Raw genomic sequence first — 56,935 nt, 5'->3', positions numbered from 1 at the left:
GATGCCCGGTGAGCCGCAAGGCCAGGGGCATGTTGTAGGCGGCGGCGTGCTCGGCGAACCGGTTGAGGATCCACAGCCGCTGCTGAGCCAGCGACAGCGGCACCCGTTCGGGCCTGCGCGCGGGAACCAGTTTCGGCGTGGAGGTTTCGGGCCGATGGGTGCTGATGTAGCCGGCCAGCGCGGCGATGGTCGGCGACTCGAACATTTCCCGGATGGTGAGGTTCGCCTCCAGGGTGGTGTTGATCCGGGCGACCGCGCGTGCGGCGACCAGGGAGTTGCCGCCCAGGTCGAAGAAGCTGTCCTCGACACCGATCGCGGTGCCGTCCAAGGCGAGAACCTCGGTGAAGATCTCCGCGAGTGCGCATTCGAGTTCGGTCTGCGGCGCGGCGGCGCCGGTGGTGACCCGCAAACCCCCCTCCGGCGCGGGCAGCGCTTTGCGATCGACCTTGCCGTTGGCGCTCAACGGTAGTTCGTCGAGTACGACCAGCGCCGAGGGCACCATGTAGGACGGCAGGCCGCGGCGCAGTGCCGAGAGCAGCAGGGCCGGTTCGGGTGCGTTGGCGCCTACCGCGCCGACCACATACGCGACCAGTTCGTCGTCGCCGGTGCGCGCGGTGCGGGCAACGCAGACCGCGCGGGCGAGGCCCTGCTGGGCGAGCAGCGCGGATTCGATCTCGCCGAGCTCGATGCGCAGTCCGCGGATCTTGACCTGGAAGTCGGTGCGGCCCAAGTATTCCAGGACACCGCCGTCGATCTGCCAGCGGGCCAGGTCACCGGTACGGTACATCCGCTGCCCCGGCGTGAAGGGATTGGCGACGAACCGGTCGGCGCTCAGGTCGGGGCGACCCAGGTAGCCGCGAGCCAGCTGCGTGCCCGCCAGGTACAACTCGCCGACGACACCGGGGGGCACCGGTTGTAGATGCGGGTCGAGCACATAGGTCTGGGTGTTCCACACCGGTGAACCGATCGGCACCGTGGTGGCGTCGGCCGGGCACGGCCAGTAGGTGACGTCGACCGCGGCTTCGGTGGGCCCGTAGAGGTTGTGCAGCTCCGGTCCACCGTCGGAACCGTGCAGCGCGGCGTGGAAATCGGCGACGGTGGCACCGGGCAGCGCCTCACCACTGCAGAACACCCGGCGCAGCCCCGCCCCGCCGCGCACCCGCGGGTCGGTGACGAACAGCGACAGCATCGACGGCACGAAATGTGCTGTGGTGATGGCCCTTTCGGTGATGATCCGGGCGAGGTAGGCCGGGTCACGATGCCCTTCGGGCGCGGCGACGACCAGGCGCGCACCGACCTGCAGCGGCCAGAAGAACTCCCACACCGACACATCGAAGGTGGCCGGAGTCTTCTGCAGGACCGCGTCGGTGTGGTCGATGGGGTATTCGGCCTGCATCCAGCGCAACCGGTTCACGATCGCGGCATGCGTCACGCCGACGCCCTTGGGTTTACCGGTGGAGCCGGAGGTGAAGATGACGTAGGCGAGGTGATCGGGCCGCAACGGCGCGGTGCGGTCGGCATCGGTGATCGGCTCGACGTCGTTCCCGCTGACGTCGAGAGTGTCCAGATCGACCCGCACCGTGCCCGCGGGCAGCCGTACCCCGTCGCGGTCCGCGGTGAGCACACACACCGGATGTGCCTGTGCCACTACCGCTTCGATGCGATCGACCGGGTGGTCGGGATCCAGCGGCAGGTAGGCAGCGCCGGTCGCGAGCACGGCGTAGATGCCGACGACCAGATCGATGCTGCGATGCAGGCACACGCCGACGGTGGTCTCCGGGCCCGCGCCTCGGGCGATGAGTTCGCGCGCCAGCTGGTTCACCCGGTCGCCGAGTTCGGTGTATCCGAGTGTGCGGTCACCGAATTCGAGGCCGATGGCATGCGGGCTGCGGCGCACCTGGTCGGAGAACAGCGAGACCAGCGTCGCGGCCTGCATCGGCATCTCGGTGGCGTTCCACTCCCGCAGCACCCTGTCGTTCTCGGCGGTGGTGATCGCGGTGAGCGTGTAGGTGGGGGTGGTCGGCTCGGCGGCCAGGAAACGCGCGAGGAAGTCGAGGTAGCGGGAGTGGTGGGCGGCGTTCTCGGACTGGCCGTAGAGCTTCGGGTTGGCCTCGAAGTCGAGCTGGATGCGACCGCCGTCGCCGTTGTAGATGTTGATCGAGAGGTCTTCGACGGGGCCGGTGGCGAGAACGTTCACCTGACCGGCGATATCGTCGAACTTCAGCTCGTCGTGGAACAGCATGATGTTGACCATCGGCCCGAAGAAGCCGCGCGCGTCGCGGGAGTAGCCGCAGTCGCGACGGATGTCGTCGGAGCGGTAGCGCTGGTGCCGCAGGGCGCCGGTGATCTGCAGTTCGGTCTGGCGCACGACGTCGGCGACGGTGGTGTGCTCGTCGAACCGGACCCGCAGCGGCACCACGTTCGACACCACGCCCGCCGAACGGCGCAGCGCGACGGTGGTGCGGGCCGAAACCGGCAGGCTCAGTACGACATCGGGGTCACCGGTGACCGAGCGGACGTAGGCCGCCAGTGCGGCGACGATGAGCGCCGAGTTGGCCGAACCGTGCGTGGCGATCGCGTCGGTGAGCAGGGTGTCGAGGTCGGCGTCGAAAACCGCCGTGGCACGGTGGCGGCCCGCGTCGTGGGTATCACCCGCGGCGGCGACCGACGACAGTGTCATCGGTTCGCCCACGCCGGCGAGCTGTTCGGTCCAGTACTCGCGGTCTGCCCGGAACCGGCTGGACTCGCGATAGCGGGATTCGTCGGCGTAGAGCTCGACGAGCGCGGCGGCCCGGGAGACCGACGGTTCGCGCTGCTCGCCGATCGCCGTGTAGATCTCGGCGGTGCGCGAGAGCGCGTTCATCGCACCGTAACCGTCGATAACGATATGGTGTCCGCGCTCGTACCAGAACCATTCCCGGTCACCGACCCGCAACACCACATTGATGGTGAGGGGTTCGTGCTCCATGTCGCTCGGGGTGCTGGCGTGGGTGTTCATCCAGGCCAGCGCGGCGGCTCGTGGGTCGGATTCGCCGCGCAGGTCGATCCGGCCCCAGCCCGGCCGCCACGTCGGATCGACGCGCTGGTGGGGCACGCCGTCGATCTCGAGTAGGCGGACATGCCCCACCTGGGTTTCCGCACCGAAGCGTTCCACCGCGTACAACAACCTGCCGACGTCGAGGTCGCCGTGCAGTTCGACGTACTGAGCGATGGTGAGCGGAATGTCGGGCCGGATCCGTTGCGCGTACCACAGTGCTGTCTGACCGGGTGAGAGGGCGAACGGCTGGCCCGGGTCCTCGTCGGTGACGCTCGAGCTGACGTGGTCGGTAGCCAAAGAACTCATCAAACACTCCGTTTCTGCCTTGTGTCACAACTCCCCGAGCAGCGCCCGGGCACACGAGGGCCCTGGGCGTGGCTTTTCCACGCCCATGATTCGGAGTACTACGGCGGCCGGATGGCTACCAATGTGGATTTATTTCGAGCTCAACGGATTACACCCCTGCAGCAGCAACTTCGTGCCGCTTCCCCCGGGTTGAAACAAACCGCTTATTCAGAATTGTCCGAACTGCGCACAGCCTGAGTCGGATTCGCCCTGTAGCGTCGAAGAAACACCAGTCCGACGCCGATCGCGGTCAGGATAACGGACGCCAGTTCGGGCCATACACCGATTCGGGTAGCGATTGTCATCGTGTCGCGCAACGGTAGCTGGGCCACCAGCGCGGCAGGGACGACCTGCTCGGTATGCTGTCTGAGCACGCCGTCAGCGGTGATGATTCCGCTGACCCCTGTGGTTGCTGCGACGACGAGGGCACGCCCGTGCTCGACCGCGCGCACCCGCGACATGGCGAGTTGCTGATAGGTCATCTCGCTCTCACCGAACGTGGCGTTGTTGGTCGGTACCGTCAGCAATTGGGCGCCCGCGGCGAGAGATTCCCGGAATGCCCGATCGAAAGCGACCTCGTAACAGGTCGCCACGCCGATCGGCACGCCGGCGGCCGTGGCCGTTCCGTCACCGTCACCGGGCACGAAATAGCCCGCGCGGTCGGCATAGGAAGAGAACAAACGGAAGAAACCACGCATCGGCAGGTATTCGCCGAACGGCTGGATGATCTTCTTGTCGTGGCGCTCCCCCGGGCCCGCCGCGCCGTTCCACACGATCACCGAGTTGGTGGTCGTGCGGTCACCGTTCACCAGGACTGCGCCGACCAGGATCGGGGCGCCGATGCGCACCGAGGCTTCGGTGATCTCGGCGGCGGCGTCGGCATTGCGCAGTGGATCGATATCGGAGGAGTTCTCGGGCCAGATCACGATGTCGGGCCGCGCGGCCTGGCCGCGGGTAACGGCGTCGGCCAGCTCCTCGGTGCGCCGGACGTGGTTGTCCAGCACCGCGCGGCGCTGGGCGTTGAAGTCGAGCCCCAGCCGCGGCACGCTGCCCTGGATGGCGGCGACCGTGATCGTCCGGGTGCCCGCGTCCGGGGCGGGCAGCGTCGGCCGCAGGATCACTCCGGCCAGGGGCATGATAGCCACGGCTACCACGGCGGTGGCAAATCCGGTGCGCACGGCGCGGGTGTTCGGGCGCGGCGCGGGGGTGCGCGCCCAGGCGAGCAGGCGCAGTGCCAACGCGGCGAGACCGGTGCCGGTGAGCGCGACGGCGAAGCCGACCAGCGGCGCACCACCGTAGGCGGCCAGCGGCAGATACCAGCCGTCGGCTTGCCCGAACGCGACACGCCCCCAAGGGAATCCACCGAACGGGAAACTCGACCTGACCCATTCGCTCGTGGTCCACGCCAGCGCGAGCCACACGGGCCAGCCCGGCAGCGCGCTCAGCCACCGGGCGAGCACACCCCACAGTCCGAAGTACACCGCGCACACCGTCGAGAGCGCCAGCCACGGCACCGGGCCCACATAGATCCCCGTCCACGGCAGCAACGGCACGAAGAACGCCAGCCCGCCGAGCATCCCGTACCCGAACCCACTGCGCAGCTTGCCCGGCCCGCGCACCGCAACGGTGAGCAGTGCGATGGCGACCGGCGCGAGGAACCAGAACGGGCGGGGCGGGAAGCTGCCGAACAGCAACAACCCACCGGCCGTCGCCGCCAGCATCCGCAGCATCATCGTGTAGTTCTGCCCCTGGTCGGTTTCGGCGGCGTCGGACGTCGTAGCGTCGGGATGGGCCGTGGCGGGGTCGATCATGGTGTGCTGCTCCGTGATTCGTTGCCGGCGCGGTGCCGACGGCTGGTCAGGCAGGGTAGATCGTGGTGCCGTTGTGCACGGTGCGCAGGCAGGTCGGCAGGTCGGCACCCGGGTCGAGGCGTGGGAGGCCGGGGACACGGGACCGGGGGTCGGTGGACCACCGTTGCACGGTGTCGGTGGCCGCGGCGACGACGAGCTCGCCCGCGTCCCACACGGCGTAGGAAGCGGGGGCGCCGGGGACCAGCGTGCCCGCCATGCCGTCGCGCACGCCGCCGGCGCGCCAGGCGCCGCGGGTGGCGGCGGCGAAGGCGGCGCGCGGGGACAGTCCGTGGCCGGAGGTGCGGTGGTGGACGGCCGCGCGCACTTGTTCCCACGGGTTCATGGCCGTCACGGGCGCGTCGGAGCCGATGGCGAGGGAGATGCCCGCCGCGGCCATCGCCGAGAACGGGTTGAGGCCGGCGGCGCGCTCGGCGCCGAGGCGGGTCGCGTACATCCCGTCGGGTCCGCCCCAGGCGGCGTCGAAGCCGGGCTGCACGGACGCGATCACGCCGAGCGCGGCGAGTTGCGCGATCGCGGCGGCGTCGGTCATCTCCGCGTGCTCCACCCGGTGCCCGCGTGACGCGATCGCAGGCCCACCGAGTTCGGCTGCGACACGGGCGAATCCGGCGACGACGGTGTCCATGGCGGCGTCGCCGATCGCGTGGAAACCCGCCTGGATCCCGGCCTCGGTGCACGCGCGAAGGTGGGCGGTGACCGCGTCTTCGTCGAGGAAGCTCTTGCCGCAGCCCGCGGCGTCGGCGTAGGGCTCGCGCAGCAGGGCCGTGTGGGAGCCGAGCGAGCCGTCGACGAACAGGTCGCCACCGAGCGCGTGCACACCGAGCTCGTCGATCAGCGCGCGCGCTTCTTCGGCGGTGCGCACGGCCTGACCCCAGTAGGCGCGCACGGCCACGCCGTGTTCGAAAGCGAGCAGTTCGCCGATGTCGTCGCGGCCGGAGATATCGGGCCCCGCGCATTCGTGGACAGCGACGATGCCGTGTGCGGCCGCCGCGTCGAGGGTGGCCTTGCGGGCCGAATCACGCTGGGCGCGAGTGAGTTCGGCGAGTGCGACCGTCCGCACCCGGTGGTGGGCGTCGGCGCGAAGCAGTTCCCCACGCCGATATCCGTCGCCGAGGTCACCCGCGACGTCGAGCAGCGCCGAGGACGCCACGGCCGAATGCGCGTCGACGCGCGCCAGGTAGACGAGCCTGCCCGAACCGGCGGCCTCGTCGAGTTCGGCGACCGTCGGCGGACGCCGCTCCGGCCAGCCGGTGTCGTCCCAGCCCTCGCCGATGATCACCCCGTCCGGCTGGTTCGCGGCGTGCGCCCGGACCGTCTCGAGCAGGGCGGACAGGGATCCGGCGCCACTGACGTCGAGCCCGGTCAGCTGGAGTCCCAGCGCGGTGACGTGCACGTGCGGATCGACGAACGCGGGCGCCACGAACGCACCGTCGAGGTCGACGATCTCCGCATCGGGATGCATCGCGCGCCCGGGCGCCTCGGCGCCCAGCCACACCACGGTGCCGTCGGTGACGGCCATCGCGGTCGCGTCCGGGGAACTGGAACTGTAGAAACGACCGCCGATCAGCAACTGGGTACTCACGGTGCCCCAGTCTGCCGTATCGACGGATCGTCACCTCGGCAGGGACAGTCTCAGCTCGGCGGCGAGCCGGGTCAGGTCGGCAGCGACAGTGCGGCGCGCACTTCGGCCTCGCCGAACCCGGCGGGACAATGCCCGCCCGCCTCCACGGCGATCATTTCCAACCGCCATGCGGCGTTGGTGAAGTCCGACATCGACTGTCCGGCAGCGGCGCTCGCTCTGCGCACCGCGTCGGCCAGTTCCTCGCTCACCGTGACGGTGATCTGCTCGGTGGCCATGCCGGTACTGTAGACCCTTCGCCGCCCGACACGGGCAAGTCCGTTGAGACAGTGTCGAATCAGGCGGATCCGAGCGCGCGCGGGCCCGCGGTGTGACCGTCGTCGTACCACTGCCCGACCACGGTGCCGTCGACCACATCACCGTCGGCGTCGACGACCATTCCGCGATACGGCGAGGGCGCGAACGAGGGCAGCGGACCGAAGCGCCGGGTACCGAGCTTCTCCAGTGCCGGTCGCAGCAACGCCCTGGTCGGCGGGAACAGCGCGAGCAGGCCGACGAGTCCGGTGACCAGGCCGGGCACGAACAGCAGCACCGACCCGGTGGCGACGATCACCCCGTCGGCCACCGCGCTCTCGGCGGTCACCTCACCGCGGGAGGCCCGCCGGAATCGGTCGAACACCCGCCTGCCCTGCCGTCCGAGCAGCACCAATCCCACGCCCGACACCGCGACGAGCACGACCAGCGCCCAGCCGATGCCGATGAGCTGGGCGAGACCGACGAGGGCGGCGATCTCGACGACGAGGTAGAGGACGAACAGCAGGGCGGTCATGGCGATCCTTTCGGACGATCTATCCCCTCAACGCACGAGCGCCCGATTTTTCTCCCGAGCGGGACGACGAGGTCACCCACCGGGCCGCACGAGCCCGGTTTCGTAGGCCAGCACCACCGCTTGCACGCGGTCGCGCAAACCGAGTTTGGTGAGCACCCGGCCGACATGTGTTTTCACCGTCGCCTCCGACAGGAACAGCGCCGCGGCGATCTCGGCGTTGGAACGGCCGACCGCGATCTGTTCGAGCACTTCGCGTTCGCGTGCGGTGAGGACGTCGAGGATCTTCGGGTCGCGCAGGCTCGTCGGGTCCTCGGCGACGAGCCGGTCCAGCAGTCGCTTGGTGACCTTGGGTGACACCACCGCGTCACCGGCGGCGACGCTGCGGATGGCCGAGATGAGGTCCTCGGGCGGGGTGTCCTTGAGCAGGAATCCGCTCGCACCGGCGCGCAGGGCTCCGAGAGCGTGTTCGTCCAGGTCGAAGGTGGTCATCACGAGTACACGCACGCCCTCCCCCGCGGCGACGATCCGCGCGGTGGCGGTCACTCCGTCGACGACCGGCATCCGCACATCCATCAGCACCACATCGGGGCGCAGTTCGCTCGCCTGCCGCACGGCCTCGTCACCGTTGCCCGCTTCGCCGATCACCTCGATGTCGGGGTGTGCGCCGAGCACCATTTTCAGGCCCATCCGCATGAGTTCCTGATCGTCCACCACGAGCACGCTGATCGGCATTGCCCCACCCTAACGGGCACAGCCGCGCCGCGTTCCCCGATCATTTCGCCGCCGGAGCGAGGGGATCAATCCGTTTCGGTGCGCAGCGGGAGGTCGGCTCGCACCTGCCAGCGGCCGTCGTCGAGCCTGCCCGCGGTCAGGGTGCCGCCGAGCACCGCGACCCGTTCGCGCATCCCGACCAGTCCCATCCCCGCGCCGGGAATCTCGGTGCCAGGGCTCACCTGCGCGGGGACGCCGCCACTGTCGGTGATCTCGACGAGGATGTCCTCGTCGCGCCGGTGCACCCGGACCACGGCCTTCGGCTCCGCCCCCGCGTGGCGCAGGGTGTTGGTGAGCGATTCCTGCACGATGCGGTGCACGCCGAGGCTCACCTCGGGGGCGATGTCGTCGAGTTCACCGGTCAGCTCGAGGTCGACGGCCAGGCCCGCCTCGCGCATCATCTGGGCCAGCCTCGCGATACCCGCACTGCCGTGTTGGGGCAGCAGTTCCGGTGCGTGCTCGGTTCGCAGCAGGGCGACGGTGCGGCGCAGTTCGCGCAGGGCGTCGCGACCGGTACCCGCGATGGTGGCGAGGGCGCGTTCGGCGGTGTCGGGGTCCTGGCGCAGGGCGTATTTGGCACCGTCGGCCTGCACGATGATGACGCTCACCGCGTGCGCGACCACATCGTGGAGTTCGCGGGCGATGCGGGTGCGTTCGGCGGCGACCGCGTCGTGCGCGCGACGTTCCTTGTCGTAGTCGGCGACCGCGAGGCGGGCCGCGACCTCGGAGTCGTAAGCGTGCCGGGCGCCGTTGAACTCGGCCAGTGTCCAGCACAGCGCGTAGATGAGCCCGGCCATCGCCAGATCGCCACCCCGCGGCAGGTCGAGCAGCACGACCGACAGCGCCATGTCGAGCGCGAGGAAGGCGAGGTAGATGAGCCCGTCACGCCGGCCGACGTAGGCGACGAGCGTGTAGAGCATCACCCCGAGCCCGATCAGTGCGACGTGGTCGGCGGTCTGATCATCGATCAGGTAGCCGATCAGGGTGTTCAGCAACGACAGCACCAGCATCGCCGCCGCCACCGCCCGGGGGTACACCCGGCGCAGGACCAGCGGCAACGGCAGGATCACCGAGAAGATCAGATAGACGACCTTGTTGTTTTCGTCGCCCACCCCGAGGGCGTCGAGCAGCAGGAGCAATCCCGCGAGAATCGAGTCGGCGACGATGGGTCGTCCGCGTAGCCACAGGCTGAACCGGCGCACGGGCCAAGCGTAGCCCCGGCTGGCTTTCCGGCCGTGATCTTGATTGCCTGGACATGTGCAACTCGGAGACTGGACGGTCCTGCTGGTGGCCGCCGCGGCGGCGGGCTGGGTCGACGCCGTGGTCGGCGGCGGTGGGCTGATCATTCTGCCGACGCTGTTCCTCGTCGTCCCAGGCATCGCACCGCAGACCGCGCTCGGCACCAACAAGCTCGCGGCGCTGGCCGGTACCGCGACCGCGGTGGCGACCTTCGCGCGCAAGGTGCCGATGCAGTGGAAGGTGCTGCTGCCCGGCGCGGTGATCGCCGCGATCACCGCCGCGTGCGGCGCGGCGGCGGTGTCGCTGATCGACCGTGACCTGTTCATCCCACTGGTGATGGTGGTGCTCGTCGGGGTGGCGGTGTTCGTGACCGTGCGGCCCTCGGTCGGCCTGACGATGGCCACCCATCCACCGACGCGGCGCAAGGTGATCCTGGTGGTCGGCCTGGCCGCCGGTCTGATCGGCCTCTACGACGGGCTGCTCGGACCAGGGACGGGCACTTTTCTGATCATCACCTTCGCGACGCTGCTCGGCACCGAGTTCGTGCGGGCGGCGGCGATGGCGAAGGTGATCAACTGCGGGTCGAACGTGGGTGCGCTGCTGTTCCTCGGCTCCACCGGCCACATCCTGTGGGGTCTCGGTGCGGGCATGGCGGTGGCGAATGTCGCCGGTGCGCTGATCGGTTCGCGGATGGCACTGGCCAAGGGCGCCGGGTTCGTTCGGATCGTCTTGCTGGTCGTGGTGGTGGTGATGGTGATCCGCTTGGGGTGGCAGCAGTTCGGTTAGCGCACCGGTTCCGGTGGCGAGGAGGCGGCGAGCCAGGGCTGCAGGACGCGCGAGGTGGTCTCGTGGATCTTGCGGTGCAGGCGTTCGCCGTCGTCGATGCCGTGCTGTGGCTGCTGGAACAGCACTGTCAGCGCGCCCGACACCGCGCCGACCACGGCACCGACCAGAGCCGCGGCGCCGACCTCGTCGAGTTCGTGTGGGAACGCGATGTGCAGCTGGTGGGCGATCTCGCGCTGCGCGACCAGTTGCGCGTGCGCGGCGCGGCCGCTCACCGAGGGGACAGTGCGCGAGACCCGGGCCCGCAGCGCGGCCACCCGTGAGCTGACGTCGTCGACGAGGTGTTCGCTCGGGTTGTCGCCCGCGGCGCGCAGGGCCCGCAGCAACACCTCCACCGGTCGCTCACCGGGCCGTCGGGTGGCGATGGCGGCGACCGCCGCGCGCACCCGTTCGTCGCTCTCGGGGAAGAGCAGTTCTTCTTTGCTCGCGAAGTAGTTGAAGAAGGTCCGGGTGCCGACCTCGGCCTCGGCCGCGATGTCGGCGACGGTCGTTTCCTCATACCCTCTGGCCTCGAACAATTCGACGGCGGCCACGAGGATCGCACGTCGGGTTCGTTCCCTTTTTCGATCGCGCAGGGCAGATGGCGGCACGGCGGGCACCCTACGGCATTTCCGGCACCGCTCGCGGGAGGACCGGAAGTCCGCGCGTCACGGCAAGGGCTGCCGGAAGCGGCTTTTCGCGCACGATTGCACGCAGCGCCGTAGCACGGCCCGCAGGCGAGCAGCGGATGTATCGACCGACATGACGAGAGTCGGATGTGGTTGCGGCGCACATGTGTCGGTGGCACCGGTTAGCGTAGGTCCGGTGAGTACCACGACTTCCAGAGATGTGGACGAGGAATTCCGCGCGCTCGGGCTCGGCACCCTGGCCGAGGCCGCGCTGTCGGCGGCCCGCGCGGCCGGCGCCGAGCATGCCGATCTGCGCGTGCATCGGTTGGTGACGCAGTCGATCCGCTTACGCGACGGTCGCGTCGAAGCGGTCACCGACGCCACCGAGCTGGGGCTGGCGGTGCGCGTGATCGTGGACGGCACCTGGGGTTTCGCCTCGCATGCCGCGCTCACGCCCGAGATCGCCGCCGAGGTCGCGCGCCGCGCGGTGACCGTGGCGAGGGCGTTGCGTTCACTGAATCGGGAGCGAGTCGAGCTGGCCGAAGAGCCACGCTACGACGATGTCTCGTGGGTCTCGGCCTACGACCTCGACCCGTTCACGGTGCCGACGGCCGACAAAGTGGCGCTGCTGCAGGACTATTCGGAGCGCTTGTCCGCGGCCGACGGCGTCGACCATGTCACCGCCTCGGTCCTGCAGGTCAAGGAGCAGACGTTCTACGCCGACACCGCGGGTTCGTCGATCACCCAGCAGCGGGTGCGCCTGCACCCTCAACTGGAGGCTGTCACCGTCGATTCCGCCTCGGGGGTGTTCGAGACGATGCGCACCCTGGCCGCGCCCGCGGGCCGCGGCTGGGAGTACGTCACCGGCGCCGACGCAACGTGGGACTGGACGGGCGAACTCGCGCAGATACCCGGCTGGCTGGCCGAGAAGGTGAAGGCGCCCAGCGTCGTCGCGGGCCCCACCGATCTGGTGATCGACCCGACGAACCTGTGGCTGACGATCCACGAATCCATCGGCCATGCCACCGAATACGACCGCGCGATCGGCTACGAATCCGCGTACGCGGGAACCTCGTTCGCGACTCCCGATCAGCTCGGCACGCTGCGCTATGGCACGCCGATCATGCACGTCACCGGTGACCGCACCCAGGTCAACGGCTTGAGCACGGTCGGCTACGACGACGAGGGCGTGGCGGGCCAGCAATGGGATCTGGTGCGCGACGGCATCCTGGTCGGCTACCAGCTCGACCGCGTGTTCGCCCCGCGTCTTGGCCTCGACCGCTCCAACGGTTGCTCGTATGCCGATTCGCCGCACCACGTTCCGATCCAGCGGATGGCGAACGTGTCGCTGCAGCCCGATCCCGACAATGACACCAGCACCGCCGAGCTGATCTCCCGGGTGCAGGACGGCATCTACATCATGGGCGACAAGTCGTGGTCGATCGACATGCAGCGCTACAACTTCCAGTTCACCGGCCAGCGATTCTTTCGCATTCGCGACGGCGAGCTGGACGGGCAACTGCGCGATGTCGCCTACCAGGCGACGACCACCGATTTCTGGGGGTCGATGGAAGCGGTCGGCGGGCCGAGCACCTGGCAGCTCGGTGGCGCGTTCAACTGCGGTAAGGCACAGCCCGGTCAGGTGGCGGCGGTGAGCCACGGCTGCCCGTCGGTGCTGGTGCGCGGAGTCAACATTCTCAATACCCGGACGGAGGGCGGTCAGTGAACGAGGGTCTGTTCCCGGCGGGCGCGGTGGTCGAGCGTGCGCTGGCGGCGTCGAATGCCGACGAGGCGATAGTGATCGTCACCGACGCGCACGAGGCGTCGCTGCGGTGGGCAGGCAACTCGATGACCACCAACGGTTCGTCGATTTCGCGGGCGTGGGCGGTGATCTCGGTGTTCCGTGACGGCCCGAACACCGCGCGGGTCGGCTCCATCAGCTCCACCAGCGTCGATCCCACCGAGATCGATGCCGTGGTGCGTGCCAGCGAGGAGGCCGCTCGCACGGCCGCCCCGGCCCGCGACGCGATGCCGTTGCTCGAACCCACCGACGACGACACCGCCACCTGGGATGAGGCGCCCGGCGCCACCGAGATCGCGGTGTTCGCCGGATTGGCGCGGGACCTGTCGACCGGATTCGACGGCACCGACCGCCTCTACGGTTTCGCCCACCACCAGGTGCACACCACCTGGCTTGGCACCTCGACCGGTATCCGCCGCCGCTTCAGCCAGCCCACCGGTTCGGTGGAGGTCAACGGCAAACGCGGCGCGGGCAAGGATCTGGCGAGCGCGTGGGTGGGTGTCGGCACCGCCGATTTCACCGACGTCGACACCCCGGGCCTGCTCGCCGAGCTGTCGCGGCGCCTCGACTGGTCCAAGCGCCGCATCGAGCTGCCCGCGGGCCGCTACGAGACCCTGCTGCCGCCGTCGTCGGTCGCCGATCTGATGATCTATCTGGCGTGGAGCATGGAGGGCCGTGGCGCGCACGAAGGCCACACCGCGTTCTCCCGCGCCGGTGGCACACGACGAGGTGAGCGGCTCAGCGACATTCCGCTGACCCTGTACTCCGACCCGAATGCGAGCGGTCTCGAATACCGGCCGTTCGTGGCGACTCCGTCGTCGTCGGAGTCGCTGTCGGTGTTCGACAACGGGCTGTCCGCCCGACGTGTCGACTGGATCGGCGACGGCATCATCGAATCGCTGGTCTACCCGCGCGCGACGGCTGCCGAATTCTCCGCCCCCGCAACGATTCCCGGCGAGAACCTGCTGCTCACCGGTGGCGGCGACGCGTCACTGGACGACATGATCGCCCGCACCGAACGCGGCCTGCTCCTCACGTGCCTGTGGTACATCCGCGAGGTCGACCCCGCCACCCTGCTCCTCACCGGTCTCACCCGCGACGGGGTCTACCTCGTCGAGGACGGCCAGGTGACCGGCGCGGTCAACAATTTCCGTTTCAACGAGAGTCCGCTCGACCTGCTGCGCCGGGTATCGGAAGCGGGCGCCACCGAGATCACCCTCCCCCGGGAATGGAAGGACTGGTTCACCCGAACCGCGATGCCCCCGCTGCGCATCCCCGACTTCCACATGTCCTCGGTGAGCCAAGCGACCTAGCTGACGGTCATCCGGCCCTGGTCGTCGGCGCGGCGCGTGAAAGCATGAACGGGTGACTCGAATCCGGATGTTCGCCACCGACCTCGACGGCACACTGCTGCGTTCGGATCGCACCGTCTCGCCGCGCACCGCCGCGGCCATGGCCGCGGCGCAAGCGGCGGGCATCGAGGTGGTGTGGGCGACGGCGCGGGCCCGCCATTCGGTGCACGAGCTGGCGCAGTCGTGCGGTTTCCGCGGTAAAGCGGTGTGCGCCAACGGTGCGGTGCTGCTCGATCTGGCCGACGGCACACCGGAGATCATCGACACCGTCTCGATCGATACCGGCGCGGCGGGCGCGGTGATGGCGCAGATCCGGGACCGGATTCCCGGTGTCGTCTTCGCCAATGTCGGCGCCACCAGGTTCGTCGCCGAGCCCGCCTATGCCGCCCTGTGCAAGTTCGCCGATCATCACCGGCACCCGCACGAAATGGAGTTGTCGGAGACCTTGCCGACGGGTCTCGAGGCGATGGTGAAGATCGTGGCCCGTCATCCCGAGCTGCCCGGCGCACAGCTGTACCGGACGGCGGTGGCGGCCGGGATCACCGGCGTGGAGCTGACCCACTCCGGTGCCGCGTATATGGAGATGGCCGCCGAAGGGGTGTCGAAGGCCAGCGCCCTTGCCCGATTGTGCGCGCTCGACGGCATCGACCTGTCGGAGGTGGCGGCCGCGGGCGACGCGCTCAACGATGTCGCCATGCTGACGTGGGCGGGGACCGCGCTGGTTCCGGCCAACGCGGTCCCCGAGGTCATCGCACTCGCCGACCGGGTGCTCCCGACCAACGACGAGGACGGCGTCGCCTCCTATCTGGAGGAATTGGCGAGTTCGTCACCGTGCGATCGGACTACCTGACAGCCGCCGGTGCCCGACCCACGCCGAGATGCAGGATCGTGTCCGCCGCGCCGACGGTCTCCGCGTCCAAGGGGAAGTATCCCTGTTCCTGGGTGATGTCGGTGCGAGTGTGGCCGTGGCCGAGTTCCGCGGCCGGGATCAAACCCCAGGTGCTGATGCGGTTCTGGAGGGTGTTCTCGTAGGTACCCGGCTCGGGTTCGCCGAGTGCGAGGCCGTCACTGCGCCCCAGACTGCCCAGGATCACGCGGTACCGCTCCCCCAGGAGCGACCCGACGATCGCCCCCGCACCGGACCAGGTGAGGTTCATCGGTCCCATCCGCATGATGCTCGAGTTCCGCCGCAGGTGCAGGTTGTGCGAGTACACCAGGGTCGGCCCACGGCGCGCTTCGACGGCGCGGATATCGAGAATGTTCTGGGCCATGAGCGCGTCGCGGGTGGCGGCCAGGCTGTTCCATCGCACCGTGTCCTCGCCGGGCTGCGCGGCCTGCCGGTGATAGCGGAGCAGACCCAGTCCAGCGGTGAGATATATTGCCGCCCTGCGCCATTCGGCCCGTGATGTGGACGCGATCCGTTCCGGGGCGCGCGTGTAGAGCAGGGTGAGCAGATCGTCGGCGATGACACGCAACCGCTCGGCTTCGACGGTGGCACCGACCGAGGCGGCCGCGTCCATCACCGCTTCGGTGCGGCTCCACTGCTCGTCGTCGCCGACCAGGTCGGTGATGTCGAGGTCGAGTTCCAGGTAGTCGCGGGCGAATTCGAGGTAGGGCCGGGGGCTGGGTGCGCTCATGGTCTCCATCGCGGCGTCGAAGCCGTAGAACCCGACCTGCTCCGCGGATGGCTTGCCGGTGTTGTAGCTGCGCAGCCAGGCGACAAGGTCCCTGTTGCCCGCGAGCTCACCGAATTCGTGCGAGAAGCCGGTCCGCATCACCTCGTCGAGAGTGCCCTGCCCGTGGCGAACGAACTCGTCCACCGCGAGCGCCGCGACCCGGTCCGTTTCGAGAGCGATCGACCCGAACCCACTCTCCACCAACTGAGCGACAAGTTCATTGCGGATCGCGGCGAAGCCGGGTTCTTTGTGCGTCGGCTCGCCGAGCGCGAGCAGTTCACAGGACCGCGGTACGAAGTCGTTAATTTTCTGACTCATGTGTATCAATCGTATCGTTGAAAGAACGGTTGAGACTTGAGCAGCGTCTGGCGGCTGATCATCCGGTAAAGTCTCAAATCGGTGAGAACCCTACGACCATCCGACCTGGCCCGCGAGCACGGCCTCTCGACCCAGGCCGTCCGCAATTACGAGCAGGACGGTTGCCTTCCACCGGCCGAGCGCACGCCCACCGGCTACCGGATCTACACCGACCTGCACGCGAGCGCGCTGCGCACCTACCTCACCTTGATCCCCGCCTACGGTCACGCGAACGCGGGCCACATCATGCGCGCGCTGCACGATGACGACCTCGACAAGGCCCTCACGATCATCGACAAAAGTCACGGTCAGCTACTTCGGGACCGCGAAACGCTCACCTCGGTCCGTCGCGCCGTCGACCATCTCGCTGCCGAATCCGATTCTCGCGCAACTATTTCCGACGAAACGAGAACGATCGGCGAACTCGCCCACCAGCTCCGGGTCACCCCCGCCACCCTCCGAGCATGGGAAACGGCCGGGATCCTCACCCCCGCCCGCGACCCGGCCACCGGCTACCGCCGGTACGGCCGCACCGACCTCCGCGACGCCGAACTGGCCCACCTGCTACGCCGCGGCCACTACCGCCTCGACCACATCGCCGGCGTCATCGACCAGATTCGTGCCGCGGGCAGCACCGAAGCCTTGGCGTCCGCCCTCGACAGCTGGCAAGCCACACTCACCACCCAGGGCATCTCCATGCTCGACGCCGCTGCCGCGCTGAGCCGATATTCCGCCGCTCTGCGCCGCTAGTCTGGAGTGACCATGCCTGATCTCCTCGGAATCAATCACCTGACGCTCGCGACCACCGACCTCGATCGGCTCATCCGGTACTACACCGAATTATTGGGCGCGACACTGGCTTTCGAGCGAGCGGCTACCCCGACCGATCCGCGGATCGCCGTGGTCGACGTCGGCGGCGCCGACCACCTGATGCTCGTCGAGACCGTGACCGCGCCGACGACCGATCGCGATCCGCTCGGCCGCGCGGGATGGGGTTTGCGCCTGGGCACGCTGGAGCAGCTGCACGAGGTACGCGCTCGCCTCTCGGCCGTGGACTTGCCGGTCGGTCCCATCGAAACCCTGCCGACGCAGTGGACGATGACCGCCCACGACCCTGATGGCCGCCCGGTGGACATCCGGGCGCATCGTCCCCGCCGCGATGCGCCCGCCTGACCTCCTCAGACCCGTTCGAGCACGGCCGACGCGCCGATCCCGCCTGCCGCGCAAATCCCCAGCAGCGCAGTCTCTTTCCCGGTGCGAGCCAGCTCTTCGGCCATGGTGGTGACCATCCGGGCACCGGTGGCGCCGAAGGGATGGCCCAGCGAGATCGAGCCACCGTGCACGTTGAGCTTGTCGATGTCCACGGTGCCGACCGGCTCGTCACGGTCGAGGCGGGCTTTGGCCCATTCGGTGCTCTCCAGCATGCGCAGCACCGAAAGGGTCTGTGCGGCAAAGGCTTCGTGGATGTCGACGAGGTCGATGTCGGCCAGGGTCATGCCCGCCTTGTCGAGGGCGCGCGGCATGGAGATCGCGGGGCCGATGAGTACCTGATCGGCGGGATCGACGCTGACGAAACTCCACGAGCGGAAGGCGGCCTGCGGGGTGAACCCGAGGGCGCGTGCCTTTTCCTCGCTCATCAGCAGGACCGCCGACGCGCCGTCGGTAAGCGGGCTGGCATTGCCCGCGGTGACCGTACCGTTCTTCTCGAACACCGGTTTCAGGGTGGCGAGTTTCTCGATGCTCGTGTTCGCGCGGACCAGTCCGTCGGTCGCGATCAGCGTGCCCGACGGCGTGGTGACCGGCACGACCTCGTCATCGAATCGCCCCGAGGCGATCGCAGCCGCGGCCCGCTGGTGCGAGCGGGCGGCGAAAGCGTCCTGATCGGCGCGGGAGATCCCGTTGATGCGGGCCATCTTCTCCGCGGACTCGCCCATCACCTGGCCGGTGGTGCGCTCGGAGATCTTGGGCTGGCGCGGCAGGATGTCGGTGAACGGGGCGAGCTGCCGGACCACATCGAGGTAGTCCATCGGCTTGGGCTTGCCCAGCGCCACCGGTGCGACCGCGTGCACGACCTTCTGCGGCAGCTTGATCTCGGCATTACTGGTGGAATCGCTACCACCGGCGATCATGATGTCGTACTCGCCGCGTTCGATCGCCGCGGCTGCCGAGGTCACCGCCTGCAAACCGGACGCGCACGCGCGGGTGACCGTGTACCCCTCGCAACCGAAGTCCAGGTTCAGGTCGAGGGCGATCTCCCGCGCGATATTCGGCGCATGACTCGGCAGGACCACCCCGCCCCAGACAATGGACTCGATCTGGCCGGGCGCGATCTGCGTCCGCTCGATCAGCCCGCGCACGGCCGCACCGGCCAGGGCGATGCTGTCGAGGCGGGTGAAGTCGGTGAACGCGCGCACGAACGGGGTCCGTGCTCCCGCGACGACGACGGCTCGGTTGCGTTTGTCGGCCATGTGAGTCCCTCCGGAAGTACTGCCGAAGCCCCACAGTATCCGATACCGGCGGTTCTATATACCGGATCGGCGCAACTCAGGCGGGCGTGATCTCGATGCCGATCGTGCCCGCCTTGCCCCGGCGCAGGTTGCTGCCGAGGATCACGAGCGGGCCGGTCAGCCAGTATTTCCGGCGTAGCGCCGACCGGAGCTCGTCGGTCTCGGCCGCGTCGAGCAGCCGTGCGGTGCCGGTCACAACGGCACCGTGCGTATCCCCTCGCACACTGCACGGTTGCACCGTCACCTCGGGGTTGCGCCGGACACGCTTGACCTTCCAGCTGTCGGTCACCGTCCAGACAAGCAGTTTGTCCTCACGGGCCACCGCCCAGACGGGCGTTCCCACGGGAGTGCCGTCCTTGCGGAAAGTGGTGAGTAGTACGTAGTTCGCGGTCGCGAGTTCGCCGAGACGGTTAGTCATGCCCATAGCTTATGGGTCGCGGACGCGAGGCGGTCCTCAGCCGCACATGGCCTTCAGCGAAGGCGCGGGTGGTCGAAATGGCATGGGCGCTTTCGCGAAACTCTTCGTAGCCTCGGAAGCGAATCGACTCTCTGGCGAAAGGCCGACGATGACCGATACCGCGGTACCCCTGCTGTGGAGCGGTGACCTGCCGAGCACCCTCGAGTTCTACCGGGCGCTCGGCTACACCGTGACCCATGAGCAAACCCGCCCCTACGTGTACGGCGCGATCGAACAACACGGCTGCGCCCTGCATTTCGCACCCGCTCCGCCGGGCATCGAGCTGCCGGTGGAGCATGCCGGCGCGCTGGTGATGGTCGATGACGTGGCCGCACGCCATGCCGAGTACACCGCCGCACTGCGCGCCCACTACGGCAAGATCCCGAGCAAGGGCCGTCCGCGCATCACCAGGTTCCGACCAGGCCAATCCCGGTTCTCCCTGGTCGATCCGGTCGGCAACACCATCCTGGTGATCCAGCGCGACGAGCCCATGGAACTCGAGTACGGCGGCTCCCGCGAGCTGGAAGGCCTGACCCGAGTGCTCGACAATGCCCGCATCCTGCGTGATTTCAAGAACGACGACCGCGCGGCGACCCGCGCCCTGGAAGCCGGCTTGCACCGCTTCGGGGCCACCGCGACCGCGCTCGACCGGGCCCGCGCCTACACCGCCCTCGCCGAACTCGCCGTCGTCGCCGAGGACTCCGACCGGCTCGCGCACTGGAAATCCGAACTCGACACCGTCGAACTGACCGCCGAGGAGCGCGCGGCGATCGCTGCGGATGCCTCCGATCTGGTCACTGCCTTGTTCACCGCGACCGACTGAACCCGGCCATGGGCCCGGTGGGCCAGTAGGCTTCGACCATGCGCGGTCGATCGAATGAACTCACCACCCGTCGGCGGCGGACCCGTTGTCTCGCAACAGCAATCACGGTTGCCGCCGCCCTCGGGATCGGCCCGGTGGGTACGGCACAGGCCGGCGCGCCGTCGTGCGCTGACGGCTGGCACGCCGACGTGCTGGCAGCCGATCTGGGCGGTTTGGAGAATCTCGAAGACGACGGCCGCGGCGGCTTCTACGTCAGCGGCATCATTCGCGGCGAGATCCTGCACGTCGCCGGCGACGGCGAGGTGACCACCGTTCGCACCGGCCTCGACAACCCCGCCGGGCTGCGGCTGATCGGCGCGGACCTCTACTTCATCACCGGCGACGGCACCACACCGAACGGCGGCGGCACCCTGAGCCGACTCGACACCGGCACCGGCGACGTCACCGTCTTGCTCCCGAACCTGGTGCAGCCCAACGGATTGCTCCTGCTCCCCGACGGCGATTTGCTCATCTCCCAGCTCTCCGTCCCTTGGCCCCCGGTCGGCATCAGCCGCTACCGCCCCGCCACCGGCGAATTCACCCTCGCCTGGTCTCCCGTCCCGCGCCCCAACGGACTCGCGCTCGCCCCCGACCACCGGTCGGTCATCACCGAGGACGTCCTCACCTCCCAACTCCTGCGAGTCCCGCTCGACGCCCCCGACCGCCCCACCCCCATCGCGACCGTGAACGACGGCCTGCTCCCCGCGCTAGACGACCTCGACGTCACCGCCGCCGGTCTCGTCTTCGTCACCGGCGACTACTCCGGCAGCGTGTACCAGGTCGACCCGGCAACGGGCGCCTGGTGCACCCTCGCCACCGGCTGGACCACCCCCCGAGGACCGCTTCCCACCCCGCCTCCCATCGGCCCCACCTCGGCGCGCCTGGCCCCCGACCCCACCACCGGAGCCTGGTCCCTCTACGTCACCAGCATCGACGGCACCCTCCGCCGCCTGCGCCCACCGCCCGCCCTGGTCCTCACCCCGTCCTTCCTCCGCTGAACACTCGAACGGACCCACACCGCCGGTGATCGGGGGTCAGCGGGGCCGCTCGGCCCGAAACCGGACCATTCCACGGCCGGTTTCGACGTCGATGCCCGTGAAACCCGCGACGGTCAGTCGGTCAGCGAGGGTGTCCGCCGGGATCGGCACACACGTGTCACCCACGTGCTGGAGCCGAAACAGCGGATTGTCGAGGCCGTCCGAGCCGGCGAAGACACCGCCGGGTCGCAATACCCGCAGCGCTTCGGCGAACAGGTCATCCTGCCGCGCGGGTGACGGCACGTGGTGCAGCATCGTGAAGCAGACGACCGAGTCGAACTCCTTGTCCGGCAACGGCATCGCGGTCGCGTCACCGTCGACTACCCGCAGGCTTCCGGCGAATCGGGTGCGCAGACGCGCGGCCAGCACCGGATCGATTTCCAGACCGGTGAGGGAGCCCGTCCGATCCCGCAGGGGCGCCACATTCGCGCCGAAACCAGGGCCGATCTCCAATGCGGACGCGCCGAGGTCGATGTCGCGCATCACCCACGGCACGATCTTCGTCGCGGTCACCCATTCCCACGCAGCGGACCGGCACAGCAGCCGGTGCCAACAATTCATCGCCATACCCACGACGTTAGGAGCCGGTGGCTGTGGCCGACAGTCACTACGCTGACAGACCATGTCGCAGAACAGACAGGACTTTGTTCTGGCCGCGGACACAGGCCCGACGGCAATGGTGTTCGGCGCGGGAATCCTCCCGGCCGGGTATTGGTTCGATGAGCACCGCCATCCACAGCATCAGATCGCCTGGGCGGGACGGGGAGTCATCGGGATCGACATCGGGGCCAACCACTGGGTGCTCCCGCCGACCAGGGCCTTGTGGATCCCCGGCGGTATCTCCCATCGCACCGGAACGACGGCGGGCGCCGATATGCGCGGGATCTTCGTCGAACCCGACCGGTGCCCGGCACTGTTCGCCACGCCCACCCTGTTGAGCGTCTCCGCGCTCCTGCGAGAACTCTTCGACCACATGACATCCCGACAGTTGTCCGACGAGGGACGAACACGTGCCGAAGCGATGGTGTTCGATCTACTCGAGCCGGTCGAAGTCATCCCGATCGGCGCACCGCTGCCGACCGACCAACGGGCTCGCGTGGTCGCGCAGGCCCTGCTCGACGATCCGGCCGACGACCGCACCCTCGCTGAATGGGGTACGTACGCCGCGGCCAGCTCCCGCACCCTGGCCCGCGCATTCCGGGCCGAGACCGGGATGACCTTCGCGCAGTGGCGGACCCAGATCCGCCTGGCGGCCTCGCTGACACCGCTGGCCGACGGCGTCCCGGTGACCCGCATCGCCGCCAGGGTCGGCTACCGCAGTGCCAGTGCCTACGTGGCGGCGTTCCGACGGGCGGTGGGCACCTCGCCGGGACAGTACTTCGCCCGCCGGCCACCGGACCTGTAAGAAGCGCGAGCAGCGATCGGTCGGATTCTGTGCACGGTGAGGCGAGAGGTGGCGCATCGTCGATCTCCGTGGTGGACTGGCGGATTCGGCTATCGGGAGGTCAGCGTGCGATCGGCACCACAGTGGGCACGGCAGGACGGGTTCGGGATTCGGGTGGAGTGGGGGCGGGCGGGGGCCGCGGTGCTCGGGCCGGGCGCCGGGTGTCTCGTGGTGATCGACGTGTTGTCGTTCACGACGTCGGTGTCGGTGGCCACCGCCGCGGGTACCGCGGTGTTCCCGTATCGGTGGCGTGATGATTCGGCGCGGGCGTTTGCCGAGGAGAACGGCGCCGAACTCGCCGTCGGACGGCGGGAGTCCGGTCCGTGGTCGTTGTCGCCTGCGGCGATCCGGCGGGCGCCGTTCACCCCGCGCCTGGTGCTGCCCTCGCCCAACGGTTCCACCATCGCCGCCGCTGTCGAGGGGACGCCGGTCGTCGCCGCTTGTCTGCGCAATATCAGCGCGGTCGCCGACTGGCTCGTTGCCCGGCACTGGGGTACTCCCGATCAGCCGATCGTGATCATCCCGGCGGGCGAGCACTGGCCGGGCACCGATACCGTGCGACCGGCGCTCGAGGACTGGCTCGGTGCCGGTGCGCTCGCCGCCGCGCTGATCGATCGCGGCCTCACTGCCCCGTCCCCCGAAGCACGCACGGCGGCAACCGTATTCGATGGAACATCCGATGTGGGCGGCCTGATCACCGACTGTGCGTCAGGCCGCGAACTCACCGCGATGGGCTTCGCCGATGATGTGGCCATCGCGATCGAGCAAGATGCGGACGCTACCGTTCCGGTACTCACCGACAACGCCTTCGTCGATTACCCGACCGAAGGCGACACCGTGGTGGTGGACGCTTTTTCAGCGCCCACCACCACGGATCGGTCTACTGGTTCGAGCCGATGATGCCGCCGATCACCGCCCCGATGATGCAACCGGGGATGGCGCTGACGAACAGGAAGATCAGGCCGATGAGCGCGCCGATCACACAGCCGATGGCGATGCCGGCGACGATGTTGCCGGTCTGATCGATGTTCTGCAACGCCGCGGGGTTCGCGAGCGGAGCGCCGACGGGGGTGAGGGTGAGGGTGGTGGCCGCGGCGTCGAGCCGTGGGATCACGTTGATGGCAGGACCGGCCACCGTCTGCACGGTCGTCGGGATGAAGCCGACGCGCTGGCCGTTGGGTGCCAGGACGGCGACGCCCGCTTCTGGCGTGAGCTCGAACGTGCCCGCCGTGAGTTCGACGGACGCCTGCGAACCGTCGTGCGCGACCGCGGCCGTATAGGCAACGGCACCGTCGACACCCGCTATCGACGGTCCGGTGAGCGGTGCGCCGTTGGCGGTGGCGGCGGCGATGCCTGTCGCCGCGACAGTGAGCACGCAGGCAGCCAGCAACTGCTTGAACATCATGGGTTTTCCCTCCGACTTGCTGACCCGACCTACCCCGAGATCAGCCCGTACCTCTAATGATGCGCTATAGCTATGTCGCATCACAGCGGATCGGCGGAATCCGAATCGGCTTGCGGCAACACAGAATTCGCACGTGCGGAGCCGACCAGTCAGTCTTGTGAGGTGAGGATCCGCGGACCGTCGGCGGTGACGGCGATCGTGTGCTCGCTGTGCGCGCAGCGGGAGCCGTCGGCGGAGCGGATGGTCCAGCCGTCGGCGTCGGTGTAGACCTTCGCGGTGCTCGCCGCGAACCACGGCTCGATCGCCACGGTGAGCCCGGGCCGCAGCCGGAACCCGCGGCCCGCCCTGCCGTCGTTGGCGATGTGCGGATCCTCGTGCATCGTCCGCCCGAGTCCGTGCCCACCGAACTCGGTGTTGACCGGATATCCGTACCCGCGGGCGACATTCGCGATCGCGGCGGAGATGTCACCGATGCGGTTGTCCGGTTGCGCGGCCGCGATTCCGGCGGCCAGGGCCTCCTCGGTGGCCCGCACCAATCGCTCGTCCGCGGGCGCCGGGGTGCCGACGATGAACGAGATCGCCGAGTCGGCGACCCAGCCGTCGATCGACACGGCCAGATCCGCCGTCAGCAGATCCCCGTCACACAGCACATAGTCGTGCGGAAGCCCGTGCAGCACAGCATCGTTCACCGCCAGACACACCGTATTGCGGAACGGCCCGCGCCCGAACGACGGCGAGTAGTCCCAATAGCACGACACCGCCCCGCGCTCGCGAATCCGTTCCCGCACATACGCTTCCAGCTCGAGCAGGTTCACCCCGACCGCCGCACGGTCGCGCACCCCGGCCAGCACGTCGGCGACGAACCGGCCGGTCACCCGCATGCGCTCGATCTCCGCGGGTGATTTCAACTCCACCATCACGCCTCCACTTGGTATTTTCATACCGACACTAGCCGCGCCGGTATAAAAATACCAATTTCAGCGGTTCAGGTTGCCCATATCTATGGGGATCTGCGCGCCGGTGATCTTGCCCGCCTCGTCCGAGCACAGCCACGCCACCGTCGCAGCGATCTCCTCCGGCTGGCAGATGTGGCTGGGCAGCGCGTTCATGAAGATGGGCGCGAGGGTGCTCCCGTACTTCTCGAACAGCGGTCCCATCTCGCTGATCTGCATACCGCTTTCCACGCCCGCCGGGTGCACCGTGTTCACCCGGATCGCATACCCGCCGAGCTCGTTCGCCATCGTCTTGGCCAGCCCCGTGATCGCGTGTTTGGTCGCGACGTAGTGACCGGTGAACGGAATGCCCTTGAGTCCTCCCACCGAACTGGTGAACACCATCGCGCCGCCTTCGTTCTGCGCGATCAGGTGTGGCACAGCCGCTTTCGCCGTGTGAAAGACGCCGGTGAGGTTGACGTCGATCGTCTCCTGCCACTGCTCGGCGGTGATCTCCCACGACATCGCGGCAGAGCAGATTCCCGCGTTGGCCACGACCACATCGAGCCTACCCAGCTGCTCGATCCCGGCCGTCAGTGCCGCCGAGAGCGCGTCGAAATCGCGGACGTCGACCTTGCTCGCGACGATCTTGCCGCCCGCCGCTTCGACCAGCTTCACGGTCTCGGCCAGATCCGCCTCCGTCGCGCCCGCGTACGACGTGCTGGCGAACTCGGCGCACGCGTCGATCGCGATCACGTCGGCGCCTTCCTCTGCGAAACGCACCGCCTCCGCCCTGCCCTGCCCGCGCGCCGCTCCCGTGATGAAAACGACCTTGCCGTCGAACCGTCGTGTCATGCCCAAACCTTTCGAACCTCGATGTCCTTCCCTGACACCTACCACCGACAACGACCGCGCGAGGCGGAAACGGAGATACCTACTCAACTTGGCCAACGCGTTCGCGAGGACCTACCATCGGTCGCATGGTCCGTCTCCCGCTCAGCCCCGCGCAGGTCGAAGCAGGCCGCCGCCTCGGCCGCCGCCTTCGCACGGCCCGCGGCGATCGCGACCTCACCGAGGTGGCCCTGCGAGCAGGCATTTCCCCGGAGACGCTGCGCAAGATCGAGTCGGGACGGCTGCCCTCACCGGCGTTCGGCACCGTCGTCGGCCTCGCCGAGGCCCTCTCGATCCCCCTGGCCGAACTGGCCGAGTCCTACCGAGACGAGCAGGTCGCCGAGTCCGCCTGATCGTCCGCGCCGACCTCGACCCGGCTACCGGCGGTTCATCGACTCCTCGTTCTCGTAGCCGAGCGTCACGTCGTGAGTGATCTCGCCACGGGTCACCGATACCTGACTCGCGACCGGTGGGTATCCACGCGCGACCACCGTGTATTCCCCTTCCGGCAGGTCCGGGACCAGGTACTTCCCCTTCTCGTCGGTCCGGGCCGTCGCCGCCGGATCGCCACCCGAATCGAGCACAGTGATCTGCACGTCGGGGACGGGACGGTCACCGTCCACCCAGGCCGAGCCGAGGAGAATGGCCATCGGTTCGAGGGCGATATCGCGATGCAGCGAGCCCGTCTCCGGCACGGTCAGCGCGACCGCCGACGGACGCATGTGGTCGGCCACCGCGACCAGCGTGTACGTGCCGCTGACAACGTCACGGCACACGTAGGTGCCGTCCTCGCCGGTGATCGCCGCGCCGACCACCTCACCCTGGGGGTCGGTCAGCGTGACCGTGGCACCCCAGAGCGGTTCGCCGCGGCGCGCCGACCGCACGATCCCGGTGAGTTCGCCCGCGCCCGTCAGCATCAGGTCGACGTGCTGGGCACGCTCCCCGATCGACACGCTCACCGCCTCGGGCTGATGACCGGCCGCGGCGGCGATGAGCACATAGCTGCCGGGTCGCGGCGCCTCGATCACGTACGAGCCGTCGGCATCGCCGTTGCCACGGGCCACCTGATGCCCGTGCTGGTCGATCAGGGTGAGCGTGGCGGCGGGCACCGGGCGCGCGTCGTCGCGTCGCAGCAGTCCCGCGATCACCCGACCAGTCGCGGCGGGCCGCAGTTTCCCCGCCATCTCGTGCGCGTCGTGCAGGCTCACATCGCGCAGCAGGGTGGCATCGGCTTGCTCCTCCGGCGCCGGATCCTCCTGTAGCGGAATCTCTTTCATGAACACCAGCACCAGGCAGGCCACCACGGCGAGGTCGGCGGCGAGCAGGAACACACTGTGCATCGAGTCGGTGAATCCCTCGAGGATCGGGATCCGCAACTCGTCGGGCAGGGTGGCGATGCCACTGGTATTGCTCAGCAAGCCCTCGAGCCGCGCGCCATCGAAACCGGGCGGCAGGCTGCCACCGAAGGCTTCCAGGATCGAACCGGGCAGCTGGTCGAACAGCACCGTCAGGAACACCGCGACCCCGAGCGTCCCGCCGAGCTGACGGAAGAACGTCGCCGCCGCGGTCGACACGCCCATCTCGGTACGCCCGACGGCGTTCTGCGCGGCGATGATCAGCGTCTGCATGCAGCCGCCGAGCCCGAGGCCCATGATCGCGCTGTAGGCGAGCGGCTGCCACAGCGGACCGTTGTAGGTGATCCGGGCGAACAGGGCGCACCCGATCGCCAGGATCAGCGCACCGAGCACCGGCAGCACCTTGTAGCGTCCGGTGGCTTTCGTGATCAGCCCGGATATCTGCGCGCCCACCATGATCCCGAGTACCAGCGGCAGCATCAGCAGCCCCGCCTCGGTCGGCGAGAAGCCACGCACGACCTGCAGATACTGCGGCACCATCGTGATCGCGCCGAACATCGCGACACCCACGAGGAACCCACCGAGAATCGCGATGCTGAAGGTGGAACTGCGGAACAGCCGCAGCGGGATCAGCGCCGAGTCCTTCATCAGGAATTCGACGAGCACGAACAGCACGAGACCGCCCGCGCAGATGCCGTAGCAGAGTAGCGATTTCGGCTCGGTCCAACCCCAGACGCGCCCCTGCTCGGCCACGATCAGCAGCGGCACCACACCCACGATGAGCGTGATCGCGCCGAGCCAGTCGATCCGGCTGCGCTGGCGCGTGTGCGCTACGTTCAGCATCTTCGCGACCACGAGGAACGCCAGAATTCCGACCGGCACGTTCACCAGGAACACCCAGCGCCAGCCCTCGATGCCGCCGAGGCTCTCGTAATCGGACAGGAAACCGCCGACCACCGGGCCGAGCACCGTCGCGATACCGAACACCATGAGGAAATAACCCTGGTAGCGGACCCGTTCGCGCGGGGGAACGATGTCACCGACGATGGTGAACGCCAGCGACATCAACCCGCCCGCGCCCAACCCCTGGAAGGCGCGACAGCCTGCCAGCTGGTACATGGTGGTCGCGAAGCAGCAGGCCGCCGAGCCGATGACGAACAGGGCTATCGCCAGTAGATAGAACGGTTTACGCCCGTAGATGTCGGCGAGCTTGCCGTAGAGCGGCGTGGTGACCGTGGCGGTGATCAGGTATGCCGTTGTCGCCCATGCCTGTTCGTCGAACCCGTCGAGACTGTTCGCGATCCTGACGATCGCGACGCTGACGATGTTCTGGTCGAGCGCGGCGAGGAACACCCCTAGTAGCAGGCCCGACAGAATCGTGAGTGTCTGGCGGTGCGTGAGGCGTGATTCGGCAACGACGGTATCGGTCATGGAGAAGCCCTGGTTCTGATCGGCTGGCAAGTGGGGGTCGATCATTCGGCCCACACGAGGGCCGACAACCCCGCTGCGAGGAAAACTTTGCGCCGCGGGTGGAACTCTTCATGCACTGGTCCGCAGAGCTTACCCACGCCGGATTCGTCGCCGTCATCGAGGGATCAAGTTATCGATCATTTCACTGGGAAACGATAGGTCTCCGCACTCGGGACTGTCAGTTCGGCGGAGGCGAATTCAGCTGCCGAGTTCGGCAAGCGCGCACAGAGTTTCCGAGCACCCGGCGTCGATTCGGAGGGTGGCGAGTTCGTCGCCGCGGGTGCGCCCGCGATTCACGATCACCACTGGCACACCGTTTTTCGCTGCTCTGCGCACGAATCGCAGGCCCGACATCACCGTCAGCGAGGAACCGGCAACCAGTATCGCCTGCGCTTGTTCGACCATGTCGAAAGCGGCTGCCACCCGGTCGGGCGGCACATTCTCACCGAAATACACGATGTCGGGTTTGAGCATTCCGCCGCACGCCGTGCAGTCGACCATCCGGAATCGGTCGGTATCGGCCACCACGGCGTCCGCGTCGGGTGCCACTTCGATACCCGTTGCCCGCGCCGAAACATTTTCCGCGAAACCGGGATTGGCGGCTTCGAGGTGTTGCGCCAGCGTCATTCGGGAGATCAGATTCGCACAGTCGAGGCAACGCACTCGTGCGTAAGTTCCGTGCAGATCGATCACCCGGCGCGCCCCCGCCTTCATGTGTAGCAGGTCCACGTTCTGGGTGATCACTCCCGACACCACGCCTGCCCGCTCCAGCCGCGCGAGGGCGCGATGACCGGGGTTGGGACGGGCGGCGTCCATCCGCCGCCAGCCGATGTGGTTGCGGGCCCAGTACCGTTGCCGAAACACCGGGTCGCCGACGAACTGCTGGTAGGTCATCGGGGTGCGCGGTGGCGATTGTGGGCCGCGGTAGTCGGGAATACCGCTGTCCGTGCTCAGCCCCGCACCGGAGATCACCACGGTGCGGCGCCCGCTCAGCAGCTCGGCCGCGCGTTCCACCGCGTCGGTGGTGTCGACATCCACCATGGATCCACTCTACGAGTGGAGCGGCGCCGCGTTGTGCGCGGGACGAACACGCCGGGGCCGAGTTGCGTGCGGTGGCCGCGCGGCGACATGATGTTTCATCCGCCCGGCATCGACCGCTGCAGAGGAAAACCTATGTCCGACACCGACGAGCACGGCCGCACCGCGCTCAATGCCGCGGTCGACGGGACCATCATCGCCGTCCGGCGGATGTTCTATGTCCTCGGCGACGAGATCGACCGCACCGAGGGTCCGATCGAATTCACCTTCCACAACGGTTCGACCCTGCTCTTCGACGCCGGTGTCGACGGTGCGGAACTGCGCATCGGCGGGGCGCCGTGGCGGGACCCGTTCGAGCCACTGGTCGACCCGGTGAATATCGAGTACGTCGCCAACTCCGGCAAGTACACCGCTTTCGACGTCACCGACGAGGCACCCTACGACGAGCTCGCGGGCCGCCGTGTCGACGCGGTCTCGGTGGTGCCACTGGCCGACGGACGCCCCCGCGCGGCCACCCTCTACCTGGGCACGGGCATGGTGAAGGCGGAGTCGATCGCCGACGAACTCATCGTGACACTGATTTCCGCGTAGTTCGCCGGTGCCGGCATTCACCGGACTTACGGGCTACCTGAGCGCGTCCGCCGCGAACGACTCCGACAGCTCGTCGATGACGTCGCCGCGGATCTGCCTGCGTTCGTTGGCCAAGGCGGTGGTCGTGCAGATGCCGAACGCACCCTGCTCGTCGTAGAGCACCGCGGCACCCGCCGCGATCCCGTCGTCGCTGAGGTGACTCTCCGCCTCGATACCCATGTCGTCGCCGACGGGCATGCGCGAGAACGTGATCGACACATCGGTATTGATGAAACCGATTCCCTCGGTGCCCCAGTTGGTGACCAGACTGGTCTGCTCGCCGGTCATCGCGGCGTAGCAGAACGGGGACGACCGCTCCCCCGCGACGACCGGGATATTGCGCATCCACTTACGTTTGCGCGTGTCGTTCTGGTGTTCGGTCATATTCGCCGACCAGCCCTGCCCGTCACTGCCGAACAGGTGCATCGCCTCGTCGATGGTGGCCAGCACATTAGGCGGCGGCAGCGGACGATCCCGATCGGGGCGCCAGACATCGCCCGGCGGTTGGGTCGAACGCTTGAGCAGCAGCGCGCTGCCACGGGCGACGATCTCGCTGTCGGCGCGCACGACTATCGCCACCGAACGGACCCGTTTGCCGTCACGCACCAGCTCGCTGGCGACCGTCAGCGGCACGGCGGGAACCGGACGGTGCAGGTCGACGGTCAAACGCGCCGGGCTGAACCCGTCTGCGCAATAGCCCGCTTCCACTTCGCGCGCCATCAACCCGCACACCGGCGGACCGGACAGCGTGCTGGGCGACCACAGGCTCAGCGAGTACCGCATCGGCGTGAAGACGCCGTCCGCATGCGTGAAGTAACCCAGGGAGATACTCATCGTGACCCTTTCGCTGCGTGTGCCGGGCGGGATCGCGACGGCACACCATTCCTCACACTAGAACGTGTTGCAGTTTTGCGGCAAGTCGAGTCACTCCAGCTCACCCTCGGTTTCCAGGTAGACCTGGCGCAGCTTGTCCAGCGTCTCCTGCTCAGGGTGCTCCCACAGCTTGCGCTCGGCCGCTTCCAGGAGCCGTTCGGCGATGCCGTGCAGCGCCCATGGGTTGGACTGCTCCATGAACTTGCGGTTCACATCGTCGAAAACGTAACTCTCCGAAAGCTTCTCGTACATCCAGTCGGCGACGACATTGGTGGTCGCGTCATAACCGAACAGGTAGTCGACGGTGGCCGCCATCTCGAACGCGCCCTTGTACCCGTGGCGGCGCATCGCCTCGAGCCAGCGCGGGTTCACCACGCGGGCACGGAAGACCCGCGCGGTCTCCTCCGACAGCGTGCGGGTGCGCACAGCATCGGGGCGGGTGGAATCGCCGATGTAGGCCTCGGGGTTCTTGCCGGTCAGCGCGCGGACGGTCGCGACCATGCCGCCGTGGTACTGGAAGTAGTCGTCGGAGTCGGCGATGTCGTGTTCGCGGGTGTCGGTGTTCTTGGCGGCGACTGCGATGCGCTTGTAGGCGGTGCGCATATCGTCGGCGGCGGGGGCGCCGTCGAGGTCGCGACCGTAGGCGTAGCCACCCCAGGTGGTGTAGACCTGCGCGAGGTCGTCGTCGGTGCGCCAGCTCTTGGAGTCGATGAGCTGCAGGAGGCCGGCGCCATAGGTGCCGGGCTTGGAGCCGAAGATGCGGGTGGTGGCGCGGCGGGCATCGCCGTGTTCGGCCAGGTCCGACTGACTGTGCGCGCGAACGTAATTCGATTCCGCGGGCTCGTCCAGATCGGCGACCAGGCGGACCGCGTCGTCCAGGAGAGCCAGGACGTGCGGGAAGGCGTCACGGAAGAAGCCGGAGATGCGGACGGTCACGTCGATGCGGGGACGGGCCAGTTCGTCCAGGGAGATGACCTCGAGCGAGGTGACGCGGCGGCTGGCCTCGTCCCACACCGGCCGAACACCCAGCAGCGCGAAGACTTCCGCGATGTCGTCGCCGGAGGTGCGCATCGCCGACGTACCCCACACCGACAGCCCGACCGACTTCGGGTACTCGCCGTGATCGGCCAGGTACCGGGCGAGCAGCGATTCCGCCATCGCCTGACCGGTCTCCCAGGCCAGCCGCGAGGGGACGGCCTTGGGGTCGACGGAGTAGAAATTGCGGCCGGTGGGCAGCACGTTGATCAGACCGCGCAGGGGGGATCCGCTGGGGCCCGCGGGAATGAAACCGCCGTTGAGGGCGTGCAGGACGCGGGCGATCTCGATGCGGGTTTCGCGCAGGCGGGGCACGACCTCGGTCGCGGCGAACCGCAGGACGGTCCGCACCGCGTCGAGGCGGGTGGTCTCGTCCGCCGAGACCGTGCGGTCGGCCTCTCCCCCGGCGAGAATCGCGGTGGCGAAGTCGTTCACGAGCGTGTCGACCGCGTCCGCCGACCAGTCCGTCGCCTGCAATGCGCCGAGGAGTTCACGGGCGCGGGCTTCCACCACGTCGACGCGTTCGCGGGATTCGTCACCGGCTTCGCTCAGGCCCAACGCTTCTCGCAGGCCGGGCACGTTCTGTTCGCCGCCCCACAGCTGACGGGCACGCAGCATGGCCAGCACCAGGTCGAGTTCCATGTCGCCCTCAGGCGCCTGCCCGAGAATGTGCAGGCCGTCGCGGATCTGGACGTCCTTGATCTCGCACAGCCAGCCGTCGACGTGCAGGAGCATGTCGTCGAAGACATCTTCTTCGGGGCGTTCGGCGAGGCCGAGGTCGTGGTCCATCTTGGCCGCGCGCATCAGGGTCCAGATCTGCTGGCGGATGGCGGGCAGTTTGGCCGGGTCGAGGGCGGAGATATTGGCGTGCTCGTCGAGCAGCTGCTCCAAACGAGAGATGTCGCCGTAGGTTTCGGCGCGCGCCATCGGCGGGATCAGGTGGTCGACGAGGGTGGCGTGGGCGCGACGCTTGGCCTGGGTGCCCTCGCCCGGATCGTTGACCAGGAACGGGTAGATCAGCGGCAGGTCGCCCAGCGCCGCGTCGGTGCCGCAGGAAGCCGACATACCGAGGGTCTTGCCCGGCAGCCACTCCAGGTTGCCGTGCTTGCCCAGGTGCACCATCGCGTCGGCGCCGAAACCGTCGGGCGCGGACAACCAGCGGTAGGCGGCGAGATAGTGGTGGCTGGGCGGCAGATCGGGGTCGTGGTAGATGGCGACGGGGTTCTCGCCGAACCCGCGAGGCGGCTGCACCATCAGCACCACATTGCCGAAACGCAGTGCGGCGATGACGATCTCACCCTTGGGATCGGCCGACCGGTCGACGTAGAGTTCGCCTGGCGGCGGCCCCCATGCCTCGACGACGGCCTCGCGCAGGTCCGCGGGCAGGGACTCGAACCAGCGGGTGTAGGTGGCGGCGCCGATGCGGATCGGGTTGCCCTCCAGCTGTTCGGCGCTCAACCACTCCGGATCCTGGCCGCCTGCGGCGATCAGCGCGTGGATCAGCGCGTCACCGTCGCGTTCCACCAGGCCGGGGATCTCATCGATATCGCCGAGATCGTAACCGGCGGTGCGCAATTCGGTGAGCAGGCGGATCGCACTCGCCGGCGTATCGAGGCCGACGGCATTGCCGATGCGGGCGTGCTTGGTCGGATAGGCCGACAGCATGATCGCGATCCGCTTGTCGGCGGCCGGGATGTGGCGCAGGCGGGCGTGGCGCACGGCGATGCCCGCCACGCGGGCGCAGCGTTCGGGATCGGGGACATACGCCGACAGCCCGTCGGCGTCGAATTCCTTGAAGGAGAACGGCACCGTGATGATGCGGCCGTCGAATTCAGGCACCGCGACCTGCGTCGCCACATCGAGCGGCGAGAGGCCGTCGTCGTTGGCTTCCCACTGCGCGCGACCACTGGTCAGGCACAGGCCCTGCAGGATCGGCACATCGAGGGCGGCGAGCGCGGCCACATCCCACGCTTCGTCGTCCCCACCGGCCGACGCGGTCGCGGGCTTGCTGCCACCCGCCGCGAGGACGGTCACCACGAGGGCGTCGGCACGGCCGAGCAGGGTGAGGAGTTCGGCTTCGGCGGTGCGCAGCGAGGCGGCGTAGACCGGGAGCGGACGTGCACCCTTGGCCTCGATCGCCTTGCACAGTGCCTCGACGTAGGCGGTGTTGCCCGCGAGGTGCTGGGCGCGGTAGTAGACGACGGCGACGGTCGGGGCGTGCGGTTCGAGGATTCGCGGGGACCGATCGAGCTCGCCCCAGGTGGGCAGTTGCGCGGGTGGTTCGAATCCGTGGCCCGTCAGCAACACCGTGTCGGACAGGAAATTGTGCAGCTGGAGCAGGTTCTCGGCCCCGCCCGCGGCGAGGTAGTTGTGCGCGTCGGCCGCGACGCCGACCGGCACCGTCGAGTATTCCATCAGCTCGGCGTCGGGCGCGATCTCGCCGCCGAGCGCCACCATCGGCACCCCGCTCGCCCGAATCGCGTCGAGGCCCTCTTCCCACGCGCGCTTGCCGCCGAGGATCCGCACGATCACCAGGTCGGCGCCGTCGAGCAGACCCGGCAGATCCTCCACCAGCAGCCGGGCGGGATTGCCCCAGCGGTACTCGGCGCCGCTCGCGCGAGCGCTCAGCAGATCGGTGTCGGAGGTGGACAGCAGCAGGATCACAGGGTGAGACCTTCCTCGGGTTACGCGCCCATCGGGGTTTGCGGTGCTCGCCGGAGAGGGTCTGGCTGTTCACAGTGGCGCGACCGCACCGGATTTCCACCGGTTTCCTCGTCGCCCGCCGAGCAAGACGATGCTACTGGGCCCGTCCCGCCCGCAACTTTCCAGCCCGCTCCCCGCGGCTGGACAATCGATCATCAGGCAATGGCGCGAGCATCATTCGAGAGCCTCTCTACGCCGCGGCCTGATGATCTTGATCCTTGGGTTGCGCTGCGCAGAGGTGGCGGCGGTCGGTGTCAGTGGGTGGGTCGGCGGGTGGTGTCACCGGCGGCGATCGCAGCGGCGACCTCGGTGACGGCGCCGCGGATGAGCGCGCCGTAGTCGTCGTCCGGGAGTATGTCGAGGCGTTCGCGGGCTGCTTCGACGTGGTGGGTCGCGGCGGGGAAAGCACCGAGGCGGCGGAAGTTGTCGGCGAGGTTCAGGTGCAGGGAGGGGTAGAAGCCGACCACCTGGATCCCCGCGTGGTAGCTGTTCAGGCGGGTGTCGGTGAGGGCGTCGGCGGCGTCGAGGGCTCGGACATCCCAGACGAGGGCTTCGGCCGGGTCGTCGTAGGTGTCGGCCAAGTAGTGGGCCAGGGTGCAGCGGTGCAGCGGGTCACCGGCGGGACCGATGTCGGCCCAGACTTCGAGCAGGGCGGTGCGGGCGTGATCGGGGTCGCCGATTCGGAAGTCGTTGACGCCCTGGGTGATTCGGGTCATGATCGGGTCGACGGCGGTCATCGTGAGGTCTCCTCGGTGGGTTCGGGTTTGCACGGCATGGCGAGGGTCGACGAGTCGCCGTCATCGGCGGAACGGACCAGGACGGGCATGTCCGCAGCGATGAGGTCGAGCATCACGTCGGCACCGACCGCGCCTGCGATGGCCGGGTAGAGGGTGGTGACGGCGAAGTGGATGGCCATCGAGGGGCCGGTGATCTCGGCGGCAAGGGATCGTCGAGTGACGCAGAGGTGATCGGCCTCGTGCGTGGCAGGCTCGGCGTTCGCAGGTCTGTCCGCAGCGGCGGGCCGTGCGGTGGTGCCGTCGGCTGTGATGGACACCGTGTTCGGTGGGTACACGTGCAGTGCCACCGTGGATGAACCGGCGTTTTCCAGCGCGTGGAGCAGATCCGCACGGGCGAGCACGACTCTTGTACTGACCGGGGGCAGCGCCGCCAGCATTTCTCGATAGTTCGGAAAATCCTCGGCCGAACGGCGGCAGTGGCGGCGGGCAGGATCGCCGTTCGCGCCGAGCCCGACGCCCGACGCTCCGTGGCTGACATCGCCGTCGACGCGGCCCGAGAACGCTTCGAGATCCCTTTCGCCGGGCTGTTCGCCGCGGCCTCGCGCGGCGGAACGCACGGCACCGCCGGAAACCACAGCTGCCGTGGCGAATTCGATACCTGATGCGGTCGCGACGACAGCCACGGAATACTGTCGGCGCAGCCAGGACACGGTCGATCGAAGGTCGTCGGCCGCGATGGTGGCTGTCCATGGCAGTGTGGCCCTGCATGTCGTGCGCAGCGTGCGGGTCGCCAGTCGGTAGCGGTCCGTTGCGGTGAGGGTCAACTCCTGCGCGCCCGCTTCGAAGAGAATCGTGTCCAGTACCCGCCTGGCCGGATCGGTGAGCGTGGCGGTCGCGACCTGGTCGACCGCGGCCGCGAGCGCGGGTCCGCTCACCCACACGGCGTCGGACGCCGGGTCGTCGCCTCGGCGCGGAGCGTGCCCAGTGTCCGCCCGGCCTGCCGGGTCGGGGTTGCTCGGCGACGCCCGGCCGACTCGCAGGGCCGCACGGGCGGCGGTCGCGGCGGTGCGGATCTCGGCCGAGCGACGGTCCATAGCGGCCAGGTGCTCGTCTACGAGGCCCGCCGTATCGGCTGGGTCGGCGAGGACCGCGGCGACGGCCGGTAGTGGCATGTCGACGGCGCGGAGGTGGCGGATCAGGCGGGCGGTGTCGGTCTGTTCGGGGGCGTAGTAGCGGTAGCCGGTGACCTCGTCGACGACGGCGGGGACGAGGATGCCCGCGTCGGCGTAGAAGCGCAGGGCACTGGCGCTCAGGCCGCAGGCGCGGGCAAAAGCTCCGATGGTGATCAGCTCGGTGTCGGGCACCCGTTCATGATCGGGGTTCGAGTGAGTCGAAGGTCAAGTCGTGGATCGGTCGGTGCCCGCGGCGACCATCTCCGGGGAGCCGGTGCCGAGATTGCGGTACACGTTCGCGATCACCAATTGGCCGAGTGCGTTGTTGCCGACACCTCCGATGACCGCACCAATGCCCGCGGGGATGAGGGTGCCGAACAGCAGCAGGGTGCGTTTCACCAGGTAGTTGACGATGAAGCGTTTGGCAGGCGAGTCCGGCATTGATGCCAGTCCGGGGATGTGATCGGTGACGACCGAGAGCCACTGGCCGGTCTTGTGGCCCGCCGTCTCCTCGAGCACCTTCGTGCCGCCTTCGCCGAGCACCACCTTCGACACCAGCTGTGCCTGCCTCGGGTCGTCGGGATCGAGACCGTACGCCGCGGCCGCACCGACCGACAGCACCGACGACGCCTCGAGGAACACGAGGGTGTCCACACCGGTCGCGGCCAGACCGATCAGGGTGCCCACCCCGGGGACCGCGGCACTGAGCCCGACGGTGACGCCGCTGGCGGTGACGACGACCAGGTACTGGCGCGACAGCCGCTGCACGATCTCCACCGGCGCATCCTCGGGGTGCCTGCGGCCCAACCAGTCGACGTAGCGGTTCACCACCGGCGCCTGCGCCTGCGCGACCCTGTCGAGTGCGGGAACGACACGCTTGTCCACGAATTCACGCAGCATGTGGCGGCTCTCCTGTCAGTGCTCGGCTGGCGAAGGATCCGCCACTCACCCTAGGCGAATACCCCCGAACCGCCCCCTCACGCGAGTGGGCCCCGTCACGCCGGCAAGGCGGGCCACGGCTGGTCGATCGCTCGCCGGAGAGAGCAGTGCCGCCTTCAGCCGATCACGGCGAGGCTCGGGGCAGAGCCGGCGCGTCGTAGGCTGGAGCATCATGTCCAGGAGTGCTCCCGATTCTTGCCCAGGGGTGCTGCGGTTGCATCAGGCTGCTGATGGGCCGTTGGCGCGGATTCGCGTGCCCGGCGGGCGGTTGGAGCCGACGCAGTTGCAAGCGTTGGCCGACGCGGCTCGTGATCTGGGCAACGGAAATCTCGAGCTGACCTCGCGGGGCAACATCCAGCTGCGCCAGGTCCGTGACGCCTCCGAACTCGCGCAACGCTTGGGCGCGGCGGGACTGTTGCCGAGCCGGACCCATGAGCGGGTGCGCAATATCGTGGCCTCACCACTGTCCGGGCGAGTCGGCGGGTTCGCGGACGTCCACGGGCTCGCGGTCGACCTCGACGCCGGATTGCGCGGCGATCCGCTGCTGGCGGAGCTGCCGGGGCGAGTGCTGTTCACCCTCGACGACGGACGCGGCGATGTGAGCACGCTACACGGCGACATCGGCATTCACGCCGTGGGCGACGACGAATTCGCCCTGCTGCTGGCGGGCGCCGACACCGGACTTCGGGTCACCGCGGGCGAAGCGGTCGAGGTGATGCTCGACGCGGCGCGCGGCTTTCTCGATCTGCGGGGCACCAGCGATTCCGGACAGTGGCGACTGCACGAGATTCCGGGCGGGGTCGAATCGGTGGTCGAGACCTTGGACCGCTCCCCCGTCGGCGAACCTCTCGAACTCGGTGCGCCACACGCTGTTCCGATCGGATGGCTCGATCAGGAGAACGGCCTCGTCACCCTCGGCGCGGGGGTACCGCTCGGCACCTTGTCGGCCAGGACGACCGAATTCCTGGCCGCTGTCGAACGGCCCGTCTTCGTCACCCCGTGGCGCAGCCTGGTGATCACCGACCTCGATGAGGGACCCGCCGAAACGGTGGTGCGGGTGCTCGCGCCGATGGGCCTGATCTTCGACGCGAATTCCCCGTGGCTGCTGGTCAGCGCCTGCGCCGGACGCCCCGGTTGCGCGAAATCACGCACCGACGTCCGTGCCGACCTGGCCGCCGCCATCGAATCCGACCGTGTCCTGCCCGAAACGTCCGGCGACTCGGCCGACGGGCTCTTTCCCGCCGACGCTGTCACCGTGACAGGTCGCCAGCACTGGTCGGGGTGCGACCGCCGCTGCGGCCGTCCACGCGGACCCGTCACCGATGTGGTAGCCACTGACCACGGCTATCGCCTCGACATCGACGAGGCGACGACCACACCCTGACCTGTCCGCACGGCCTGACGAAACTCGATCGACGGTGCCGGAAACGTCTCGTACCCTTACCTTCTCACTACGAGGGGGTTCCCATGTCCACACTGCAGGTGACGGCCGAGCGGCTCGTCGTTGTTCCACATCCGAATGCCGATCGGCTCGAGTTGGCCCAGGTCGGCTTGTACCGGGCCGTGGTCGCGAAGGGTCAGTTCGCCACGGGCGATCACGCGGTCTACATTCCGGAACAGTCGGTGCTGCCCGAGGAGCTGATCGCCGAGCTCGGCTTGACCGGGAAACTCGCCGGCTCGCTGCGTAATCGGGTGAAGGCGGTGCGGTTGCGCGGCGAGGTATCGCAGGGCATCGTGTGCACGCCGACCGCGCTGGGCGGCGTGGATCTGGCCGGGGCCGCGGTAGCGGGGACCGATTTCGCCGAATCGCTCGGAATCGTGAAATGGATTCCGCCGGTGCCGGTCTCGATGTCGGGACAGGTCGAGTCGGCGCCGGATCTGCTGCGGTGGGTCGATGTCGAGAACATCAAACGGTTTCCCGATATCTTCACCGCCGGGGAGCCGGTGGTGGCGACGGAGAAGATCCACGGCACCGCCTGCCTGCTCACCCACGTGCGTGCCGGTGACCGAATCCTGGTGTCGTCCAAGGGTGTCGGTGGCCGGTCGCTGTCGCTGACAGAGGCCGATGGCAACCTGTACTGGCGCGCCGTTCGCGCCCACGGGCTCGACGACGCCGCTCGTAAGCTCGCCGCCGCGCTCGACGCGGACCGCATCGGTTTGTTCGGTGAGGTATACGGCGCTGGCGTACAGGACCTGCACTACGGAGCGTCCGCTGCGCACGATACTTCGCTCGGCTTCGGCCTGTTCGATATCGCGGTCGACGCGGGCGCGGCGGTCCGCTGGCTCGGCCATCACGAGATCAGCACCCTACTCGACGACCTCGGGCTCGCCCTGCCGCGCGTGCCGATCCTCTACGAGGGCGCCTACGACGCGGAGTTGCTGCTGGAATTGGCCGAAGGCGCCGAAACCGTCAGCGGCACGGGCACCAATATCCGCGAGGGTCTCGTGGTGCGGCCTGCCACCGAACGGCCGTCGCCGATTCTCGGTGGCCGGGCGATCGGCAAGATCGTCTCCGCCGCGTACCTGCTACGCGACGGCGGCACCGAATACGAGTGAGTCCCACCGCGCTACGCGTGCACAATTACCTCCCTCGATCGGATTTCTCACCGATTCTGTGGAAAGTGCTCGCGTAGCGCGGCGTTCAGCGGTCCTCTGCCGTGCGCGGTGCGCGCAAGGTCTCGGAGACCACCGCCGCCGCGAGGGTGAGCATCACCCCGAGCACCAGCCATACACCACCGATGTGCGGCGCCGACCAGCCGAGCGCGAGCGCGACCACCAGACACGGCACCGGCTAGCGCCACAACCACCGCATCCCGGCGCTGCGCATCCCGCCGAGCCCACACACGAGGAAGAACGCGGCCGCGCCACCGCCGAGCACCCAGCCGAGCCCGGCGGGCAGATGACCCGACGGGTGCGCCGCGACCAGGCCCAACCCCGCAGCGACGGTCGCGATCGCACCACTGATCGCGCAGTGGACGGCCATCACCCGCTGATAGGGCAGACCGACGGTGCCCGGCATCTCCCCCATCAGGCGCGGAACGAACCCGTAGCGCAAGGTCAGCGCCCACATGCCGATCAGGCACAAGAACGCTCCCGCTCCGATGACGCACACCGCGAGGGTCCACTCCTCCGCCGACACCGCGGCGATCACCGAGATCACCCCCTCGCCGAGCACGATGATCAGATACTGGCCGAGGCGTTCCCCCAGATGCGGCGCATCGGCATGCAGCGCTTGAAGTTTCGGCGGCGTCACCTCGTGAGACCGTCGACCGTGCCCGCCGCGCGGTGGCCCACCGCGGCCGCGACGCAACCGGGCCCGCACCCGCCGCTCGGCGTCGACCATCAGTCGTTCCGAGTCGATGGCGAACATGATCCACAGGTCGATCGCGAGGCCGACCGCCCACAGCACGAACTTCCACGGCGCGGGCACCCACAGCGACACCAGCCACGGCACGGTGCCCGCACCGATCTGCGCGATCGGCCAGTCCACCACGACCTGGCCGCGCTGCCACGCCATCGACGACGCCACCCGTACCAGCACATAGATCGCGGCGAAGACATTCATGTGCTCGTCGGGCGCACCGCCGACGGCGGCCATCATCACGCACAGACCGAACATGCACCCGAACACCATGGTGGTGTGCGCCTGTTCGCCCGCGACATTGCTGTACACGGTGACGCAGGCCCACACCACCCAGAAGGCCAGGTACAGCACCACATACAGGCCGAATTCACCCAGTGAGGGTCCGCGGTGCAACAGGTGGGTGAGCTGACCGATACCCGCCACGGCGACCAGATCGAAGAACAGCTCGGTCCAGCTCGCGCGCCGCTCCTCGGTGCCGTGCTCGAGGTGTGCCATCCGCCCAGTATGTGGGCGGTGGGCGACCCGGCTCGGCTAGCTCACGACCGTGTCGCGGCGGGTGTGCAGCTCGAGCACACAGCATTTCACGCCGCCGCCGCCCTTGCGCAGTTCGGACATGTCGATCGGGACGGGAACGAACCCGCGCTCGCGCAGCCGCGCGATGAGCCCGGTGGCGCCGGGGTCGAGGAAGACGTTTTCGCCGTCGCTGAGGCCGTTCAGACCGAAGCAGACCGCGTCGTTGTCCTCGGCGAGGATCGCGTCCGGATAGAGCGCGGTCAGCACGTCGCGTGCGGCGGGGCTGAACGCGGCCGGGTAGTAGGCGATGGTGGCGTCGTCGAGGACCATCAGCGCGGTGTCGAGGTGATAGAAGCGCGGGTCGACCAGCTCGAGCGACACCACCGGCACCTCGAAGTACCGCTCTACCTCCGCGTGCGCGGACAACGAACAGCGGAACCCGACCCCGGCCAGGATCCGCTGCCCGGCGAACGCGAAATCGCCCTCCCCCTCATTGGTTTCGGTCGCGGCGGCCAGCTCGCGAAGTTCCCTGGCGGCGAACCACTGATGGAAGGCGGGGCCCTCGGCGGCGCGTTCGGGGTGGGCGAATCGTGCCGAGAGTGCGTGTCCACCGATCACGATGCCGCTGTTGGCGGCGAAGACCATATCCGGCAAACCGGGTTCGCCGGGCACCGTTTCCACCGTGTGCCCGTGGGCTTCCAGGCTCGCGCGCAGGATCTCCCACTGGGCGAGCGCGCGGACCCGGTCGACCGGGGCGGCCGGATCCATCCACGGGTTGATCGCGTAGGTGACCTCGAAATGGTCGGGGCGGCACAGCACGTAGCGGCGCGGTGACGCGGTCCGCGCCGGTGCGGAGACGCGAAGGGGGCTAGCGGCGGTCATCAGGACTCCCGGTGGCTGCGCGGACGGTTTCCACGACCGTAATTGCCGTTCCATTGCACCGGGAACACCGATTCGTTGTGCATTTCGGTGTAAGAATGGGGAATCATTGCGTCCAGAAGCAAAGGAGCGACGTGGACGATATCGACCGGCGCATTCTCGCGGAGCTGCTCGTGCACGCCCGCGCCTCGTTCCAGGAGATCGGTGCGGTGGTCGGGCTGTCCGCGCCCGCGGTGAAGCGGCGGGTGGACAAGATGGTCGCGAGCGGGCAGATCACCGGGTTCACCGCGCAGGTCAACCCGGCCGCGCTGGGCTGGAAGACCGAGGCCTACGTCGAGGTCTACTACCGCGACAACATCTCCCCGGCCGAGCTGCGCCGGACCCTGGAACCGATTCCGCAGATCGTCGGAGTGTGGACGATCGCGGGCGAGGCCGACGCGCTCGTGCACGTGATGGCCACCGATATGGCCGAGATCGAGGTGACGGTCGAACGGATCAGGGAGAACGCGCGCGTCGGGCGCACCCGCAGCTCGCTGGTGATGTCACGCATTCTCGAACGCCCCCGCACCTGAGCCGCCGGACACCACGTCACACCCAGGTTCTAGGGTTGTCGGCATGTCCGACGTGCGTACCAGCTACCTCACCGACGGGGCCGAGATCTATCGGCGCTCGTTCGCGACGATCCGCGCCGAGGCCGATCTCGCCGGTTTCCCCGCCGATGTCGAGCGGGTGGCGGTGCGGATGATCCACGGCTGCGGTCAGGTCGACCTCGCCCCCGATATCGCCTACTCCCCCGGTGTGGTCGCCGCCGCGCGCGCCGCGCTGCACGCGGGCAAGCCGATCATCTGCGATGCCAATATGGTCGCCTCGGGGGTGACTCGCAAGCGCCTGCCCGCCGACAACGCGGTGCTGTGCAACCTCACCGACCCGCGGGTGCCCGAACTGGCCGCGCGACTGGGCAACACGCGATCGGTGGCGGCACTGGAACTGCTGCGCGACCAGCTCGACGGTGCGGTGGTCGCCATCGGCAACGCACCGACCGCGCTGTTCCATCTGCTCGACATGCTCGACGCCGGTGCGCCGCGACCCGCCGCGATCATCGGCATCCCGGTCGGGTTCATCGGCGCCGCCGAATCCAAGCAGGCACTGATCGACTTCGACGGGATCGAATACTTGACCGTCCGCGGCAGGCGGGGCGGCAGCGCGATCACCGCATCGGCACTGAACGCGATTGCGAGCGAACAGGAGTGAGTGAGATCAGCACCGGCAAACTGTGGGGTATCGGCCTCGGCCCCGGCGATCCGGAACTGGTGACCGTGAAGGCCGCCCGGCTCATCGCCGAAGCCGACGTGGTCGCGTTCCACAGCGCCAAGCACGGGCGCAGCATCTCCCGCGCCATCGCGGCGCCGTACCTGCGCGCGGGGCAGATCGAGGAGCACCTCGTCTACCCGGTGACCGTGGAGACGACCGATCATCCCGGTGGGTATCAGGGTGCGATCGACGAGTTCTACGAGCAGGCGGCCGCGCGGCTGGCCACCCACCTGGCCGCGGGACGCACCGTCGCGCTGCTCGCCGCCGGTGATCCGCTGTTCTACTCCTCCTATATGCACATGCACCGGCGGCTGGCCGGACGATTCGACGCCGAGATCGTTCCCGGCATCACCTCGGTCAGCGCGGCATCGGCGGCGCTCGGCACTCCCCTCGTAGAGGGTGAGCAGGTGCTGACGGTGCTGCCGGGCACCATGCCCGTCGAGGAGCTGACCCAGCGCCTGCGCGAGACCGACGCCGCCGCGATCATGAAGCTGGGACGCACGTTCCCCGGTGTGCGCCAGGCGCTTTCGGACTCCGGCCGCCTCGAGGACGCCTACTACGTCGAACGCGCGAGCAGCACCCGGCAGCGGGTACTCGCCGCGGCCGACGTGGACGAGGCAGACGTTCCGTACTTCTCGATCACCCTCGTCCCCGGCCCGACGCCGACCACGGTTATCCCCGCCCGCGGCGCTTCCGGCCATCAGCCCGCGGACATCACAACCACCGTCACTGCGGCGCCCGACCGACCGGCACCTGCCGAGTCCCGTCCCGACGACTCGATCACCGCGGATGTGCCGGGCGAAGTCGTTGTCATCGGCCTCGGCCCCGGCGACGCGGACTGGACGACGCCGCAGGTCACCGCCGCATTGGCCGAGGCGACGGATCTCGTCGGCTACACCACATACATCGATCGAGTCCCCGAACGGGCGGGCCAGCGCAGGCACGCCAGCGACAACAAGGTCGAATCCGAACGGGCCGCGATGGCCCTCGACATGGCCAAGCGTGGTGCTCGCGTCGCCGTCGTATCCTCCGGCGATCCGGGCGTTTTCGCCATGGCGGCAGCCGTCCTCGAGGTATCGGCCGAACCGCAGTTCAAGGATGTCCCGGTGCGGGTGCTGCCGGGCCTGACCGCCGCCAACGCGGTGGCCAGCCGGGTCGGCGCGCCACTCGGGCACGACTACGCGATGATCTCGCTGTCGGACCGGCTCAAGCCGTGGGATGTTGTCGCCCAACGCCTTTCGGCGGTCGCCGCAGCCGACATGGCCATCGCGATCTACAACCCGGCTTCCTCGCAACGACGCTGGCAGGTCGGCGCCATGCGCGAGGTACTGCTCGAACACCGCCCGCCGCAGACACCGGTGGTGCTCGGCCGCGATGTCGGCGGGCCGACCGAATCGGTCCGGGTGACCACCCTGGGCGAGCTCGATCCGGACGAGGTCGATATGCGCACACTGCTGATCATCGGATCCTCGACCACCACCACCTTCGACACGCCGGAAGGCACCCGCGTTTTCACCTCGCGCAGGTACGGGTCGGTACCGAGCCGGTAGTCCGCGCCCGGCCATCAGCAAACCGCACGGTCGGTACCCCCGCACGACCCGCGCCGAGCGGCCGCCGGATCGGCGCGGCAGGCGCCTCCCGGCGACCCGCGGGCGACCGAAACCACCGCGATTCTCGGCGACCCGCGCGATCGGCGACGCCCGGCGATGCGCGCCCGCGGTGGCACACTGGTTCCGCGGGCCTGCCCGCGAGCACGACAGCGTGACAGCTCGTTTCCTGGTTCGATTCCCCAACGCGTCCCACGAGGACGATGAAAGGATTCACCACGATGAGTGTTCAGCACCACGCACAGCACACCCTCAGCACCCGATTACGACGCGGCGTGACGGTCGGCCTGATAGCCGCCGCCATGGCGGTTCCCGTTGCCGGGATCCTGCCGGTCACCGCGTCGGCCCTGCCACCCCTCCCCCCGCTGCCCACGGCACCCGCCGTTCCCGAGCTGCCTGCGGCCCCCGAGCTGCCGGTCTCTCCCGAGCTGCCTGCCGCTCCCATCGCCCCCAAGTTGCCCGGCCTGCCAGGGGCACCCCTCGCCGAGACCGCGAACAGCATCACCGTGATGGTCAACGGCTTGGACGGCGAGCCCATCTCGGTCAGTGTCGACACCACCGCCACCGTGAAGGACCTGAAGGTTCTCATCCAGGAACAGACCGGCGTTCCGGTGGCTGATCAGCAGCTCGTCACCGAGAGCGAGATCAAGCTCGAGGACTTCGCGACGGTGGCGTCCTACGAACTGGCCGACGGTGACATCCTGAACCTCGCGTTGGCCTGAGCCTGACGGGTCGACCATCGCGGCGGTGGTGCTCCGCGCGCGAGCATCACCGCCGCACCCCGGCCCGGCGAACGCGCCGCAACACGGGCACTATTGGCGAACCGCCCACCCAGGCGTAACGTTCCACTTAGGAATGTAGTTCGAAGGGAGTTGACCGTTGACCGACATCGCGACACGACGCCGCCCGCTGAACTCCACCGCGGCCTCGCTACTCGGGTTCCTGCACGAGGGTCCGAAGTCGGGCTGGGATCTCGCCACCCAGGCCCAGCAACGCATCGGCGACTTCTGGACCATCACGCAGAGCCAGGTCTATCGCGAACTGTCCACCATGGACGCCGCGGGCCTGGTGACCAAGGGTGAACGCGGCGCCAGGGAGCGCACGCCGTACCGGATCACCGATGTCGGGCGCGAGGCCTTCGCCGAGTGGATCGGGCGCGATCCGGGCGCCGAGACCATCCGGGTACCGCTGCTGCTCACGCTGTCCTTCGGCGAGCACCTGGATCCGGCGCATCGTGATCGGATCATCGCCGCCAACAAGAACATTCATCAGGATCGTCTCGACCGCTACCTCGATGAAGACGAAACCGCCCTGGCACCCTACCAGCGGGCCACCCTCGAATTCGGCATCGCCTACGAGCGCGCGGTCCTGCACTGGTTCGACCAGCTGCCGACGATCTTCACGCCGCCGAACCCGCGCTGACTCCCGTTCGGCCCACCCGCGGCCCGACCGGCAACGGCCGGGTTCAGCGCACCCGGTGCGAGGTGGACTCGCGCAACCACTCGACGGCGTCGCCGACCTCGGACACGGTGACCGCGCCCGCGGGCAGCGGTGGCCGGTCGATCATGATCACCGGCAGACCCGCGGTGCGGGCGGCGAAGATCTTCGCCTCGGTCTGCTCACCGCCGCTGTTCTTGGTCACCAGCACATCGATGCGATGGCGCGACATCAGCACGAGTTCTTCATCGAAGGTGAACGGCCCACGCGCCAGCAACAGTTTCGCGCGCGGTGGCAGCGGGACCTCGGGGGCGTCGATGGAGCGGATCACGAAACCGTGCCCCGTACAGCCGACGAACGCGCCGACGCCCTGGCGGCCGATGGTCAGCAGGACCTGTTCGTCGCGGGCGGTCAGGGCCGCGGCCGCCGAGGCGAGATCGGGCACCCGGGTCCACAGGTCGCCGGGCCGCTGCACCCACTCCGGGCGGCGCAGATGCAGCGCGGGGATGTCCAGATCGGCCGCGGCGGTGGCCGCGTGCGCGCTCACCTTCGCGGCGAAGGGATGGGTCGCGTCCACGACAGCGTCGATCGCGTTCTCGCGTAGCCAGGTTCGGAGGCCCTCGACGCCACCGAACCCACCCACACGGACCGCACCGACCGGCAGCCGCGGATTGGCGACCCGACCGGCGAGGGAGGACACGATGTCGAGTCCACGCTCGCCGCACGCTCTGCGCGCCAACTCCCTGGCCTCACCGGTGCCACCGAGGATCAAAACTCTCAGGACAGCCCTCCGAAATCATCGGCACCGGCATCGCCATCGAACTTCGAGTACTTCATGTAACTCTCCATCGTGGAAAACGCACCGGGGGGATTACCCGGAACGGCAACGACCCTACCCCCGAGCCGAGGGTTCTACACGTTCGGTCCGAAACTTTTACGGCGCGCGGACCCAGCGACAACGGATTCATCGTGATCTGCGCGTGATCTGATCGTGATCGGGACTACCGGTCCGCGCTCCGTCGACCAGCGGGTTTTCGGACGATCCACTGGGCGACCGGCAAGTGCGGTCGCCAGGCCGTGAACCCGCCGAGCGGTTCACCTCGATAGATCTGAAATTTGCGCAGGGTGCCACCGAACCGGGCAGACCAGTCGAGCAGCAGCGCTTCCGATTCCGCGGTCACCGCGTTGGCGACGAGGCGGCCGCCGGGGCGCAGGCGCTGCCAGCACCGCTCGAACATGCCGTCCTGGGTGAGGCCGCCACCGAGAAATATGGCGTCGGGCGCCGTGATCGTTTCTTCGGCTAACTCTGAGCGCACCTCACCGCGGATCGTTATTCCCGGCACCCCGAGCGCACCGATATTGGTCGCGATTTGTTCGCGGCGGGCGGGCAGCCGTTCGAACGTCACGGCGCGGCACAGTGGATGAGTGCGACACCATTCGATGGCGATACTGCCCGAGCCGCCGCCGATATCCCACAGCATTTCCCCCGGTGTAGGGGCGAGAGCGGTGACGGTGAGGGCGCGGACCTCGGCTTTGGTGAGCTGGCCGTCGCCGGCGAAGGCGGTGTCGGCCAGGCCGGGCAGGCGGGTGTCGCGGCGGGTGCCCGGGTCGGCACGACAGTCGATGGCGACGATGTTGAGTGGGTCCCCAGGCGGGTGCGGCCAGGTAGCGGCGGGGCCGGTGCGCAGGTGTTCGGTGGGGCCGCCGAGTTGTTCGAGGACGGTCAGCGTCGAGGCACCGAACCCGTTGTCGCGCAGCAGTTCCGCGATCCGGCTCGGGGTCGTCTCGTCTTCGCTGAGGACGAGGATCCGACGGCTTTCGGACAATTCGGGCAGCACGGTGGGCAATGGCCGGGCAACCACGCTCACCACCGCAGTTTCGGCCAGTGGCCAACCGAGCCTGGCGCACGCCAGCGATGCCGAGGAGGGCTGCGGGAACACGCGCAGCGCCGCCGGGCCGAACCGGCGGGCCAGGGTGACGCCGATGCCGTAGAACATGGGATCGCCGCTGGCGAGGACGCCGACACGTCGACCGGCATTGCGCGCGAACAGCTCCGGCAGTGCGGGCAGCAGCGGCGTCGGCCACGGTACGTGTTCGACCTCGCTCGCCGGAAGCAGTGCCAGCTGACGTGGGGAGCCGAACACGACGTCACACTCACCGATGGCTCGGCGGACGTTGTCCCCCAGCCCGGACCAGCCGTCGGCCCCGATTCCGGCCACCACGATCGGATGCCCGGTCCAGTCGGTACCGCTCGCCGCGGAATGTCCCTCGGTCACCGTGGCATCCGGCGCCAGACGGATTGCGGGAGCAGGCGCATCACGAAGAAGGCCAGGGCCAGCCGGCCGGGGATGGCGACTCGGGTGGCGCCCTTGCCGAGGCTGCGGACGACGGCGTCGGCGACTTGGCCGGGGGTGCTGGACATGGGCGCGGGTTCCATGCCGGTGGTCATGCGGCCGATCACGAAGCCCGAGCGCACCAGCAGCAGCTGCACGCCGGTGCCGTGCAGGGCGTCGCCGAGGCCGCTGGCGAAGCCGTCCAGGCCCGCTTTGGCCGAACCGTAGACATAGTTCGCCCGGCGCACGCGCACGCCCGCGATAGAGCTGAATACGACGATCTGGCCGGACTCCTGCGCGCGCATCAGGGTCGCCAGGGTCGTGAGGACACTGACCTGGGCGACGTAGTCGGTGTGCACGACGGCGACCGCGTGCGCCGGGTCGTGTTCGGCACGGTCCTGATCGCCGAGGACACCGAAGGCGAGCACCGCGGTCGCGATGCCACCGTGCTCGGCGGCGAGCTTGTCCAGCAGGGGCGCGTGGGTTGCCGTCTCGTCGGCGTCGAATTCCACGGTGTGCACGGCGGTCGCCCCCGCCGCGCGCACCTGCTCGATCTCGGCGTCCAACGCGTCGGCACGGCGGGCGGCCAGGATCACCACCCGTCCGGGCGCCAGCCTGTGCGCCACCTCGAGGCCGATCTCACTGCGCCCGCCCAGGACCAGCACCGGCCCATCGTTCTGCTGCATTCCCATGGCGCCAGTCTGTCATCCGGCCGAGGTGGCCGGTTCCGGCCCGCCTCGGTTCCGTACGGATGGCTCGCGGACGAAACCCGCGCAGGTGTCAGCCGGTCGGCCCGGCTACCGTTTCCGGCATGCCGACCGCCACCACACAGCTCTCCCCCGCCGCCCTCGAGTTCGTCACCGAGCGGCACCTGGCCACGCTCACCACGCTGCGCGCCGACGGCACCCCACACGTGGTCGCGGTGGGATTCACCTGGGACCCCGACAGCGGGATCGCCCGCGTGATCACCGATGGCGCGTCGGTGAAGGCGCGCAATGCCGGACGCGGTGGCTACGCGGCGGTGAGCCAGGTCGACGGGGCGCGCTGGCTCACCCTCGAAGGGCCGGCGACGGTGCTCGACGACAGCGCCGACGTCGCGGAGGCCGTCCGCCGCTACACCGAGCGATACCGGGTGCCCCGGGTGAATCCGACGCGGGTCGTCGTCGCGATTCAGGTGCGCCGGGTGCTCTCCTCGAGCACGCTGAAATAGCCGGCGCCGCTTACAGCACCGTCAGGCCGTGCGGCCGGTTGTTCATCGATTCCACGCCGCCCTCGGTGACGACCACGATGTCCTCGATCCGCGCACCCCACGCACCACGGAAGTAGATTCCCGGCTCGATGCTGAACGCCATACCCGGCGCGAGCACCAGGTCGTTGCCCGCCACGATGTAGGGCTCCTCGTGCACCGACAGGCCGATGCCGTGCCCGGTGCGGTGGATGAAGGCGTCGGCCAGACCCGCGTCGGCCAGCACGGCGCGAGCGGCGGCGTCGATGGACTCCGCGCTCACCCCGGGCCGCACCGCCGCGACCGCGGCGGCCTGGGCAGCCTCGAGGACCGCCATCTTTTCGACGATCTCCGGGCTCGGGGTGCCGAGCACGTAGGTGCGGGTCGAGTCGGAGTAGTAGCCGGGTTCGACTGGGCCACCGATATCGATGACGACCACATCGCCCGCTTCGATGACGCGATCGGACACCTCGTGGTGCGGGTCGGCACCGTGCGGGCCACTGCCGACGATGACGAACGCCGCCTCGGTATGGCCTTCCTCGACGATCGCGGCGGTGATATCGGCACTCACCTCGGCCTCAGTGCGGCCCGCACGGAGGAATTCGCCCATCCGTGCGTGCACGCGGTCGATGGCCGCGCCCGCTCGGCGCAGCGCGTCGATCTCGGCCTCGTCCTTGATCATTCGTGATTCGCGGAGCACCGGCGTCGCCGAGGCGGGCAGCCCGGTCGTCGATTCGGCGAGCGGGATCAGGTGCAGGGCGGGCATGGCGTCGGCGACCGCGATGCGGGAACCGGCGTGCAGGATCGATCGGACCAGCTGGTACGGATCGACGCCGTCGACCCAGTCGAGCACCTGCAGGCCGAGTTCGCCCGCCGCGGAATCACCGAGGGAGGCCAGTTCGAGCTTCGGGATGACCACCGACGGCGTCGCTCCGTCGGCCGGGATCACCAGGCAGGTGAGCCGCTCGAAGGATTCCGCGGCCGAACCGATCAGGTAGCGCAGGTCGGGCCCTGGGGTGATCAGCAGGGCGTCCAGATGCGCCGCCCGCATCAACTCGACCGCCCGCTCCAGACGCTGACCGTAGACCTTCGCCGCGAACCTGGCATCCGTGTGCGCGCTCATAGGATCCGACGTTACCCGCCCCGCCCCGGCGGCAGCCACCGACGCCCATCGGCACGGCCACGGCCACGGTGTCGGTGGTTCGGGGCACAATCACCGGGTGACCGCTGACGAGAGCACCCGTGGACCCCTGCTGATCCTCGATGGCGCCAGCCTCTGGTTCCGCGCCTATTACGCCATCCCCGACAAGCTCAGGGGCGCGGACGGGCGCTCGGTGAACGCGGTGCGCGGCTTCACCGACATGGTGGCCTCGCTGGTCACCAAGCATCGCCCGAGCAGGCTCGTCGTCGGGCTCGACCTCGATTGGCGGCCACCGTTCCGGGTGGCGCTCGTGCCTTCGTACAAGGCGCACCGACTCGACACCAGCACCAGTGCGGCGCCCGGCGCGGAGGAGGTGCCCGACACCCTCACCCCGCAGGTCGAGATGATCCTCGAGGTGCTGGCCGCGGCGGGCATCGCCACCGGCGGCGCGGACGGCCTCGAGGCCGACGATGTGCTCGGCACCCTCGCGAGCCGGGAACGCACCGATCCGGTCGTCGTCGTCAGCGGTGACCGCGACCTGCTGCAGTTGGTGCGCGACGAGCCCGCCCCACCGGTCCGGGTGCTCTACGTCGGTCGCGGTCTGGCCAAGGCCGAACTGTTCGGCCCGGCGGAGCTCTCGGCGAAATACGGTGTCCCCGAACAGAATGCGGGACCCGCCTACGCCGACATGGCGACCCTGCGCGGCGACGCCTCCGACGGCCTTCCCGGCGTGGCGGGCATCGGCGACAAGTCCGCCGCCCAGCTGATCACGAAGTTCGGCTCGCTCGACGCTCTCATGGACGCCGTCGCCGATCCGGGTTCCGATATCGCCAAGGGTGTGCGTGCGAAACTCGTTGCCGCGCAGGACTATCTGAAGGTCGCCGCACCGGTGGTGCGGGTCGTCCGCGATGCCGATGTCGTCTTGTCGCGTCCGGATGTCCTGCCCGCCACCCCGGCCGACCCCGACCGGCTGCTCGCATTGGCCGCCGAGTACAACGCCGAGAGTCCGATCACCCGCCTGGTCACCGCGCTGACCGCGGCACACGCCGACTGACCAGTTCGCGACAGGGCCACCGTCAATCCGGACCCTCGACACCGCAAACGACACCGGGCCGCCCGCGTAATCGCGGACGGCCCGGAAAACGTAGTGCGAGCGCCTAGTTGGGGCGGCCGACCTCGTAGGTGCCGTCTTCCTTGGTGATCTTGACGGTGACCTTCTTCGCCTCGCCGCTGACCTTCAGGTCGCAGGTGAAGGTCGCGTCGACCTCGACCGCTTGGCCGGAAGGGCAGCTGACATCGGAGACGTCGGCGATGCCGTAGGAGTCCTTCAGCACGCGCGAGACACCGTCCTGCACGGCCGCGTTGTCGAGTTCGTCCGAGGAGAGCACGACCAGGAGCAGACCGATGACCGCGGCGACCACGAGCACGCCCGCGGCGATGAGCCCGATGATCAGACCCTTGCTCTTACCGCCGGAGGACTGCTGCGGCTGCTGGCCCCACTGCTGCTGCGGCGCGGCCTGCTGGCCCCACTGCTGCTGCGGCGCGGGCTGCTGGCCCCACTGCTGCTGCGCGTTGGCGGCCTGGTTGTTCCAGTCCTGCGGAGGCGGCTGGGTCTGACCCCACTGCTGCTGCGGTCCGGTCGGTTGCTGCGGCGGCACGCCGCCCTGCTGCGGCTGCTGACCCCACGGCTGCTGTGGCTGCTGTGGCTGTTGTCCCCACTGCTGCTGCGGCTGCTGCTGGTTCGGGTCACCCCACTGCTGAGTGGGCTGGGCGCCCTGTTGCGGCGGCTGCTGCGCGCCACCCCAGTGCTGGGTGGGACCGGCGCCACCGGCCCCTTGCTGACCCCCCCAGTGCTGGGTGGGATCGTTGTTCCCCTCCCCGGGGTTGTTCGGTCCGTAAGGGCCGCTCATCCACTCGCCTCCACTCGCATCATTAGTCCATACGGTAGCCCCCCGCGCCGGGCCTGCCGCATTCGCACGACATCCGCCTCACGGTCGGTACGCGAAGAAATCAAATCACAGACGCCCCGACTACGCGGCGTCCACCGCGACGACACCCCGCCGTACGGCACGCACCGCCTTGGCCGCGGTGGAGGCGATCTCGGGGTCGTCGGCGGTGTTGTGGATCTGATCGAGCAGATCGATCACCTGCCTGCACCACCGCACGAAATCGCCCGCCGACATCGTGGTGCCCTGGTCGCCACTGGCCAGCAACGCCTCGGCCAACGCGTCACCGCGCGCCCATTTGTACACCCCGGTGACGAACCCCAGATCGGGTTCGCGGGTGGGCGGGAGTTTGTGCCGCACCTCGTCGGAGCGCAGGTCCGACCACACTTCGATGGTGGCCGCGACGGCCCGCCGGATCGGGTCGGTTGGCCCCGCCGGGGTCAGCAGTCCGGTTTCCTGGCGTGATTCGTAGACCAGCGTCGATACCACCGCGGCGAGCTCGGCCGGGCCGAGTCCGCGCCACAGACCCTGACGCAAGGCCTCGGCTACTACGAGATCGCTCTCGGCGTAGATCCGGGCCAGCCGCCTGCCGTCGGCGGTCACCTCACCGTGGGCGACGAACCCGCGTTCCTCGAGCAGCCCGACGATCCGATCGAAGGTGCGTGCCAGCGAATTCGTGGTCGCGGCAACCTTCTGGCGCATCGTCTCGGTCTCGCGGGCGAGCCGCGAATACCGCTCGCCGGTGCGGCTCAGCTGCTCCCGATCGGGACGATCGTGCGCGGGATGGGAACGCAGACTGCGCCGCAGCGTCGAGAGTTGACGGTCTTCGCCGCCCCGAACACGATCGTTGCGCTTGCCCCGGCGCGGAGCCGAGATTCCGGTACCGCGCAACGCCGAGGCCAAGTCGCGGCGGATGCGCGCGGTCCGGTGATCGACCCGGCGCGGCAGATCCATCCGCCCGAGCGCTTCGGCGGGCTCCGGGAAATCGGCCGCGGACACCCGTCCGGCCCAGTGGTCCTCGGTGAGCACCAGTGGCCGCGGGTCGCCGGGTGTCTGGTCGGGTTCGAGGATCACCGCGAGCCCGGACCGTTTGCCCACCGGGATGGACACCACATCGCCACGACGCAAGCCGATCAGCGCTTTCACCGCGGCGCCGCGCCGGTCTGCCCGGCCCTGCTGCTGGATATCGCGCTCACGCTGCTTGATCCGGTCCCGCAGCGACAGGTACTCCATGAAATCGCCGTCGACGCCACCGAGCTGACTCTCCAGCTTGCGCAGCGCGCCCTCGTTGCGTTCGATGCCACGGACGAGCCCCACCACCGACCGGTCGGCCTGGAACTGGGCGAACGACCGTTCGAGGAGGGTTCGGGCCTCCTGGGCACCCATCCGGTCGATCAGGTTGATCGACATGTTGTAGCCGGGCCGGAACGAGCTGCGCAGCGGGTAGGTGCGGGTGGAGGCGAGGCCGGCCACCGCACTGGTGTCCACCTCGGGCTGCCACAGCACCACCGCGTGGCCCTCGACGTCGATGCCGCGCCTGCCCGCACGACCGGTGAGCTGGGTGTACTCGCCGGGAGTCAGCTCGGCGTGGGTTTCACCGTTGAACTTCACCAGGCGCTCGAGAACCACCGTGCGAGCGGGCATATTGATGCCGAGTGCCAGGGTTTCGGTGGCGAACACCGCGCGCACCAGACCCTTGACGAACAGGTCCTCGACGGTGTGCCGGAACGCGGGCAGCATGCCGGCGTGGTGGGATGCCAGGCCGCGGTGCAGGGCCTCGCGCCACTCCCAGTAGCCGAGCACCTCCAGATCGCCCTTGGGAAGGTCGCCGGTGTGCTTTTCGATGATCTCGTCGATCTGCGCGGCCTCGCCGGGACGACTCAGATCGAGGCGGGCGCGCAGGCACTGAGCCAGCGCGCCGTCGCAGCCCGCGCGGCTGAAGATGAACGTGATCGCGGGCAGCAGGTTTTCCTCGTCGAGGCGCGCGAGGACGTCCGGTCGCGGCAGCGGACGGAAGTTGCCACCGCGACCGCCTCGCCCGCGCGGACCGCCGTAGCCGTTCATCCGGTCGGCGCTCTCGCGCTGGCGGATGAACCGTACGAGGTCTTCGTCGACCACGACCTTGCGATCGCTGGACTTGGTGTCGAACAGGTCGAACATCCGCCGCCCGACCATCACGTGCTGCCACAGCGGCACCGGCCTGGTCTCGTCGACCACCACCGCGGTGTCTCCGCGCACGGTTTCCATCCACGCGCCGAACTCCTCGGCGTTGGACACCGTCGCCGACAGGCTCACCAGGCGCACGTCCGGCGGCAGGTGCAGGATCACCTCCTCCCACACCGCACCGCGGAATCGGTCGGCCAGGTAGTGCACCTCGTCCATCACGACGTAGGACAGGCCGTGCAGCGAGTCCGAGGACGCGTAGAGCATGTTGCGCAGTACCTCGGTGGTCATCACGACCACCGGCGCGCCGGGGTTGATCGACTGGTCACCGGTGAGCAGGCCGACACTGTCGCGCCCGTAGCGGGCGGTCAGGTCGGCGAACTTCTGATTCGACAGCGCCTTGATCGGCGTGGTGTAGAAGCACTTGCCGCCCGAGGCCAGCGCCATGTGCACGGCGAACTCACCGACGATCGTCTTGCCCGCACCGGTGGGGGCGCACACGAGCACGCTGTGCCCGTCTTCCAACGCCGCGCACGCGGTGCTCTGGAAGGGGTCCAGATCGAAGGAGATTTCGCCGGCGAATTTCGCCAGTTCGCTGGGCAGCCCCGGAGTGTCGGTCACCCCTCAGAGCGTATCGGAGTAGTCCGACACCGGGCGCGCGGTTTTCTCCGGCTCACGCACGGGATCGGCGGAGGCCACCGGTTCGGGAGTCTCCAGCGGTGAGGCCTGTTCGTCGTCGAGCGTGCCCCAGCCCTCCTTCGCCTCCCGGCGGGCCTTGCGAGCGTCGCTGAACCGCGAGAACTGGACCGCGAGCTCGAACAACACGGTCAGCGCGATCGCCAGCGCGAGCATGGAGAACGGGTCCTGCGGTGTGACGATCGCGGCGAAGACGAACAGGCCGAAGATCATCCCGCGCCGCCACGCCTTGAGCTTGGCGTAGGGCAGCACCCCGACCAGATTCAGCCCGATGATGATCAACGGAGTCTCGAAACTGACGCCGAAGATGATCAGCAACTGGATGATGAAGCCGAAGTACTGGTTACCGCTCAGCGCGGTGATCTGGACGTTGTCGCCGATGGTCATCAGGAACGACAACGCGTGCGACACCACCACATAGGCCAGGACAGCGCCCGTCACGAACAACACCGAGCCCGTCACCACGAACCCGACCGCGAGCTTGCGTTCCTTCGCGTACAGCCCCGGGGTGATGAACGCCCACAGCTG

The 56,935-nt window shown here is 68.8% G+C and carries 53 protein-coding genes and 1 riboswitch (2 of these 54 only partly in view); of the genes, 21 read left to right on the top strand and 32 right to left on the bottom strand.

The annotated features are described in order from the left end of the window. The 7 genes from ACFWPK_RS25450 to ACFWPK_RS25420 all read right to left on the bottom strand — a co-directional run. A protein-coding gene (locus tag ACFWPK_RS25450; RefSeq protein ID WP_378919783.1) for an amino acid adenylation domain-containing protein crosses the window boundary here: on the bottom strand, positions 1–3,343 show its 5' portion. Its footprint begins 10,325 nt before the window's first position; the window shows 3,343 of its 13,668 coding nt (coding positions 1–3,343); the start codon lies at positions 3,341–3,343; the stop codon falls past the left edge of the window. 203 nt (positions 3,344–3,546) lie between these two features. Continuing rightward, positions 3,547–5,115: an apolipoprotein N-acyltransferase gene (lnt, locus tag ACFWPK_RS25445; RefSeq protein WP_378919795.1), complete on the bottom strand. Its 1,569-nt coding sequence runs from the start codon at positions 5,113–5,115 to the stop codon at positions 3,547–3,549. A gap of 124 nt (positions 5,116–5,239) precedes the next feature. Continuing rightward, complete coding sequence (locus ACFWPK_RS25440; protein ID WP_378919781.1) at positions 5,240–6,832, bottom strand: amidohydrolase; 1,593 nt, start codon at positions 6,830–6,832, stop codon at positions 5,240–5,242. Positions 6,833–6,903: 71 nt separating this feature from the next. Then, positions 6,904–7,107 carry a hypothetical protein gene (locus ACFWPK_RS25435; protein WP_378919779.1) on the bottom strand — a complete coding sequence of 68 codons (204 nt, stop codon included), beginning with the start codon at positions 7,105–7,107 and terminating at the stop codon, positions 6,904–6,906. Between the two features lie 59 nt (positions 7,108–7,166). Next, on the bottom strand, positions 7,167–7,658 hold the full coding sequence (locus ACFWPK_RS25430; RefSeq protein ID WP_378919777.1) for an FxsA family protein: 492 nt from the start codon (positions 7,656–7,658) through the stop codon (positions 7,167–7,169). Between the two features lie 72 nt (positions 7,659–7,730). Beyond that, complete coding sequence (locus tag ACFWPK_RS25425; RefSeq protein ID WP_378919775.1) at positions 7,731–8,390, bottom strand: response regulator; 660 nt, start codon at positions 8,388–8,390, stop codon at positions 7,731–7,733. A 65-nt stretch (positions 8,391–8,455) separates the two neighbouring features. Then, on the bottom strand, positions 8,456–9,631 hold the full coding sequence (locus ACFWPK_RS25420) for a sensor histidine kinase (protein WP_378919773.1): 1,176 nt from the start codon (positions 9,629–9,631) through the stop codon (positions 8,456–8,458). 55 nt (positions 9,632–9,686) lie between these two features. On the opposite strand from ACFWPK_RS25420, the gene ACFWPK_RS25415 reads away from it, so the two are divergent. Next, positions 9,687–10,454 (top strand): sulfite exporter TauE/SafE family protein, encoded by a 768-nt coding sequence (locus tag ACFWPK_RS25415; protein ID WP_378919771.1) that lies wholly within the window; start codon positions 9,687–9,689, stop codon positions 10,452–10,454. Here the strand turns inward: ACFWPK_RS25415 and ACFWPK_RS25410 are convergent. Beyond that, positions 10,451–11,101, bottom strand: a complete 651-nt coding sequence (locus ACFWPK_RS25410; RefSeq protein WP_378919769.1) for a helix-turn-helix domain-containing protein — start codon at positions 11,099–11,101, stop codon at positions 10,451–10,453. The genes ACFWPK_RS25415 and ACFWPK_RS25410 overlap by 4 nt on opposite strands. 214 nt (positions 11,102–11,315) lie before the next feature. Here ACFWPK_RS25410 and ACFWPK_RS25405 point away from each other — a divergent pair, with 214 nt between their 5' ends. From ACFWPK_RS25405 to ACFWPK_RS25395, 3 genes are read left to right on the top strand one after another with little or no spacing between them, the layout of a single operon-like run. Beyond that, positions 11,316–12,845 (top strand): TldD/PmbA family protein, encoded by a 1,530-nt coding sequence (locus ACFWPK_RS25405; RefSeq protein WP_378919767.1) that lies wholly within the window; start codon positions 11,316–11,318, stop codon positions 12,843–12,845. A gap of 8 nt (positions 12,846–12,853) precedes the next feature. Beyond that, positions 12,854–14,233: a metallopeptidase TldD-related protein gene (locus tag ACFWPK_RS25400; RefSeq protein WP_378919793.1), complete on the top strand. Its 1,380-nt coding sequence runs from the start codon at positions 12,854–12,856 to the stop codon at positions 14,231–14,233. Between the two features lie 52 nt (positions 14,234–14,285). After that, positions 14,286–15,122 carry an HAD family hydrolase gene (locus ACFWPK_RS25395; protein WP_378919765.1) on the top strand — a complete coding sequence of 279 codons (837 nt, stop codon included), beginning with the start codon at positions 14,286–14,288 and terminating at the stop codon, positions 15,120–15,122. Here ACFWPK_RS25395 and ACFWPK_RS25390 read toward each other — a convergent pair. Continuing rightward, positions 15,115–16,266 carry an erythromycin esterase family protein gene (locus tag ACFWPK_RS25390; protein WP_378919763.1) on the bottom strand — a complete coding sequence of 384 codons (1,152 nt, stop codon included), beginning with the start codon at positions 16,264–16,266 and terminating at the stop codon, positions 15,115–15,117. The two genes, ACFWPK_RS25395 and ACFWPK_RS25390, sit on opposite strands and share 8 nt — an antisense overlap. 81 nt (positions 16,267–16,347) lie before the next feature. Here ACFWPK_RS25390 and ACFWPK_RS25385 point away from each other — a divergent pair, with 81 nt between their 5' ends. Beyond that, positions 16,348–17,055, top strand: coding sequence for a TioE family transcriptional regulator (locus ACFWPK_RS25385; RefSeq protein WP_378919761.1), 708 nt, complete (start codon positions 16,348–16,350; stop codon positions 17,053–17,055). 12 nt (positions 17,056–17,067) lie between these two features. Next, a complete protein-coding gene (locus ACFWPK_RS25380) occupies positions 17,068–17,478 on the top strand; it encodes a VOC family protein (RefSeq protein ID WP_378919759.1) in 411 nt (136 codons plus the stop codon). A gap of 5 nt (positions 17,479–17,483) precedes the next feature. On the opposite strand, the gene ACFWPK_RS25375 is transcribed toward ACFWPK_RS25380, so the two are convergent. After that, positions 17,484–18,773 carry an acetyl-CoA C-acyltransferase gene (locus tag ACFWPK_RS25375; RefSeq protein ID WP_378919757.1) on the bottom strand — a complete coding sequence of 430 codons (1,290 nt, stop codon included), beginning with the start codon at positions 18,771–18,773 and terminating at the stop codon, positions 17,484–17,486. A 76-nt stretch (positions 18,774–18,849) separates the two neighbouring features. Continuing rightward, positions 18,850–19,230 (bottom strand): PPOX class F420-dependent oxidoreductase, encoded by a 381-nt coding sequence (locus tag ACFWPK_RS25370; protein ID WP_378919755.1) that lies wholly within the window; start codon positions 19,228–19,230, stop codon positions 18,850–18,852. A gap of 148 nt (positions 19,231–19,378) precedes the next feature. On the opposite strand from ACFWPK_RS25370, the gene ACFWPK_RS25365 reads away from it, so the two are divergent. Next, on the top strand, positions 19,379–20,092 hold the full coding sequence (locus ACFWPK_RS25365; RefSeq protein WP_378919753.1) for a glyoxalase: 714 nt from the start codon (positions 19,379–19,381) through the stop codon (positions 20,090–20,092). Between the two features lie 134 nt (positions 20,093–20,226). After that, positions 20,227–21,129 carry a hypothetical protein gene (locus tag ACFWPK_RS25360; RefSeq protein ID WP_378919751.1) on the top strand — a complete coding sequence of 301 codons (903 nt, stop codon included), beginning with the start codon at positions 20,227–20,229 and terminating at the stop codon, positions 21,127–21,129. 36 nt (positions 21,130–21,165) lie between these two features. Here ACFWPK_RS25360 and ACFWPK_RS25355 read toward each other — a convergent pair whose 3' ends face one another. Then, positions 21,166–21,735 (bottom strand): class I SAM-dependent methyltransferase, encoded by a 570-nt coding sequence (locus tag ACFWPK_RS25355; RefSeq protein ID WP_378919749.1) that lies wholly within the window; start codon positions 21,733–21,735, stop codon positions 21,166–21,168. 55 nt (positions 21,736–21,790) lie between these two features. Between ACFWPK_RS25355 and ACFWPK_RS25350 the strand changes: the two genes are divergently transcribed. Both ACFWPK_RS25350 and ACFWPK_RS25345 read left to right on the top strand, forming a co-directional pair. Continuing rightward, positions 21,791–22,573: an AraC family transcriptional regulator gene (locus ACFWPK_RS25350; protein WP_378919747.1), complete on the top strand. Its 783-nt coding sequence runs from the start codon at positions 21,791–21,793 to the stop codon at positions 22,571–22,573. A 105-nt stretch (positions 22,574–22,678) separates the two neighbouring features. After that, entirely contained in the window at positions 22,679–23,512 is an 834-nt protein-coding gene (locus tag ACFWPK_RS25345; RefSeq protein ID WP_378919746.1) for a 2-phosphosulfolactate phosphatase, read from the top strand. Here the strand turns inward: ACFWPK_RS25345 and ACFWPK_RS25340 are convergent. The 3 genes from ACFWPK_RS25340 to ACFWPK_RS25330 form a co-directional block, all read right to left on the bottom strand. Further along, positions 23,493–24,017 (bottom strand): hypothetical protein, encoded by a 525-nt coding sequence (locus tag ACFWPK_RS25340; RefSeq protein WP_378919745.1) that lies wholly within the window; start codon positions 24,015–24,017, stop codon positions 23,493–23,495. The two genes, ACFWPK_RS25345 and ACFWPK_RS25340, sit on opposite strands and share 20 nt — an antisense overlap. 149 nt (positions 24,018–24,166) lie before the next feature. Beyond that, the gene (gene map / locus ACFWPK_RS25335; RefSeq protein WP_378919744.1) at positions 24,167–24,934 is read right to left on the bottom strand and encodes a type I methionyl aminopeptidase; all 768 of its coding nucleotides are present in this window, start codon (positions 24,932–24,934) and stop codon (positions 24,167–24,169) included. Between the two features lie 60 nt (positions 24,935–24,994). Next, positions 24,995–25,804 carry a mycofactocin-coupled SDR family oxidoreductase gene (locus ACFWPK_RS25330; RefSeq protein WP_378919742.1) on the bottom strand — a complete coding sequence of 270 codons (810 nt, stop codon included), beginning with the start codon at positions 25,802–25,804 and terminating at the stop codon, positions 24,995–24,997. A 125-nt stretch (positions 25,805–25,929) separates the two neighbouring features. On the opposite strand from ACFWPK_RS25330, the gene ACFWPK_RS25325 reads away from it, so the two are divergent. Continuing rightward, the gene (locus ACFWPK_RS25325) at positions 25,930–26,193 is read left to right on the top strand and encodes a helix-turn-helix domain-containing protein (protein WP_378919740.1); all 264 of its coding nucleotides are present in this window, start codon (positions 25,930–25,932) and stop codon (positions 26,191–26,193) included. 24 nt (positions 26,194–26,217) lie between these two features. On the opposite strand, the gene ACFWPK_RS25320 is transcribed toward ACFWPK_RS25325, so the two are convergent. Next, complete coding sequence (locus tag ACFWPK_RS25320; protein ID WP_378919738.1) at positions 26,218–28,626, bottom strand: MFS transporter; 2,409 nt, start codon at positions 28,624–28,626, stop codon at positions 26,218–26,220. 237 nt (positions 28,627–28,863) lie between these two features. Then, positions 28,864–29,706 (bottom strand): NAD-dependent protein deacetylase, encoded by an 843-nt coding sequence (locus tag ACFWPK_RS25315; protein WP_378919736.1) that lies wholly within the window; start codon positions 29,704–29,706, stop codon positions 28,864–28,866. A gap of 132 nt (positions 29,707–29,838) precedes the next feature. Between ACFWPK_RS25315 and ACFWPK_RS25310 the strand changes: the two genes are divergently transcribed. Next, positions 29,839–30,294, top strand: a complete 456-nt coding sequence (locus tag ACFWPK_RS25310; protein WP_378919734.1) for a hypothetical protein — start codon at positions 29,839–29,841, stop codon at positions 30,292–30,294. 33 nt (positions 30,295–30,327) lie between these two features. Here the strand turns inward: ACFWPK_RS25310 and ACFWPK_RS25305 are convergent, their stop codons facing one another. The 5 genes from ACFWPK_RS25305 to ACFWPK_RS25285 form a co-directional block, all read right to left on the bottom strand. Further along, entirely contained in the window at positions 30,328–31,167 is an 840-nt protein-coding gene (locus ACFWPK_RS25305; RefSeq protein WP_378919732.1) for an acyl-CoA thioesterase domain-containing protein, read from the bottom strand. A 90-nt stretch (positions 31,168–31,257) separates the two neighbouring features. Further along, on the bottom strand, positions 31,258–34,905 hold the full coding sequence (gene cobN / locus ACFWPK_RS25300) for a cobaltochelatase subunit CobN (RefSeq protein ID WP_378919730.1): 3,648 nt from the start codon (positions 34,903–34,905) through the stop codon (positions 31,258–31,260). A gap of 34 nt (positions 34,906–34,939) precedes the next feature. Next, a riboswitch (cobalamin riboswitch) is annotated at positions 34,940–35,067 on the bottom strand. A gap of 131 nt (positions 35,068–35,198) precedes the next feature. Further along, positions 35,199–35,681, bottom strand: a complete 483-nt coding sequence (locus tag ACFWPK_RS25295) for a hypothetical protein (RefSeq protein ID WP_378919728.1) — start codon at positions 35,679–35,681, stop codon at positions 35,199–35,201. After that, complete coding sequence (locus tag ACFWPK_RS25290; RefSeq protein ID WP_378919726.1) at positions 35,678–37,045, bottom strand: MerR family transcriptional regulator; 1,368 nt, start codon at positions 37,043–37,045, stop codon at positions 35,678–35,680. The genes ACFWPK_RS25295 and ACFWPK_RS25290 overlap by 4 nt, the downstream gene beginning before the upstream one ends. A gap of 33 nt (positions 37,046–37,078) precedes the next feature. Continuing rightward, positions 37,079–37,753: a hypothetical protein gene (locus ACFWPK_RS25285; RefSeq protein ID WP_378919724.1), complete on the bottom strand. Its 675-nt coding sequence runs from the start codon at positions 37,751–37,753 to the stop codon at positions 37,079–37,081. A gap of 211 nt (positions 37,754–37,964) precedes the next feature. On the opposite strand from ACFWPK_RS25285, the gene cobG reads away from it, so the two are divergent. After that, the gene (cobG, locus tag ACFWPK_RS25280) at positions 37,965–39,176 is read left to right on the top strand and encodes a precorrin-3B synthase (RefSeq protein WP_378919722.1); all 1,212 of its coding nucleotides are present in this window, start codon (positions 37,965–37,967) and stop codon (positions 39,174–39,176) included. Positions 39,177–39,259: 83 nt separating this feature from the next. Next, complete coding sequence (locus ACFWPK_RS25275; RefSeq protein ID WP_378919720.1) at positions 39,260–40,348, top strand: RNA ligase (ATP); 1,089 nt, start codon at positions 39,260–39,262, stop codon at positions 40,346–40,348. Positions 40,349–40,433: 85 nt separating this feature from the next. Here ACFWPK_RS25275 and ACFWPK_RS25270 read toward each other — a convergent pair whose 3' ends face one another. From ACFWPK_RS25270 to ddaH, 3 genes are read right to left on the bottom strand one after another with little or no spacing between them, the layout of a single operon-like run. Beyond that, positions 40,434–40,580 carry a hypothetical protein gene (locus ACFWPK_RS25270; protein ID WP_378919718.1) on the bottom strand — a complete coding sequence of 49 codons (147 nt, stop codon included), beginning with the start codon at positions 40,578–40,580 and terminating at the stop codon, positions 40,434–40,436. A gap of 3 nt (positions 40,581–40,583) precedes the next feature. Next, on the bottom strand, positions 40,584–41,651 hold the full coding sequence (locus ACFWPK_RS25265; RefSeq protein WP_378919716.1) for a low temperature requirement protein A: 1,068 nt from the start codon (positions 41,649–41,651) through the stop codon (positions 40,584–40,586). Positions 41,652–41,687: 36 nt separating this feature from the next. After that, positions 41,688–42,551: a dimethylargininase gene (gene ddaH / locus ACFWPK_RS25260; protein ID WP_378919714.1), complete on the bottom strand. Its 864-nt coding sequence runs from the start codon at positions 42,549–42,551 to the stop codon at positions 41,688–41,690. A gap of 95 nt (positions 42,552–42,646) precedes the next feature. On the opposite strand from ddaH, the gene ACFWPK_RS25255 reads away from it, so the two are divergent. The 5 genes from ACFWPK_RS25255 to ACFWPK_RS25235 all read left to right on the top strand — a co-directional run bounded on the left by ACFWPK_RS25255 (position 42,647) and on the right by ACFWPK_RS25235 (position 46,888). Next, the gene (locus tag ACFWPK_RS25255) at positions 42,647–43,120 is read left to right on the top strand and encodes an Lrp/AsnC family transcriptional regulator (protein ID WP_378919712.1); all 474 of its coding nucleotides are present in this window, start codon (positions 42,647–42,649) and stop codon (positions 43,118–43,120) included. 43 nt (positions 43,121–43,163) lie between these two features. Then, positions 43,164–43,799 carry a precorrin-8X methylmutase gene (locus ACFWPK_RS25250; protein WP_378919710.1) on the top strand — a complete coding sequence of 212 codons (636 nt, stop codon included), beginning with the start codon at positions 43,164–43,166 and terminating at the stop codon, positions 43,797–43,799. Positions 43,800–43,804: 5 nt separating this feature from the next. Beyond that, entirely contained in the window at positions 43,805–45,409 is a 1,605-nt protein-coding gene (gene cobJ, locus ACFWPK_RS25245) for a precorrin-3B C(17)-methyltransferase (RefSeq protein WP_378919791.1), read from the top strand. Positions 45,410–45,687: 278 nt separating this feature from the next. Then, positions 45,688–46,188 (top strand): ubiquitin-like protein, encoded by a 501-nt coding sequence (locus ACFWPK_RS25240; RefSeq protein ID WP_378919708.1) that lies wholly within the window; start codon positions 45,688–45,690, stop codon positions 46,186–46,188. A gap of 157 nt (positions 46,189–46,345) precedes the next feature. Continuing rightward, the gene (locus ACFWPK_RS25235) at positions 46,346–46,888 is read left to right on the top strand and encodes a PadR family transcriptional regulator (protein ID WP_378919706.1); all 543 of its coding nucleotides are present in this window, start codon (positions 46,346–46,348) and stop codon (positions 46,886–46,888) included. 43 nt (positions 46,889–46,931) lie between these two features. On the opposite strand, the gene ACFWPK_RS25230 is transcribed toward ACFWPK_RS25235, so the two are convergent. The 3 genes from ACFWPK_RS25230 to ACFWPK_RS25220 all read right to left on the bottom strand — a co-directional run bounded on the left by ACFWPK_RS25230 (position 46,932) and on the right by ACFWPK_RS25220 (position 49,928). Continuing rightward, entirely contained in the window at positions 46,932–47,684 is a 753-nt protein-coding gene (locus ACFWPK_RS25230; RefSeq protein ID WP_378919789.1) for a cobalt-precorrin-6A reductase, read from the bottom strand. A 220-nt stretch (positions 47,685–47,904) separates the two neighbouring features. Beyond that, positions 47,905–49,179, bottom strand: coding sequence for a precorrin-6y C5,15-methyltransferase (decarboxylating) subunit CbiE (cbiE, locus tag ACFWPK_RS25225; RefSeq protein ID WP_378919704.1), 1,275 nt, complete (start codon positions 49,177–49,179; stop codon positions 47,905–47,907). Further along, positions 49,176–49,928, bottom strand: coding sequence for an SDR family NAD(P)-dependent oxidoreductase (locus tag ACFWPK_RS25220; protein WP_378919703.1), 753 nt, complete (start codon positions 49,926–49,928; stop codon positions 49,176–49,178). The genes cbiE and ACFWPK_RS25220 overlap by 4 nt, the downstream gene beginning before the upstream one ends. A gap of 119 nt (positions 49,929–50,047) precedes the next feature. Between ACFWPK_RS25220 and ACFWPK_RS25215 the strand changes: the two genes are divergently transcribed. Further along, positions 50,048–50,446: a PPOX class F420-dependent oxidoreductase gene (locus ACFWPK_RS25215; protein ID WP_378919701.1), complete on the top strand. Its 399-nt coding sequence runs from the start codon at positions 50,048–50,050 to the stop codon at positions 50,444–50,446. A 10-nt stretch (positions 50,447–50,456) separates the two neighbouring features. Here ACFWPK_RS25215 and ACFWPK_RS25210 read toward each other — a convergent pair whose 3' ends face one another. Beyond that, positions 50,457–51,584 carry a M24 family metallopeptidase gene (locus ACFWPK_RS25210; protein WP_378919699.1) on the bottom strand — a complete coding sequence of 376 codons (1,128 nt, stop codon included), beginning with the start codon at positions 51,582–51,584 and terminating at the stop codon, positions 50,457–50,459. 97 nt (positions 51,585–51,681) lie between these two features. Here ACFWPK_RS25210 and ACFWPK_RS25205 point away from each other — a divergent pair, with 97 nt between their 5' ends. Next, positions 51,682–52,656 carry a 5'-3' exonuclease H3TH domain-containing protein gene (locus ACFWPK_RS25205; protein ID WP_378919697.1) on the top strand — a complete coding sequence of 325 codons (975 nt, stop codon included), beginning with the start codon at positions 51,682–51,684 and terminating at the stop codon, positions 52,654–52,656. A 103-nt stretch (positions 52,657–52,759) separates the two neighbouring features. Here ACFWPK_RS25205 and ACFWPK_RS25200 read toward each other — a convergent pair whose 3' ends face one another. The 3 genes from ACFWPK_RS25200 to tatC form a co-directional block, all read right to left on the bottom strand. Beyond that, positions 52,760–53,512: a DUF4333 domain-containing protein gene (locus ACFWPK_RS25200; protein ID WP_378919695.1), complete on the bottom strand. Its 753-nt coding sequence runs from the start codon at positions 53,510–53,512 to the stop codon at positions 52,760–52,762. Positions 53,513–53,632: 120 nt separating this feature from the next. Continuing rightward, on the bottom strand, positions 53,633–56,332 hold the full coding sequence (locus tag ACFWPK_RS25195; protein ID WP_378919694.1) for a DEAD/DEAH box helicase: 2,700 nt from the start codon (positions 56,330–56,332) through the stop codon (positions 53,633–53,635). Between the two features lie 3 nt (positions 56,333–56,335). After that, positions 56,336–56,935, bottom strand: partial view of a twin-arginine translocase subunit TatC gene (gene tatC, locus ACFWPK_RS25190; protein WP_378919692.1) — the 3' portion only. 354 nt of this gene lie beyond the right edge of the window; only the last 600 of its 954 coding nucleotides appear in the window; its start codon lies beyond the right edge, outside the window — the gene reads right to left on this strand; its stop codon occupies positions 56,336–56,338.

The organism is Nocardia sp. NPDC058519 (genome assembly GCF_042719755.1).
Taxonomy (GTDB): domain Bacteria; phylum Actinomycetota; class Actinomycetes; order Mycobacteriales; family Mycobacteriaceae; genus Nocardia.
The sequence above is the reverse complement of the archived record's forward strand: the minus strand, read 5'-3'. Positions and strand labels throughout refer to the sequence as shown.

What these genes read in the sequence shown, in the direction of transcription:
- lnt (WP_378919795.1), bottom strand. Translation starts at nt 5,115, where the DNA reads ATGATGCTGCGGATGCTGGCGGCGACGGCCGGTGGGTTGTTGCTGTTC.
- ACFWPK_RS25435 (WP_378919779.1), bottom strand. Translation starts at nt 7,107, where the DNA reads ATGGCCACCGAGCAGATCACCGTCACGGTGAGCGAGGAACTGGCCGAC.
- ACFWPK_RS25430 (WP_378919777.1), bottom strand. Translation starts at nt 7,658, where the DNA reads ATGACCGCCCTGCTGTTCGTCCTCTACCTCGTCGTCGAGATCGCCGCC.
- ACFWPK_RS25425 (WP_378919775.1), bottom strand. Translation starts at nt 8,390, where the DNA reads ATGCCGATCAGCGTGCTCGTGGTGGACGATCAGGAACTCATGCGGATG.
- ACFWPK_RS25390 (WP_378919763.1), bottom strand. Translation starts at nt 16,266, where the DNA reads ATGAGTCAGAAAATTAACGACTTCGTACCGCGGTCCTGTGAACTGCTC.
- ACFWPK_RS25380 (WP_378919759.1), top strand. Translation starts at nt 17,068, where the DNA reads ATGCCTGATCTCCTCGGAATCAATCACCTGACGCTCGCGACCACCGAC.
- ACFWPK_RS25375 (WP_378919757.1), bottom strand. Translation starts at nt 18,773, where the DNA reads ATGGCCGACAAACGCAACCGAGCCGTCGTCGTCGCGGGAGCACGGACC.
- ACFWPK_RS25370 (WP_378919755.1), bottom strand. Translation starts at nt 19,230, where the DNA reads ATGACTAACCGTCTCGGCGAACTCGCGACCGCGAACTACGTACTACTC.
- ACFWPK_RS25365 (WP_378919753.1), top strand. Translation starts at nt 19,379, where the DNA reads ATGACCGATACCGCGGTACCCCTGCTGTGGAGCGGTGACCTGCCGAGC.
- ACFWPK_RS25355 (WP_378919749.1), bottom strand. Translation starts at nt 21,735, where the DNA reads ATGGCGATGAATTGTTGGCACCGGCTGCTGTGCCGGTCCGCTGCGTGG.
- ACFWPK_RS25350 (WP_378919747.1), top strand. Translation starts at nt 21,791, where the DNA reads ATGTCGCAGAACAGACAGGACTTTGTTCTGGCCGCGGACACAGGCCCG.
- ACFWPK_RS25340 (WP_378919745.1), bottom strand. Translation starts at nt 24,017, where the DNA reads ATGATGTTCAAGCAGTTGCTGGCTGCCTGCGTGCTCACTGTCGCGGCG.
- map (WP_378919744.1), bottom strand. Translation starts at nt 24,934, where the DNA reads ATGGTGGAGTTGAAATCACCCGCGGAGATCGAGCGCATGCGGGTGACC.
- ACFWPK_RS25330 (WP_378919742.1), bottom strand. Translation starts at nt 25,804, where the DNA reads ATGACACGACGGTTCGACGGCAAGGTCGTTTTCATCACGGGAGCGGCG.
- ACFWPK_RS25325 (WP_378919740.1), top strand. Translation starts at nt 25,930, where the DNA reads ATGGTCCGTCTCCCGCTCAGCCCCGCGCAGGTCGAAGCAGGCCGCCGC.
- ACFWPK_RS25320 (WP_378919738.1), bottom strand. Translation starts at nt 28,626, where the DNA reads ATGACCGATACCGTCGTTGCCGAATCACGCCTCACGCACCGCCAGACA.
- ACFWPK_RS25315 (WP_378919736.1), bottom strand. Translation starts at nt 29,706, where the DNA reads ATGGTGGATGTCGACACCACCGACGCGGTGGAACGCGCGGCCGAGCTG.
- ACFWPK_RS25310 (WP_378919734.1), top strand. Translation starts at nt 29,839, where the DNA reads ATGTCCGACACCGACGAGCACGGCCGCACCGCGCTCAATGCCGCGGTC.
- ACFWPK_RS25305 (WP_378919732.1), bottom strand. Translation starts at nt 31,167, where the DNA reads ATGAGTATCTCCCTGGGTTACTTCACGCATGCGGACGGCGTCTTCACG.
- ACFWPK_RS25295 (WP_378919728.1), bottom strand. Translation starts at nt 35,681, where the DNA reads ATGACCGCCGTCGACCCGATCATGACCCGAATCACCCAGGGCGTCAAC.
- ACFWPK_RS25285 (WP_378919724.1), bottom strand. Translation starts at nt 37,753, where the DNA reads ATGCTGCGTGAATTCGTGGACAAGCGTGTCGTTCCCGCACTCGACAGG.
- cobG (WP_378919722.1), top strand. Translation starts at nt 37,965, where the DNA reads ATGTCCAGGAGTGCTCCCGATTCTTGCCCAGGGGTGCTGCGGTTGCAT.
- ACFWPK_RS25275 (WP_378919720.1), top strand. Translation starts at nt 39,260, where the DNA reads ATGTCCACACTGCAGGTGACGGCCGAGCGGCTCGTCGTTGTTCCACAT.
- ACFWPK_RS25265 (WP_378919716.1), bottom strand. Translation starts at nt 41,651, where the DNA reads ATGGCACACCTCGAGCACGGCACCGAGGAGCGGCGCGCGAGCTGGACC.
- ddaH (WP_378919714.1), bottom strand. Translation starts at nt 42,551, where the DNA reads ATGACCGCCGCTAGCCCCCTTCGCGTCTCCGCACCGGCGCGGACCGCG.
- ACFWPK_RS25255 (WP_378919712.1), top strand. Translation starts at nt 42,647, where the DNA reads ATGGGGAATCATTGCGTCCAGAAGCAAAGGAGCGACGTGGACGATATC.
- ACFWPK_RS25250 (WP_378919710.1), top strand. Translation starts at nt 43,164, where the DNA reads ATGTCCGACGTGCGTACCAGCTACCTCACCGACGGGGCCGAGATCTAT.
- ACFWPK_RS25240 (WP_378919708.1), top strand. Translation starts at nt 45,688, where the DNA reads ATGAGTGTTCAGCACCACGCACAGCACACCCTCAGCACCCGATTACGA.
- ACFWPK_RS25220 (WP_378919703.1), bottom strand. Translation starts at nt 49,928, where the DNA reads ATGGGAATGCAGCAGAACGATGGGCCGGTGCTGGTCCTGGGCGGGCGC.
- ACFWPK_RS25215 (WP_378919701.1), top strand. Translation starts at nt 50,048, where the DNA reads ATGCCGACCGCCACCACACAGCTCTCCCCCGCCGCCCTCGAGTTCGTC.
- ACFWPK_RS25210 (WP_378919699.1), bottom strand. Translation starts at nt 51,584, where the DNA reads ATGAGCGCGCACACGGATGCCAGGTTCGCGGCGAAGGTCTACGGTCAG.
- ACFWPK_RS25200 (WP_378919695.1), bottom strand. Translation starts at nt 53,512, where the DNA reads ATGAGCGGCCCTTACGGACCGAACAACCCCGGGGAGGGGAACAACGAT.